Consider the following 56377-nt stretch of genomic DNA (forward strand, 5'->3'; position numbering starts at 1 on the left):
GAGCACGGTGGGGCTCTCGACACCGCCACGCGCCGGTAGGCGCATATCGAGCACGGCAGCGCCCCGAAGGCGACCGAACCAAAAGAGGTGCGCGCGGGGTACCTGACCAACACCGGCCCACCCACGCGACTACACAACACCGGCCCCTCAGAGACCTGAGTCCCCGAGAATCACCAACCCCGTCAGAGCTTGACGATCATCTTCCCGGTGTTCTCCCCCCGCAGCTGCCCAAGGAACGCCTCCAGGTTGTTCTCAATACCCTCGACAACCGTCTCGCGGTACTTCAGTTCACCCGAAGCCACCCACGCCCCGACCTCCTGAACGAACTGCGGCTGCAGGTCGTAGTGGTCGCCGACGAGGAAGCCCTCGATGCGGCCGCGGGTCTGGATGAGGCGGCTGAGGTTCTGCGGGCCGGGGGCGGGCTCGGTGTTGTTGTAGACCGAGATCATGCCGCAAATGGCAATACGCCCACGCTCGTTCAGAGAACCGATCGCAGCCTCCAGGTGCTCGCCGCCGACGTTGTCGAAGTACACGTCGACGCCGTCCGGGGCAGCCTCGCGCAGCTGCTCGCTCACCGGGCCGTTCTTGTAGTTGAAGGCCGCGTCGAACCCGTACTCCTCCACAAGGAGCTTGACCTTCTCGTCGGAACCGGCGGAGCCGATGACCCGGGAGGCGCCCTTGAGCTTGGCGATCTGGCCGACCTGGCTGCCGACGGCACCCGCGGCGCCGGAGACGAAGACCGAGTCGCCCTCCTTGAAGGACGCGGTGCGCAGCAGACCGGCGTAGGCGGTGAGGCCGGTCATGCCCAGGACGCCGAGGTAGGTGGAGAGCGGGGCGAGGTCGGGGTCGACCTTGACGGCGCCCTTGGCGTCGATGGTCGCGTACTCGCGCCAGCCGCCGAAGTGCAGCACGTGGTCGCCGACCGCGAAGCCCTCGGCGTTCGACTCGACGATCTCGCCGACCGCGCCGCCCTGCATGACCTTGCCGAGCTCGAAGGGGGCCGTGTACGACTTGCGGGCGCTCATGCGGCCGCGCATGTACGGGTCGACCGACAGGTACTTGTTCCGCACCAGCACCTGGCCCTCGGCCGGGGCCCGGGTCTCGGTCTCCACCAGGGCGAAGTCCTCGGGCTTCGGCCAGCCGACGGGACGGCTGAGCAGGTGCCATTCGCGGTTGATCATCACAAGCGCCTTTCGTAGTGCGGTAATGCAGGGGACCGTGCGGGGTGATTCGGGGTGGTTCGCACACCGCCAAATACTTCAGTACCTGAAACAACCATGCTCCTGAATATTTCATGATGTCAAGTAACGGGGTACGCTGAGTCCATGGCCACACCCGAAAAGACGCGCCGCTCCGACCCCGTGACCATGGAGGTCGTCGAGCTGATCGGCGATGTCGTGGCGCGGTTCTACGCGGACTACGAGGAGGCGGCGGGCGACCACGCGCTGACCGGCGCGCAGGCCAGGCTGCTCAGCCTGCTGTCCCTGGAGCCGCTGCCGATGCGCAAGCTGGCGCGGAAGCTGAAGTGCGAGCCGTCGAACGTCACGGGGATCGTGGACCGGCTGGAGACGCGCGGCCTGGTGGAGCGCCGCCCCGACCCCGCCGACCGCCGCGTGAAGCTGGCGGCGGCCACGGAGGAGGGGCGCCGGGTGGCCCGTAGCCTGCGGGAGTCCCTACGGTTCGCGCGTGAGCCGCTCGCCGGGTTGTCGGACGAGGAGCGGCTGGCGTTGCGGGGGTTGCTGCGACGGATGCTGGAGGTCTGAACCCAGCGGCTCAGCACCACCGGCGACCCGGCGGCGGCACCACTCAGCCCCTAGGAACACCACCACAGGATCTGCTTGCAGGTTTCCGAGGGCGACGGTGTCGGGCTCGGGTCCGAGGTCGTCGGGTCCGAGGACGGAGTGGTCGCCGGGTCCGTCGAGGACGTCGACGCGGGGGACGTGGCGCCGCCGCCGGTGTCCGTCGTGGGGGTCAGCGACACCTTGGGGTCCTCGGTCTCCTTCGCGGACTTCGACGGGGACGCGGACGGCGACGCCGAGGCGTCCGGGGACGCCGTACCCGCGCTGGTTCCGACGGTCTTCGTGACGTCCAGGGGCTCCGCGGTCTGGCTGGCCTCCGCGTCCGCCCCGCCCTCCGCCGAGGCGTCCGGCGCCGCGGACTTCGAGGTCGAGAACGGCGCGTCCGTGCCGAGCTCTGCCAGGCTCAGGCCGCCCGCCGCCAGTACGAAACCGGCCGTTATCAGCAGCACCCGGCGCCGGCGCCTCCGGTGGGCCGCGGCCTTGCGATCGCGACGGCTCGCGCCCGGTCCGGCGTCGCCCTCGATGTCACCGTCGTCCTCGGCCGCAACATGAGCGGTGTCGACCCGCCCGCGCCCCCGGCTCTTCCGCCGCGCGGCACGCCCCTGGGGCTCGCCGTTCCCAGCGTCCTCCTCATGCCCGGCGTCGGGCGCGTCCGCAGCTTCGCGCGCGGCGGCGCCCGCGTTCGGGTGCGCGTCAACCGCGCCCGCGTGGGCCTGAGTTGAATCGGCTGACGGTTCGGCTGATGCGCCGCACCCCGGGCACGCGAGGGCGCCGTTCAGGTGCCGGCCGCAGGGGTGGCAGTAGTCCATGACGCGGGAAGAGTAAGTTCCTCACAGGTAACGTTCATAGTCACGGCTGTGAAAGTTGTGTAGGGACGCGGCGGGAAACGACAAGAATCGACACGAACCGCCGCCGCCGAGCGGTACGGCGATCACACCTCTTGCCGAAACCGTTACGTGTTCGACCCATTGACACCCCCGCCCCGGCATCCTTACTGTCTGCCCAGCATTTCGAACGTGAGCCGAAATTTCGAACAGCACTGAAGAGCACAGGGGGCAACTGCCGTGCGCATCACGGGAATCAGCACGCACGTGGTCGGGACGCCATGGCGCAATCTGACGTACGTCCAAGTGCACACCGACGAGGGCGTCACCGGTGTCGGCGAGACCCGGATGCTGGGCCACACCGACGCGCTGATCGGTTACCTGCGCGAGGCCGAGGCAAACCACATTCTCGGTTCCGACCCGTTCGCCGTGGAAGACCTCGTACGCCGGATGAAGTACGGCGACTACGGGCGTGCGGGTGAAATCGTCATGTCCGGCATCGCCGTGATCGAGATGGCCTGCTGGGACATCAAGGGCAAGGCCCTCGGCGTGCCGGTGTGGCAGCTGCTCGGCGGCAAGGTCACCGACAAGGTGAAGGCGTACGCGAACGGCTGGTACACCACCGAGCGGACCCCGGAGGCCTACCACAAGGCCGCGCAGGGGGTCATGGAGCGCGGGTACAAGGCGCTGAAGATCGACCCCTTCGGCACCGGGCACTTCGAACTCGACCACGAGCAGACCCTGTACGCGGTCTCCCTCATCGAGGCCGTGCGGGACGCGATCGGTCCGGACGCCGAGCTGATGCTGGAGATGCACGGCCGGTTCTCGCCGTCGACCGCCGTACGGCTCGCGCACGAACTCGCGCCGTTCAAGCCCGCGTGGCTGGAGGAGCCGGTTCCGCCGGAGAACCTGAAGGCGCTGGAGAAGGTCGCCGCGAAGGTGGACATCCCGATCGCCACCGGTGAGCGCATCCACGACCGGATCGAGTTCCGCGAGCTGTTCGAGAGCCAGGCCGTCGACATCATCCAGCCCGACGTCGGTCACATCGGCGGCATCTGGGAGACGCGCAAGCTGGCCGCGACCGCCGAGGCGCACTACGTCCTCGTCGCCCCGCACAACGTCGGCGGCCCGGTACTGACCGCCGCCTCGCTCCAAGTCGGCTTCTCCTCGCCGAACTTCAAGATCCTGGAGCACTTCAACGACTTCGCGGACGCCGACATCAAGAAGGTCGTCAAGGGCGCCCCGCAGGTGATCGACGGCTACTTCCACCTCTCGGACGCGCCGGGTCTCGGTGTCGAGCTGGACACCGACGCGGCGGCCGAATTCCCGCAGCAGCAGGCGCGGTTCGACCTGTGGGCGGACGGCTGGGAGCAGCGCAAGCCGAAGGGCACGCAGAAGTGAGCACCGCCGTCGTCATCGCGGCACCGGGCGAGCACCGGCTGGCCCCGCACGAGCCCCGGCGGCCGGAGGCGGGCGAGGCGCTGGTGCGCGTCCACGCGGTCGGCATCTGCGGCAGCGACCGCGAGGTGTACCAGGGCAACAGGCCCGAGGGCTACGTCCGTTACCCCCTCACCCCGGGCCACGAGTGGTCCGGCACGGTGGAGGAGGTCGGCGCGGGCGTACCGTCAACTCTGGTCGGCCGCAAGGTCGTCGGCGAGGGCTTCCGCAACTGCCAGGTCTGCGACCGCTGTCACGCGGGCGAGACGACGCTGTGCACGGCGGGCTACGAGGAGACGGGCTTCACCCAGCCCGGCGCGATGGCCACCACCCTCACGCTCCCCGCCCGCCTCCTCCATGTCCTCCCGGACGAGGCCGACTTGACGGCGGCGGCGCTGCTGGAGCCGGCGGCCTGCATCGCGGCCGCCGCGCTGAAGGCCAACGCCCGACCCGGTGAGCGGGTCGCGGTGGTCGGTACCGGCACGCTCGGAATGTTCGCGGTGCAGTTCCTGAAGGCGGGCTCACCGGCCGAGTTGCTCGTGGTGGGTTCACGCCCGGACCGGGCAGCCCTCTCCGAGCAGTTCGGCGCCACGGACTTCCGTACGAAGAACGAGCCCCTCCCGGACGACTTCGACGTGGTGATCGAGACCGCCGGCTCCGCGGACGCGGCCCGCACCGCCGCCTCCCTGCTCCGGCGCGGCGGACGCCTGGTCCTGACCGGCATCCCGGCGCCGGGCGCGGAAGGTCTCGACCCGACCGATCTCGTCGTACGGCAACTGGAGGTGCACACCGTCTTCGGGGCACCGCCGGACGCCTGGGCGCACACGGTGCGGGTCTTCGGGGCGGGCCTGCTCGATCCCCTTCCCCTGGTCACCCATGAGCTGCCGCTCGCCGAGTTCCCGCAGGCCATCGAGCTGGTGGGGTCCGGCGATCCCAAGGTCGGCAAGGTGCTGCTGCGGCCGTAGGACACCCCAGTCGTACGTCGGCACGGGGTGACCTGACCACCCCGTGCCGACGTACCACCAGAGCCTTTCGTACCCCGAGCCGCGAACCTCGTCCGAAATACCGAACGCGAAGGACAGCAAGTGACCGACACCGCCACGGCAGCCCGCCGGCCCGGGGAGCAGGCGCTCTCCGCGCTCGGCCTGGGCGCGCCCGCCCTCGACCCCGCCGACGCCTCGACCCACACCTTCCCGGACGGCGGTCGCTGGCGCACCGAGATCCCCTCGTGCGAGGGGCCCGAGGCGCTGGCGGTCATCCTCAAGGAGTCCTCGCGCCTCGATGTGCCGATCCACCGGATCAGCCAGGGCAGTGGCGTGTGGATGCTGACCGATGCCGAGATCACCGAGATGGTCGAGGCGACCGCCGAACGGGACATCGAGCTCTGCCTGTTCACCGGGCCGCGCGGTACCTGGGACATCGGAGGGTCGGTCCGTTCCGACTCGCGGGGCGGGGGTCTGCGTGCCCGGGGCCACGACGCGGTCGCCGGGTGCGTCGAAGACGCCGTGCGGGCAACGGAGTTGGGCGTCAAGTGCCTGCTCGTCGCGGACGAGGGTGTGCTGTGGACGCTGCACCGGGCGCGGGTGGCGGGGATCATCCCCGCCGACACCACGCTCAAGGTCTCGGCGCTGATCGGTCCGGTCAACCCGGCGGCGTACGCGGTGTACGAACGCCTGGGAGCGGACTCGCTCAACGTACCCAGTGACCTGACGCTGGATCACCTGACGGAGATCCGGCGGGTGTCGGCGGCTCCGATGGACATGTACATCGAGGCGCCGGACGATCTCGGCGGGTACATCCGGATGTACGAGGTCGCCGAACTGATCCGCCGAGGCGCTCCGCTGTACCTGAAGTTCGGCCTCTCCAAGGCTCCCGGCATCTACCCGTGGGGCACCCACCTGCGGGACGTCACCCTGGACACGGCGCGGGAGCGGGTTCGTCGGGGTCGGCTGGCCCTGGACCTGCTCGCGAGGCACGGCGCGGACGGCGACATGGCTCCGCTGGGGTCCAGGTTGCCGGGGTCTCTGAACCGTTTCCCCGTCGAGAGTGCCACTGACTGATCGACGGGGGCTGCGACCCGGTGGGGGCTGGTCGCGCAGTTCCCCGCGCCCCTTTGATGCCGGCCCGGGTTTTCAGGGGCGCGAGGAACTGCGCGACCAGCCCCCACCGGACCCGCACCACAAAACTCAACACGCACCACCCCGCATCCCGAACCACCCCCCACGCTCGCTGCCCCTCTCAACGACGAGAAGAATGAGGCCAGTTCACATGCGCATCCGCAGAAGCCGCGCCCTCCCCCTCATAGCCGGCGCCGCCACCCTCGCCCTGTCCCTGTCCGCCTGCGGCCAGAGCGGCTCGGGCGGCAGCAAGGAGAAGGAGAGCAGCGCCAAGGGCGGCACGATCGGCATCGCGATGCCGACGAAGTCCTCCGCGCGCTGGATCTCCGACGGCAACAACATGGTCAAGGACCTCAAGACCAAGGGTTACAAGACCAAGCTGGTCTACGGCGAGGACGACCCGGACACCCAGGTCTCGCAGATCGAGAACATGATCACGCAGGGCGTCAAGGGCCTGATCATCGCGGCCATCGACAACAAGTCCCTGAACAACGTGCTCCAGGAGGCCGCGGCGGCGAAGATCCCGGTCATCGCCTACGACCGCCTCATCCTCGGCACCAAGAACGTCGACTACTACGCGTCCTTCGACAACACGAAGGTCGGCGTGCTCCAGGGCACGTACATCGCGGAGAAGCTCGGTCTCACCAGCGGCAAGAAGGGCCCGTTCAACATCGAGCTGTTCGCCGGCTCGAACGACGACAACAACACCAAGTACTTCTTCAACGGCGCGATGAGCGTGCTCCAGCCGTACATCGACAAGAAGGAACTGGTCGTCAAGTCCGGGCAGACCGCTCTGAACAAGGTCACCACCCTGCGCTGGGACGGCACCAAGGCACAGAACCGCATGGAGGACATCCTCACCGGCTCCTACAAGAGCGGCCGGGTCGACGCGGTGCTGTCGCCCTACGACGGCATCTCCATCGGCATCCTGTCCGCGCTGAAGTCGGACGGCTACGGCTCCGCCAGCAAGCCGCTCCCGGTCATCACCGGCCAGGACGCCGAGCTGGCCTCGGTGAAGTCGATCATCGCCGGTGAGCAGACGCAGACCGTCTACAAGGACACCCGCCAGCTCGCCAAGGTCGCGGACACCATGATCGACGACGTCCTCAACAAGAAGACGCCGCAGACCAACGACACCAAGACCTACGACAACGGCACCAAGGTCGTCCCCGCCTACCTGCTCCAGCCGGTGAGCGTCGACAAGACGAACTACGAGGACGTGCTGGTCAAGGGCGGCTACTACACGGACTCCCAACTCAAGTAAGTCCGCAGGCAGTTACCCGACCCCACACGTGATTGGTAGGCACGACCATGGCGGGACCCGTCCTGGAAATGCGCTCGATCGTCAAGACCTTTCCCGGTGTCAAAGCGCTGTCGGACGTCACGTTGACGGTCCGTCAGGGCGAGGTCCACGCCATCTGCGGTGAGAACGGCGCCGGGAAGTCCACCTTGATGAAGGTGCTCTCCGGCGTCCATCCGCACGGCAGTTACGAGGGCGACATCCTCTTCGAAGGAGAGGAGTGCCGCTTCCGCGACATCCGGGCGAGCGAGCAGCGCGGCATCGTGATCATCCACCAGGAACTGGCACTGGTGCCGTTCCTCTCCATCGCGGAGAACATCTTCCTCGGCAACGAGCACGCCTCGCGCGGGCTCATCAACTGGAACGAGACGCTCAAGCACGGCACCGAACTGCTGCGCCGGGTGGGCCTGAGCGACCACCCGGAGACCCGCGTCGCCGACATCGGCGTGGGAAAGCAGCAGCTCGTCGAGATCGCGAAGGCGCTGTCGAAGAAGGTGAAACTGCTCATCCTGGATGAGCCGACGGCGGCCCTGAACGACGAGGACAGCGGCAAACTCCTCGATCTCATCCTGGAGTTGAAGAAGCAGGGCATCACCTCGATCATCATCTCCCACAAGCTGAACGAGATCCGCAAGGTCGCCGACTCGGTGACGATCCTGCGCGACGGCCGCTCCATCGAGACCCTCGACGTGAAGGCGCCGGAGACGACCGAGGAGCGGATCATCTCCGGCATGGTCGGCCGCGACCTCGACCACCGCTTCCCCGAGCGCACCCCGCACGAGGGCACGGCGGAGGCGGCACCCGCTCTGGAGATCCGCGGCTGGACGGTGTTCCACCCGATCGACCAGCAGCGCAAGGTAGTTGACGATGTGTCAATAAATGTGCGCAGGGGCGAGATCGTCGGCATCGCCGGACTCATGGGCGCCGGCCGCACCGAACTCGCGATGAGCGTCTTCGGCCGCTCCTACGGCCGTTACGCCGCCGGCACGGTCCTCAAGGACGGCCGGGAGATCCGCACCAAGTCCGTCGCGGAGGCGGTCAAGCACGGCATCGCCTATGTCACCGAGGACCGCAAGCACTACGGCCTCAACCTCATCGACACGATCAACCGGAACATCTCGCTGGCCGCCCTGGGCAAGGTCTCCCAGCGCGGTGTGGTCGACGAGCAGGAGGAACGGCAGGTCGCCGAGCGGTTCCGCAAGTCGATGAACATCAAGGCGCCGACGGTGTTCGAGCCGGTGGGCAAGCTGTCCGGCGGCAACCAGCAGAAGGTCGTCCTCAGCAAGTGGATCTTCGCGGGTCCCGATGTGCTGATCCTGGACGAGCCCACCCGAGGCATCGACGTGGGCGCCAAGTACGAGATCTACACGGTCATCGACCAACTCGCCGCCGAGGGCAAGGCGGTGGTCTTCATCTCCTCCGAACTGCCGGAGCTGCTCGGCATGTGCGACCGCATCTACACGATGGCGGCGGGCCGGCTGACCGGTGAGGTGCCCCGGGCCGAGGCCACGCAGGAAGTGCTGATGCGCCAGATGACGAAGGACAAAGAGGTAACCCGATGAGCACGGACGTGACCGCCAAGAGCCCGGCCCCCGCGCCACCGGGCAAGAGCGGATCGGCCGCGGGCGGCGGCCTGTTGCAGCTGATACTCGGCGGCCTGCGGCGCAACATGCGGCAGTACGGCATGCTGATCGCCCTCGGTCTGATCGTGATCTTCTTCGAGGTCTGGACCGGCGGGGACCTGCTGCTCCCGCGCAACGTCTCCAACCTGGTGCTGCAGAACAGCTACATCCTGATCCTCGCGATCGGCATGATGATGGTCATCATCGCCGGGCACATCGACCTGTCGGTCGGTTCGCTGACGGCGTTCGTGGGCGCCTTCGCGGCGGTCCTGATGGTCAATCACCAGGTGCCGTGGCCGGTCGCGTTGGTGCTGTGCCTGCTGATGGGCGCCGTCGCGGGTTCCGTACAAGGGCTGTTGATCGCCTACGCGGGCATACCGTCCTTCATCGTCACCCTCGCCGGGATGCTGCTCTTCCGCGGCCTCACGGAGATCCTGCTCCAGGGTCAGACGCTGGGCCCCTTCCCCAACGGCCTGCAGAAGATCGGCAACGGCTTCCTGCCCGCGGTCGGCCCGAACACCAACTACCACAACATCACCCTGCTGTTGGGCCTCGTGATGATCGCCGCGGTGGTGTGGCAGGAGGTGCGCGACCGGCGCCGGCAGCAGGAGTTCTCGCTCGACGTGCCGCCCACGAAGCTGTTCCTGCTCAAGCTCGTCGCGATCGTCGCCGCGATCCTCTGGCTCACGCTGCTGCTCGCCAGCTACGACGGCGCGCCGATCGTGCTGATCATCCTCGGTGTCCTGGTGGCCGGTTACGGCTACGTGATGCGCAACACCGTCTTCGGCCGCCACATCTACGCGATCGGCGGCAATCTGCCGGCCGCGAAGCTGTCCGGCGTCAAGGACAAGCGCGTCACCTTCCAGGTGTTCCTGAACATGGGCGTGCTCGCGGCCCTGGCGGGTCTGGTGGTCACCTCCCGCCTCAACGCGGCCTCGCCGAAGGCGGGCGACGGCTTCGAACTGGAGGCCATCGCCTCCTCGTTCATCGGTGGAGCCTCCATGAGCGGCGGTGTCGGCACCGTCCTCGGCGCCATCATCGGCGGTCTGGTCCTCGGCGTGCTGAACAACGGCATGAACCTCCTCAGCGTCGGCACCGACTGGCAACAGGTCATCAAGGGCCTCGCCCTGCTGACCGCGGTCGGGTTCGATGTGTGGAACAAGCGCAAGTCCGGATCGTAACTTCAGCCCGGGCCCCGTCAGTTGACTGTCTTTCGCACAGCACGGCGGGGCCCCTTCCATGTGCAGGAGCCGCTCAATGGAACTGAACAGACGCACGGTCATTGCAGGCGCCGCGGCAGCCGGTATCGCCGCGAGCGCGCTCGGTACGGGTACGGCAGAGGCGGCCTCGGGAGGCGGAAAGCCCGTGAAGGAACTCTTCGGGACCCTCGCCGACGGGACGAAGGTCTACCGCTGGTCGCTGGCCAACGGCGGCACCCGCCTGAAGGTCCTCTCCTACGGCGGCATCATCCAGTCGCTCGAACTCCCGGACCGGCACGGCAAGTACGCCAACGTGTCGCTCGGCTACGACAACCTCGCCGCGTACGTCGCCGGCACCACGTTCTTCGGCGCGACGATCGGCCGGTACGGAAACCGCATCGCCAAGGGCCAGTTCACGCTCGACGGCACCAAGTACCAGCTCTCCGTCAACGACGGCGTGAACAGCCTGCACGGCGGTGCCAAGGGCTTCAACACGAAGGTCTGGGACATCGAGCCCTTCACCAAGGGTTCCGACGTCGGCCTCTACCTCCACTACACCAGCGTGGACGGCGAGATGGGCTACCCGGGCACCCTCAAGACAAAGGTGACCTTCACCCTCACCAAGCACGGCGACTGGCGTATCGACTACGAGGCCACCACCGACAAGCCGACGGTCGTGAACCTCACCAACCACACGTACTACAACCTCGCCGGTGAGGGCAGTGGCACGATCGAGGGCCACGAGCTGACGATCGCCGCCGGCCGCTACACGCCCACCGACACGGGCCTGATCCCCACCGGCGAGCTGGCGAAGGTCTCCGGCACCCCCTTCGACTTCCGCAAGGGCAAGCCGGTCGGCCGGGACATCCGCGCGGGCCACCCGCAGCAGGTGCAGGCCAAGGGCTTCGACCACAACTGGGTCCTCGACAAGGGCGTCACCGCCAAGCCGGAGCACATCGCGACCCTGCACGACCCGCACTCGGGCCGCACCCTGAAGATCGCCACGGACCAGCCGGGCCTGCAGTTCTACTCGGGCAACTTCCTCGACGGCACGCTGATCGGCACCTCCGGGCGCACGTACCGCCAGGGCGACGGCCTGTGCCTGGAGACCCAGCACTTCCCGGACTCCCCGAACGAGCCGTCGTGGCCGACGACGGTGCTGCGCCCCGGCCAGACGTACCGGACGACGACGATCCACTCGTTCAGCGCCTGAAGTCCCACCACTGACTGCTGGTTCGGACCCGGGGTTCCCGAACACACACCATTTTCACATCCGTTGAACAGCGCCACTCGCGTATCCGTATTCATGGGTGGCCCGTGCTCCCCCGCGCGGGCCACCCAAGACGACGGGCCCGGTCGTCCCCGCCGGGCCCGCCTTCATACGGAGGTTCCATTGGCCGACTCCAACGTCACCTCGCTGTTCCGCAGTACGGCGGCACACAGCCCGTCGATGGCGGCGTTGGCGCGTGAGAGCGACGGCACCGGTCCCGTGGACTTCTGCATCCCGTGCAACCCGTACTTCCCCACCCCCGCCATGTTCGACGAGATGGCGGCCCGGCTGCGCGAGATCATCACGTACTACCCGAGCAGCGCCGACACAATTACGGCCGAGCTCTGCAACCTGCTCCAACTTCCGCCGCAGTGCGTGGCGATGGGCAACGGTTCCACCGAACTGATCACCTGGATCGACCACTTGATGGTCCGGGAGTCCCTCGCCATCCCCGTCCCCACCTTCGGCCGCTGGACCGACCAGCCCATGGAGACCGGCAAGCGGGTCGACATGTTCCCGCTGCAGGAGTCCAGCGGCTTCGTTCTCGACCTCGCGCAGTACGCCGAGTTCATCCGCAAGCGCAACACCAAGGTCGCCGTCATCTGCAACCCGAACAACCCCGACGGCGGCTTCATCCACAAGCAGGCGCTCGTCCAGTTCATGGACGCGATGGCCGACCTGGACCTCGTCATCATCGACGAGTCGTTCCTTGAGTTCGCCGACGCCGAGGTCGAACCCAGCGTCGTACAAGAGGCGATGCTCCGCCCCAACGTGGTCGTCCTGCGCAGCCTCGGCAAGAACTTCGGCCTGCACGGCATACGGTTCGGCTACCTCGTCGCGAATCCCGCGCTGGCCGGCCGAATCCGCACGATGCTGCCCAAGTGGAACCTCAACGCCTTCGCGGAACATGTGGTGTTCATCCTCAAGGAGCACGGCGCGGAGTACGCGCAGAGCCTCCAGCAGGTGCGCCGCGACCGGCTCGACATGGCGAGCCATCTCTCCGCGCTGCCCGGCCTGACGGTCTATCCGTCGCAGGGCAACTTCCTCTTCGTACGCCTCCCCGTGGGCGCCGAGGGAACGGTGGTCCGGGACCGGATGCTGACCGAGCACCGCATCCTGGTCCGCGAGTGCGGCAACAAGATCGGTTCGTCCAGCCGCTTCCTGCGGCTCGTGGTGCGCCCCCAGACGGACGTGCGTCGCCTGGTGTCCGGCATGGAACAGGTGCTCTACGGGACCAGGAGGGGAGCCGCCGTACCCGAGCTGGGTACAGGGACCAACTACAGCTCGGGTACGGCGGCCGTGGATCGTCTGGTCGGGGCGACGAACGGCGCCGGGATGCAGAATCTCGCCGCGCAGGCCCTCGGTACGGGTACGTCGGGGGTCGGCATGCCGATGCCGGTGCCGATGCCGGTGCCCGCGGCGGCTCAGATGCCGATGCAGCCTCAGCCGGTGCCCATGCAGATGCCTCAGCCGCAGCCTGTGCCGCAGCCCCAACAGCCGCAGCCCCAGCCGCAGTTCGAGCCGATGGTGGCCGCCGCGCAGGTTCAGCAGATGCCGATGCAGCAGGCTCCGCCGCCGCAGATGCCCCAACAGCCCTACGGTGTCCCCGCGCCGGCGCCCGCCCCAATGCCTCAGGGGCCGACCCCCACCGGTGTGCCTGCGCGTAATGGGCTTACTGCGGCGCAGGTTCGGGGGGCTACCAGTCCCAATGGGATGCAGAACCTGGCGCCGGCGCCCGCTACTGGGTGGCCTAATGCGCAGAGTTGGCCTAATGCGGCGGGGATGGGGCAGGCGGGCTGAGGTTTCGTTGCCGGGTGCGGGTGCGTGGGGGCTGGTCGCGCCCACGCGGCGGAGCCGCACAATGTCACAGCCCCGCGCCCCTAGAGGGCGTCGCCCCTTACCGCGTTTAGGAGTGAGGCTCCTAGCGGTAGCGACTGGCAGCCCTGTACTTCGAAGCCTGCCTTCTCCAGCAACTGCCGGTAATGATGCTCGTCGCGTTCCTGGCCGCCCACGTTGCACAGCATGTGGACGTCCCATGCGACTGCCGTTGGAGTGGGCAACAAGCGCTCCACCACCAGGAGTTGGGCGCCGGGACGCATCGCGTCCGCGCACCTGCCGAGGATCGTCAGGCAGCGGTCGTCGTCCCAGTCGTGGAGGACTCGGGAGAGGAGGTAGACGTCTCCGCCCTCCGGTACGGAGCGGGTGAAGTCGCCGGCGACGAAGGAGCAGCGTTCGGGGAGGTGGGGGCGGGCCGCGTCCAGGGCGCCCGGGCGTTCGTAGAGGACGCCCTCCAGGTGGGGGTGGGCTCGGAGCAACCGGCCGAGCAGCGCGCCGTTTCCGCCGCCTACGTCCACCACCCGTCGCGCCTTCGAGAAGTCGATCAGGGTGGGGACCGGGGTGAACATCTCCGCGCTGGAGGCCATCGCGCGGTGGAACAGGCTTCCCAGTTCGGGGTGTTGGGCGAAGTACGGGAAGTGGTGCTGGCCGTTGCGGTGGGCGAAGGCTTCCTCGCCGGTGCGTACGGAGTGGGTCAGGCCGGCGAAGGAGTCGTAGAACGGGCCCGCGTAGAGCTGGGCCAGCGGGGCCAACGAGAACTCCGTTGCCGTGCGCAGGGGTTGGCCTGCCGCGGTGAGGTGGTAGGTGTCGTCCGCCGCCGTCAGTAGGCCCAGGGTTGTCAGGTAGCGGAGCAGGCGGCGTAGTGCGTCCGGGTGCGTCGAGGTGAGTTCCGCCAGCCTTGCCGCCGACATGCCGGGGTGCTCCGCCAGGTGGTCCGCGATGTTCAACTCGGCCATCGTGGCCACCGCTTGGGTCGCCCACGCTCCGGTCATGACCGTGAGCAGGGTTGTCGTCGGGTCGGGGAGGGGCAAGTGGCGGCCGGGGAGGCGGAGTTCGAAGCGGCGGTGGGTGGTCGTGCGGTGGTAGAGGACGGTGACGTTCTCGTGGCCGTTGTAGCCGCCGCCGTCGGGGACCGCGCCGCCCCGCTCCTGGAGGAGGAGTCGTAGGCCTGCGGGGACCACCGGGCCGGGGGCCGTGACCGCGAAGGCGTGGTGGGACTCGTGGTCCGCCTCGCGTTCGTCGGCGGCCACCGCCTCCAGTGCCGAGTCGGGGGGTACGGGGAGCGCGAAGATCTCCACGCTGCGGGTGCCGACCGCCACGTGCACGATGCCTACCGGGATGTCGGCGAGTTCCGGGCCGTAGCGGCGGGTCAGGCGGTCGCGGACCACGACGCTCGGGGTTACCGGGCCCGGTTCGTGGCCGAGGCGTCGGAGTTCCTCGCAGAGGCCGTCCAGGGAGTCGGGGAAGACCAGGACCGCCGTGTGGTCGAAGACCAAGTGGCGTGCCACGTCCGCCCGTTCGGCGGGGGTGAGGGCCGGGAGGAGTTCGGCCAGGACCTGGTCCGTGTCGTGGGTCTCGACGTAGGCCGCCGCGCGCTCGATGCGTGCTGCGTCGGCCGCGGCGAGGCGTGCCTGTACGACGGGGAGGTTCATGAAGGGGTTCCCGGTGAATCGTGGGGACGGAGACGGGAGTTGGAAGGCAGGAGAGGGCTCAGATGCCGGTGTAGTTCTCGGCGAAGAAGTCCTGGTGCGTGCGGGAGGTGCGCAGGCTGTCCAGGCGGGCGTACTGGAGCGCGCGGCCGTAGCGGGCGTGGGCCTCGACGGTGTGCTCGGCGTCCTCGGCCGACGGACCGTGCAGCAGGCCGCTCATCCAGTGCGAGAACTCGTGGGCCCGCCAGACACGGGGCAGGCAGTCGGCGGCGTAACGGTCGAGGTCGCTGTCGTCGGCGTGCTTCAGGGCCGACGTCAGTGCCTGGGCGAGGCGTTCGGCCTGGAGTACGGCGAGATTGGCGCCCTTGGCGGCGGAGGGGCTGATGAGGCCGGCCGCGTCGCCCGCCAGCCAGAGGCGGCCTTCGCCGAGGGTGTCGAAGACGTCGGAGCGCAGGTCGACGACCGCCTTCTCCAGGACCGGGCCGTCCTTGAGCTGCCCGAACTCGTCGACGCGGAACCGGGTTTCCAGTTCGGCCCAGATCCGGTCCTCGCTCCAGTCGGCCGGATCGGTTCTGCGCGGGCACTGGAGGTAGTAGCGGGTGACGGTCGCCGTGCGGGCCATGTGACCGGCGAATCCCCGTTCGTGCAGGGCGTATCCGACGGCTTCCATGCTGGGCCCGGCCTCGACCAGGACCGCGAGCCAGCTCACGCCGTGGTCCCAGCGGGCGGTGCGTGTCCCGTGGGCGGTCATGGTGGCGCGGGCGACTCCCCGGTGTCCGTCGCACCCGGCGACGTAGCGGCCGGTGACGTCCGTGCCGTCGGACGTCCGCACCCGGCCGTCCTCGGAGATCTCCTCGACCTCCGTGCCGAAGCGGAGCTCGCCGCCGCGTCGGAGGTACTCGGCGAGGAGATCCCGTACCAACTCCTGCTGGGGGTAGACCGTGTGGACCTCGCCGCGCCCCAACTCGCCGTAGTCGAGGGTGAATTCACCGCGCTCACTGCGGAAGAGACACGTCCGGTGGGTGTGGCCCTTGGCCAACAGCCCGTCCGCCAGGCCGTGTTGGGTGAGGACGCGGACGGAGTGGGCGGCCAGGAATCCCGCTCTGGCCCGCCCCTCCACCGCCTCGCGGCCACGCCGTTCCAGGATCACGCAGTCGATACCGCGGTCCAGCAGCAGGTTCCCCAGGACGAGCCCCGCCGGGCCCGCCCCGACGATCACCACCCCGGTCCGTGCCCCGGAGTCGAATCGTTTCCCCACATCCACCCCTGATCTTGCTTTTTCGGCCAAGGGGTTTCATATCAGCCAGATCAGGGTGATGAGGAATCGAAAGCGGCTTCTTAGCCCATAAGGGCCAACTGGGCATATGTCACTGGCTGTTGTCGCCAGTGACCGCTGTCGTCAGTGGTCGTTCTCCAGGTGCAGCTTGAGCAGGTCCACGCCGTAGTCGCCCCCGTTGGGGGTGCGGATGATGGTGTGGATGTGCTGCTGGGTGGGGGTGCCGTTGGGCCCGCTCATTCCCCCCTTGGTTCCGTACGCGAGCGGCGACTGGGCGTCGTACTCGATGAGGACGACCGGGCTGTGCACGCGGTAGTAGAAGGCGGAGGAGTCCTTCGTCTCGCCCATCCAGTAGAAGTAGGTCGAGTCGAGGTGGTCCTCGACCTCCGACATCTTCACCTCGGCGTGGCCGTCGTTCATGTTGCCGACGTAGACGCGCACGAGGTCGAGCAGGTTCTGCTTCTGCGCGCTGGTGAAGTCCTTGGCGACGAGCCCCTGGTAGGCGAGCTTGGCGTTGTCCTGCCCGGCGCCGGCCTTCATGTCGTCGCCGGACTTCTTGGTGCCGGAGATCACCTTGGCGCGCTGGGCGGCGGTGAGGGAGCGCAGGAGGGTGAGGCCCGCCTTGGTCTCCGTCTTGAAGAGGGTGATCTTCTCGCCCTTGTAGGTGGCGGAGGTCGGTTCGGAGCCCATGAAGGTCGGGGTCATCACGACCTGGTCGCCGAGCACGAAGTAGTTGATGGCCACGTGGTGGCCCTCGTACTGGAAGCCCCACGGCTTGGTGGTGGACGGTGTGCCCATGAAGGTGAAGAAGTACGCGCCCTCGGTGAGCGTCTCCCGGTTGCCGCCGCTGTAGTCGCCGAGGAAGGCGTTCAGCTTCATGATGTTGCGGGTCTGGGTGAGCCCGTCGGCGGAGAGGGCGGCGCCGAGCAGCGCGTAACCGAGGTTGCGCTGGGTGGCGGTGATGTCGCCCATGCGGACGCCCTTGCGCTGGTACCCGTCGACGTTGCTCCAGGCCAGCCACTCGTCATTGTCGACGTCGAACGTGCAGGACTTGCGTTCCTTGGCGCTGAGCCCGTCGAGAAACGCCTGCGCGGCCTTGACGATCCCGTCCGTCGACACGTCGGTGGCGTGGATCGAGTAAAGCCCGTCGGTGATCGTGCCGTTGGTCGAAACGCCTTTGAAATCGGCGTACTTGACCTCACTCTGCCCGGGACCCATCCCGCTGCCACCCCCTCCCCCGGGCCCGCCGGAAGGCATCGCGCCGGTGGGCATGCCACCGCCGGGGCCGCCCGAGGGGGCGCCGTTCGGGGCGCCGGAGGACGAGGACGCGGTGGCCGTGTCGGAGGCGTCCGACGAGCAGCCGGTCATGGTCGCCACGGCGGCGACTCCGCCGGCGAGCAGCGCCTTGTTCATGAACCAGCGGCGGCTGCGGTCGGCTTCGGGGGTGCGGGGGCGGTGTCCGTGCATACCGGCCAACCTCCCGCACCAACCTGAGCCGAACCTGAAGCCCCGTCCAGCGCCCTGACCAGTGCCGACCACCTGGGCAGGTCGATTTCCACCCTTACGGTCCTGCCGGGAGGCGGCACCCGATCGACCACCTCCCACCGGTCCGCGAGCGCCTCGACGAGCACGAGCCCGCGCCCGTTCTCGTCGAGCGGTTCCGGCTGCCGTACGGCTCCGGGTGCGGGCGGACGCGGTCCGGTACGGGTGTCGGTGACCTCGATGCGGACGCTTCCCGTGACGAGGGAGAGCCGGAGTTCGAAGTCCCGCCCCGGTACGCGGCCGTGGGTGACGGCGTTGGCGGCGAGTTCGGCGACGATCGCGGCGGCGGTGTCGGAGGCGTCGCTGCCGTGCGGGATGCCCCAGGCGTGGAGTTGGTGCAGGGCGAGATGCCGGGCGAGGCGGGCGCCGCGGGGGGTGGGGCTGAGGCGCTGGGCGAACGTACGTACGGTGACGGGGGGTTGGGTGGTCATGGGCCCAATGTGGCGTTCGGGATGGGCAGTTCACCAGCACCTCACTGCGTACGCTGCCGGAGCGTACGCGGTCACGGGCTGGACAGTACACATCACGTTCCGTGATCATGGGGCGCCGGAGGTGGGTGACCATGGCGGATGGTGGCGAGCCCGAGAGCTCAGACAGTCTGCGGACGTTCGGGGCGATGGTGCAAGGCCTACGCGAGTTCTACGGGTTGAGCCGGGAGGAGTTCGGGAGGCAGATCGGATACTCCAAACACACCGTGGCGTCCGTCGAGTTGGGGCGGCGCATGGCGGACGAGGACTTCATCGAGGCGGCGGAACCGGTACTCGGCAACACCGGCGCTGTGCGCAAGGCTGCGGGGTTCGTGGAGCGGAAGCCGGGACTGGCGACCTGGTTTCAGCGATGGGCTCGGCAGGAGAAGACGGCGGTCACGCTCTTCAACTACGAATGCCGGATGATCCCGGGGTTGTTACAGACGGAGGCGTATGCACGCCAGTTGTTCGCCGACGAGTTGCCGCCACTGACCGACAGGCAGATCGAGGCCAACTGGACCGCGCGAGAGGAACGTCAGCGCCTGCTGCGCGAGCGGCCGAACACCACCTTCAGCTTCATCATCGAGGAGCAGGTGTTCCTGCGCCGCACCGGCGGGGCCGAGATCACCCGCGGAGCCATCGAACACCTTCTGGAGATCGGCCAGTTGCGGAACGTCGAGATCCAGATCGTGCCGCTCGTCCAGAAATCACATGCCGGACTGCACGGCCCCATCGCCCTGTTGGAGACTCCCAAGCACAAGTGGTTCGGATACAGCGAGGGTCAGGAGAGCGGGCTGTACATCTCCGACCCGAAAGCAATCAGCGTGCTCCAGATCAGGTATGCCAGGATGCGTTCACAGGCTCTCACCCACGAAGACTCAATGAGCCTGTTGCAACGGATGCGAGGAGACCTATGAGCACGCCCGAACTCGCCTGGTTCAAGAGCAGCTACAGCAGCGGCTCCGGTGACAACTGCGTCGAGATTGCCCTCTCCTGGCACAAGTCGAGCTACAGCAGCAGCGCTTCCGGCGACTGCGTCGAGATCGCCTCCTGCCCCTCAACCATCCACATCCGCGACTCCAAGCACACCCAGGGTCCGCAACTCGCCCTCACCCCCACCACCTGGACGGAATTCCTCGTCACCCTGTGATCGGGGACTCCGCGATGCAACCGCCGGCGGTCGCCAGCCCACCGGCGCTCTGTTCCTCAAGCACCTTGCCCTTGTAAGTGATCCGGCACTCGACCTCCGCGCCCAAGATGTCCGCGGCGACCGGCATGACCGCCGCGGGCATGATGCCGCGCAGGGTGACCGTCTTGGTCCAGGGCAACTTGGGGTTGGTCACCGTCTCGACCTTGGGGTCCATCGCCTTGCCACCTCCGCCGTGGAAGCCGATCGAGTCGACGTTCTTGCCCGTGACCTCGTAGGTGACGACGTACGTCTCGTTCACTGCCTTGTCGACCTGGTCGACCGCCTCGGAACACGAACTCAGGCCCAGCGCAAGGCCGGTGACGGCGGCGGCGCAGACGGCAGTGCGGGTGGCGCGGATGGCGCGGGTCATGAGGATCCCCCCGGATCATGATCGTGAAGGTCGGTCGAACCCGCAGCCAATAGCAAAGAGAAAGTAAAGTCAAACGCGAGTGGCACGTAAGATCCCCGCATCACATGGTCCGGGGGGAGATCACATGTCGCACGTTTCCACGCCGCTCGCCAGAACGCTGGGCGGGGCCGCCCTGTTGTCGACGGCCGTCGCCTGGGGCGCGGCCGCGTTGCAGTACGACCCCCACGACCCGCGCCTCGACATCCTCGTACCGCTGGCCCTCGCCGCGGTGTTCGTCGCGGGGTGGTTGCTGGCCTGTCGCGCGGCGCCGCTCGTGAAACCGCTGCCGGTGACCGGTCCCGCGCGGGAGGCGATACCCGGCAGGCTGGGCACGGTGCGGCGGGACTGGGGGCTCGTCGCGACGGCCTACCTCGTCGTCTGGGCACCGTTCGCGGCGGCCAACAGCGCCTACAACGGCTGGGGTTCGGATCTCGGTGTCGTGTACTGCGTGCTCACCTTCCTCCTCGGCGCCGTGCTGTCCGTGTGCAATCTCGCCCTGCTCCAGAGCTGGCTCGGCCGCGAGCAGCGCATGCTCAAGGAGGACGCCGCCGCGGGCGGTGTGCACGCGGTCCGCGTCCGGTTCGGCACCCCCGTGCTGGAGACGTACCGGTACCCGACCGGGCAGGGTGTCGGCAAGATCGCCGCCCGTGCCACCTACGGCGTCGAGTTGGTGCACGAGGACGACACGGACGGGGAGCGGATCGTCCGGCTCCAGGCGATGGACGCCGGTCACAGCGGCGCCGTGGGCAACAAGCACCTTGGCCAGGCGGCCGCCCAACTCGCGGGCCACGAGGGCTGGTTGTGCTGGCCCACCCGGTGGCGGGACATCGCCGGTACGAACAAGGAACGCTTCGTGTCCGCCGCGTTCGTCTCCGACTCCGGGCACGTGGTCTGGGGGCGGACACCGGAGGAGGACTACGAGCACTTCCTGCGCGACGATGCCGCTCCCCTGCGGAAGACCGATCCCGCGCTCGCCGTCACGCCGGTGCCCCGGCCCGCCCGCTACCTCCCGAAGGTGCACGTCGTGCACCTGCGCATCGCGGCGGTCGGCGCCCTCTTCGCCGCACCGTTCCTGCTGGACGTCGTACCGCACGGGATCGGTCTGCTGCTGGGCGTGGTCTCGGGGGCGCTGGGGATCTTCGCGGGGATGACGCTGGACTCGGTGCCCGTGGACCACGAACTGTGGACCGAGCACACGACGTCAGACCCGTCCCTCCAGTAAGTCCGCGCGTTCGGCCCACCGCCGGGAAAGCGACACCCGCCAGTGCGATGATGCGGCCATGGCACAGTCACCGCAGGAACCCCAGGAACCCCAGGAATCCCAGGAACCCCAGGACTCCTCGGTCACCGAGGACGGAATGACCGCGGCTCAGGCCGTCGACCGGATCGAGGCCGCCGCGCATCCGCGTCCGCACGATCGTCGCCTGCACGCCCGCGGGGCCGTGTACGACGCGCGGTTCGTGCCGACCGGGCGGATCGCGCAGTGGACGACCGCCGCCTGTCTCACCGCCGAAGCCGACGCAGTGATCCGGTTCTCGAACGGCTCGGGCAACTTCGCCGCCGACGACCGGGCACGGGGCGTACGTGGGATGGCGGTCAAGTTCCTTGAGGGGGACGGCAGTAGCGATGACGTCAAGGCCGTGATGGACCTCGTCGCCGCGAACTTCCGGGTCTTCCCGAGCCATAATCCCGAGGGGTTCATCGAGCTCGTCGAGGCGTTGGGCATGGCGGGCACCGAGGGCGGGTTCGCCGACCGGGCCAAGGGGAAGCTCGCCGCCGCCGGGAAGTTCGCGACCGTGCTGGCCCAACACCCGGAAAGCCGGGGCGCGTTGAAGTCCTTCGCCGGGCAGCAGGCGCCCGCCAGTTTCGCCACCACGCGCTACGACGGGCTGCACGCCTTCGTCCTCGTCGACGAGTCGGGCGTACGGCGCCCCTTCCGCTACCGTCTCGTGCCCCAACTCGGCGAGGTCGAGATCGATCCCGCGTACGCCGCGACCCTCGCCCCGGACTTCCTCATCGGGGACCTCGACTCCCGCCTCGAATCCGGGCCCGTCACCTTCACCGTGGTGTACCAGCTCGCCGAGCCGAACGACCCGACCCACGACCCCTCCCAGGCATGGCCGGAACACCGCCCGCTGATCCCGGCCGGCCACCTCCACGTGACGGCCCGCTCGCCGCGCGAGGACCACTGGCAGCACCAGGTCTTCGACCCGACCCGCCTCGCCCCCGGCGTCGAAGCCTCCGACGACAAGATGCTGGCCTTCCGCCGCCACGCGTACTCCGTCTCGGCGGAACGCCGGCTCGCTCCCTAGGGCCTGTCCGGCGGATCGGGTCGCAGGAAATCGGCGGCGCCTGACCAACTCCGGTGAGCGGGGCGTGGTGCGTGCAGCTGCAAGGCGGAGGAGGGAGTCGACGCGGAGCGTCGGCGACCGACGACAACGCCGCTGGGGGTCCCCCACGCTTTAGGCAGTGGGGGAGTGCGTGCCACGCCCCGCGTCTGCGGCATGATCCGCCGGAGAGGCCTAGCCCAGCCCGGGGAACACCCGTCAGCCCGTGGCGCGCCCGTCGATGTACGGCCGTAGCGGCTGCCGTGCCGCGACCTCGGCGAGGCGAGGCAGCGGGCGGCCCGGGGCCAGGCGCGCGGCCAGCCAGCCCCACAGGGCGAGGTTGACCTGGGGCGAGCGTTCGGGGGCGCAGTGGCTGGCGTTCTTGATCACCCACACGGTCGTCTCCGGCCGCCCGGCGAGTCCTACGGTGTCGCCGAGCGGGACGTAGACGTCGTCGGCGCCGTTCACCGCCAGCAGCGGCGAGCCACCGGCACCGGCCTTGTCGAGGAGGCCCTGCTCGCGCAGGGAGAAACTGGCGAGCAGGTCGGCGATCCCGGCCTCGTCGGGCAGGGCGTCCAAGTGCAGCGCGTTGCCGACGATCCCCGGCATGCCGTGCGGCAGGTTGAGCAGGTCGATGGGTTCGTCGGTCAGGCCGGTCGGGCCGCCGAGGTCGACCGCCGCGTCCACGTGGCCGGCGAGGGCCAACTTGGCCGCCCAGTGCGCGCCGAAGCTGACGCCGTAGAAACCGACGGGTTGGCCGTAGGCGCGCCGGAGTTGGGAGACGAGGCCGACGAGGACGCGGTCGGCGTCGGGGGCGAGCGGGACCGTGGATTCGCCGGTGCCGGGCATGTCCACGGCGGCGACGAGGAGGCCGGTGGCGCGGGCGGTGGCCACGGCCAGGCGGTGCAGGTCCATTTTCCAGGTGTCTACGCCGCCGCAGAGGACGATCACGCCCGGGCGGGCCACCCGCCGTCGTTGGAAGAAGTGGACGGGGACGGGCTCGGGCACGTTCAGTACCGCGCGCTGGAAGCGGACCGGGAAGCCGGGTGCGGCTTCGAGGTATGCGGCGAGTTGGTGCTCTTGCGCGGCCCGCCGTTCGTCGGTCGCCAGGCACGGGAAACGGGCCGCGCCCCAGCACAGCGAGGCGAGCAGCGGGTCGCCGGAGGCGTGGGCACGCTCGGCCTCGGCCGACCACACAGGTACCCAACTCCCCACCCCCGTCCCCCACATGTCGGTGATCCGGGTCCGGGCGCGGTCGACGACCGGGTGCGGGATCCTGAGCGCCACGAACTGCCGGGTGCGCTCGTCGAACAGGTCGTCCGGTTCCACGGGGAAGGTGAACATGCCCTCTAGAATGCGAGTAATACTCAGCTTCTGACAACTCGCATTGGACCCCGGATCCGCCCATGTCCACACCGCGCAAACGCCCACGTCAGCAGCGGTCCCAGGAGACCTACGACGCGATCCTGGAAGCGGCTGCTCAGCTTTTCGAGGCCCTCGGTTACACCGGCGCGACCACCAACAAGATCGCGGACCGGGCCGGGGTGTCGATCGGCTCGCTCTACCAGTACTTCCCGAACAAGGACGCGCTGCTGTACGCGTTGGGCGAGCGCCACGTGCACGCGCTGGCCTCGGCGATGAACGCGGCGATGGCGGACCTGCGCGAGGCAGCGCCCCCGCCCGAGGAGACGATCCGCACCCTGTACTCGACCCTGGCCCAACTCCACGACACAGACCCGCACTTGCACCGGCTCCTCTACGACCAGGCTCCGCGCCCGGCCGCCGCGGCGGCCCAACTCCGCGCATTCCAGACCGAGATGGCCACGGAGGTGGAACACCACCTCCGCCGCCTCGACTTGGGCGCCCCCGACCCCACGCTGACCGCCCTGCTCCTGGTCCAGGCGGCCGAGGCCCAGATACACGGCGCGATCCTCGACCCACCGGCAGGCCGCACCCCGGCCGAGTGCGTGGAGGCGGCGATCGTCATGTGCCTGGCGGCGCTGGGCGTCCGGCCGACGACGTAGAACGGCGCTACGGCCGTGTCCGGGCGGCGGCGAGTTCCCCCACGGCCGCGAGGTCGTGACAGTCACCCGCGGCACCGCCCCCGCACCACCACACCAGCCGCTCGCTTTCGCCCTCGCCCCACCCCTCCCAGTCGGCCCCCGTCCCCTCGGGGCGAACATGCGTACCGGTCCGATGGGACGGACACACCGGCCACGCCCGCCGGAGCCGGTCGGCCACCGTCTCCTGGGCCGCGTCCGCCACGAGGCCGAGGGCGTCGTCGTCGGGGGCGTCGTCGTCCGGTTCCTGGAGACCCTCGTGGTGCCAACTGCCGTCGGACACGGCGACGTAGACCTGCTCGTCCCAGACCATCAGCGCGAGGGGCGGCTGGTCGGGCAGGGTCGCCGCGAAGTCGCGGTTGACGGTGTCGAGGGCGGCCTGAAGTCGCGGGTAGCGGCCGGGTTCCGCGCGTTGGGGGTCGAAGGGCTTCATCGGGTGATCTTCCCCCACCGGGCGGAAACGACTGTCCGAATTACCGAGTTACCGGGTACTGGCGGGCCGAGCCGCCTTCCAGGCGAGGTAGTGCCGGGTGGGCGCGTCGGTGAACGAGATATGGCGCGGGGTCCAGCCCAGGAGGCGGTGGGCCTTGGCGCTGGTGACCAACTCGTCCTGGTCGGCGGCCAGTTGCATCATGCCGCCGGCCTCCGCGCTCTCCAGGGCGATCTCTCCGGTGTGGCCCGCGGCGCGTACGGCGGTGCGCTGCAGGTCCAGGGCGGTGAGGCGCTGGTCGTCGGCGATGACGAAGGTCTCCCCGTCCACGGCGGCCGGGTTGTCGAGGATGCGGACGTAGGCCTCGGCGACGTCGTCGACGTGGACCCAGCTCCAGCGCTTGGCGGTGTCGCCGTAGAAGACGGGGTTGCCCGCCTCGGCGGCGGCGAACCACTGGGCGGTCATGGAGGTGGTCGCAGGGCCGCCGTACATGAACCCGGGGCGGACCACGGTGTGGGCGAGGCCTGACGCGCCCAACTCCCGTTCCAGCGCGAAGCGGAAGCCGATCGGGCTCTCGGGGTTGCCGGGGGTGTTCTCGTCCATGAGGGGCAGGCCGGTGCGGCCGTAGGAGGAGATGCCGGTGGTGTAGACGAGGTGGCGGCTACGGCCGTCGCGCTCCTGGGCGGCGAGCAGTTCGGCGAACAGGCGCTGGTCGCCGCCGATCGGGTCGCTCATGTCCATCAGCAGATGAACAACCGCGTCGGTGCCGTCGAGGTGGTCCCGCCACGTCTCCGGCTTGCCGAAGTCGCCCTCTACGGCGGTGACTTCGTCGGCCGTGAGCGCGTGGGCCGCAGGGGCGGAGGTGTCGCGCGCCAGGCCCAGAACGGTGTGTCCGGCACGGGCGAGTGCGGCCGAGACACGGCGTCCCGCGTAGCCGGTGGCGCCGATGACGAGGATCTGCATGAGAGTGCTCCGTGTGCTGTGTCGTGCCGCGGGTGGGGCGGCGGGGTCAAGTGACGGGTTCGGGTGGGGAGTTCAGGGGGTGGTGGCGAAGAAGCGGGTGAGGCGGTCCGGCGTCCGAGCCAGGTTGTCGGCCGCGAAAGTGCGCGCGGCTCCCGGGGACGAAGTGCGCCGTCCGCCAGGCGGGGCCCAACAGACTTGCTCGGGTGGGGAGTTCGGTAACGGGATCAGGCGGCAGGGATGGTGGTGAACAACCGGGCCAGCCGGGCCGCCGCCCGAGCCGGGCCGTCGGCCGCAAAGATGCGCGCGCCCGGGGGGGCGAAGTCGTCGCGAATGCCAGGCCGCCAGGTCAAGTGACGGTGTCAGGCGGCGCGTTGACGTCACCGGCTCAGGCGGCGGGAGTGGTCGTGAAGAACCGCGCCAGCCGGTCCGCCGTCCAGGTCGGGTTGTCCGCCGCGAAGGTGTGCGCGGCGCCCGGGACCGTGTCGTGGGAGACGTCGGTCGCGGCCTCGCGGGCCCCGGTCAGCAACACGTCCTGGGGCAGGCCGTGTTCGCCGTTCAGGACGAGGACGGGCATGGTCAGGCGGTCGCCGGTGCGGGCCGACCTCCCGTCCTGGACGAGCGTGGCGTAGTGCTCGAAGCCGCCGCGCATCGCGTCGGGGCGGGTGTACGTGCGGAGCAGGTCGGCGCGGTCCGCGGCGCTGATGCCGCCGGCGGTCATCAGCGACCAGAAGCCGGAGAGGTACTGCTCCTCCTTGCCTGCGGTGAGCAGCGCGGCCAGGTCGGTCTGGGCGTGGAAGCCGAAGTGCCAGGAGCCGCCGGTCGCGGGGTTCATGTGCTCCTCCAGGCCGTAGCCAGGGAGGAACGCCTCGCTGAGTACCAGCCGGGCCACGTCCTCGGGGTGGGCCTGGGCCCAGGCGTGCGCGGTCATCGTGCCGACGTCGGTGCCGACCACGAAGGCCCGGTCGTGACCCAGGTGCCGGAGGAGGCCGTGGAGGTCCTCGGCCTCCTCGCGCTTCGTCCAGTGACCCGGCGGGATCTGCGAGTCGCCGGATCCCCGCAGGTCGGGCGCGATCACCGTGAAGCCGTGCGCCGCGAGCAACGGCAGCAGCGCCCGCCACTCGATCCAGCTGAACGGCCAGCCGTGGATCAGCACCACGGCTGGGCCTGATCCGCCGACCACGTAGTGGAGTTGGACGCCATCGCCATCGCCATTGCTGTCGCCATCGCCTACATCGGCTACGGCGTGCTCGAATCCCGCCGGTGCGGGTGCTCCGGGACGCATACGATCACCTCGTACTTAATTAGTTAAGCAACCATCGCATCCACTTGCTTAACTAGTCAAATACAGTGGACGCATGGAGCCCACCGCCACCGACCCCACCCCCACCACTCCCCCCGTCGATCCCCTGACCCCCGACGAGTTGCTCCTCTGGCAGAGCCTCGGCCGCCTCGTCCACTCCCTCCCCCGCACCCTGGAGCAGGACATGTCCCGCACCGGCGTGACCATGACCGAGTTCGCCGTTCTGCTGCTGCTCAGCGAGGCGCCCGACCGGCGCATGCGCATGTCCGCGCTCGCGGCCGCGTCCGGCGTCACCGCGCCGCGCGTCACGCGCATCATCGACGGGCTCTCCCGCCACGACCTGGTGCGCAAGGAACGGCACAGCGAGGACGCGCGCGGCAGCGAGGCCGTTCTCACCGACGCCGGGCTGCGCGCCATGCACGCGGCGCAGCCCTCCCACCTCGCCAGCGCCCGGCGCCGGGTCCTCGACCACATCCCGGCCGACCTCCTGCCGGCCATCGCGGCGACCCTGGCCGAACTCGCCGAGCTCACCGAGGGCGGGCGCCGCCGGCAGCCGTCGTAACCCAGCCGGCTCCAGCCTCCTTAACCCCACCGGCCACAGCCCCCGCAACCCACCTGTCCCGCAATGAACTTGACGGACCGTCACTTTGCCGTTCGCACAGCCGGCCGACAGCTTGCGCTTCTACGGTGCCGCGTCCATGACAGACTCATCCTCACACGGCACAGCCGGAGTCACCCCCACCCCGATCGGGCGTCGTACCGTCCTGATCGCCACCGGCACCACGGCCGCCGTACTGGCCGTCGGCGCCGCCGCTCCCCACGCCCCCGCCACAGCCACCACCGCGGACTCAACTCCCGTGGCCCCGGCGGCAGTCTGCACTCTCACCAAGGAGATGACCGAAGGCCCCTACTACCTCGACGGCGCCCTCGTCCGCGCCGACGTCACCGAAGGCAAGGCCGGTGTCCCGCTCAAACTCGCCCTCACCGTCGTGAACGACAGCACCTGCGCGGTCATCCCCAGCGCGCTCGTGGAGATCTGGCACTGCGACGCGCTCGGCGAGTACTCCGGCTACGTCGGCAACAACGGCCACAGCGAGCCGGACGACCGCACCTTCCTGCGCGGCGGTGTCCTCACGAACTCCGCCGGGCTCGCCAACATCACCACGATCTACCCGGGTTGGTACCGAGGCCGCTGCGTGCACATCCATGTGAAGGTGCACACCGGCGTCACGCTCACCGCGGACGGCTCGTTCACCGGCGGCCAGGAACTCCACACGGGCCAGCTCTTCATCGACGAGACCATCACCACCGCCGTCGCCAAGGTCTCCCCGTACTCGACCAACACGGTCACCCGCACCACCCTCGCGCAGGACTCGATCTACGACGACGGAGGCGCCTCGTCGGGCCTCATGACCCTTACGGCGCTGGGCAGTTCGACCTCGTCCGGCTACACGGGCACCTTGACGCTCGGCGTCAGCCAGAGCTGACACGGCCCTGAAATCCCCCCACGGGAAAGGGGTGGCCCGCGGTGCGACACGGGCCACCCCTTCCTCATGTCATCTCACAGCACCGCACGTCAGGAGCTCGGGCAGTGCTCCCACGCCATGTGGTAGATCGTGCTGATGTCGCCGTCCGTCGAGTCCATCGTCATGAAGCTGACCGCGCCGGGCGCCGAGGTGCCGGCGCTGACCCGCAGCTCCGTGTTGATGTTGAAGTTGCGCTGAACTCCGCAGGGCGCCCAGACCAGTTGGGCCACGTCCGTGCTGTCGTTCGCCTGCCAGTTGTCGTCGTAGGGGCCGTTGAACGGGTGGTTCTTGCTCGTGGTGTTCGACGAGCCCTGGAAGTAGTACGAGGCCTTCTGCGCGCCGCTCGCGCCGCGCTGGAGCGAGGCGAAGCCCCGGTAGTCGGCGCTCGCGATGGCGTAGGTGAAGCCCTGCGGGACGTGGACGACCAGGTTGAGCTGGCAGTTCTTGCGGAACGCCGTGGGGTCGGAGTTGCCGCCGACCTGGGCGAGGTAGGCGCTGTAGGTCACCGTGAAGGCGGTGTTGTCCTCGGAGACGGCGACCGCCGTCGTGCCCTGCGGGCAGCCCGAGCCGTTCACCGTGGCGACGTTGATGACGATCTTGTCCGGGGGCGGGTCGTCGAACACGGGTGAGGACGCGTGCTGCATGGGCAGCGCGGTGGTGAGAAGAGCGGCGACGGCGCCGCTCAGGAGGAGCCCACCAGGCATGGTTTCTCCTTGGGGTTGGGGGGTGGCTGCGCCCCAAGTCTTTGAAGAACCAATGAAGTTCCTGTGAAGACCGACGGCGCGCTCGCATCGTAGGGAGCCCCACAGGAGGCGGTCAGGGCGAACTCAGGCCATTCACAGACGCGTCTTTCACATTCTCTCCACAGTGTGTGAACTCTGTTGAAATAAGCGGCCGTTGGCCGTTCCGTCCCCAGGCCCTTCACAGCGGCACATCAAGGAATCCTTCAGGTACAGCCGTAACTTCCTTGCCATGACGCCGGTGTCGACGCGGAGATGGCCAGGAGGCTGATGACCAGGAAGCACTGATCGGGGATCGCCGATCACACCCCGAGCGGCTGCCGCTCTTCGGCGGACTCGGACTCGGTCCGCGTCTCCAGCGCCCTCTCCCGGCGATGGGCGCGGACCGAGTACGCCAGGGCGGCAGCCCACATCCCGTACAGCACGACGTACACCGGAGTGCTCAGCGCACCCGACGCGCCGATCCAGTCACTTCTCAGCAGCGTACGGACGTTGGTCACGACGATGATCCCGCCGACGGCCGAGCCCAGCACCCGCGGCGGAACCAGCCGCACCAGCCAGGCGGCGACCGGCGCGGCCACGACTCCCCCGAGCAGGAAGGCGATCACCCAGGTCCACTTGAGCCCCTGGGACCCGAGCGAGAACAGGAAGCCGAGACTCGCGGCCACCGCCACCAGGAACTCGCTCGTGTCGATCGACCCGATCACCTTGCGCGGCTCCATCCGCCCGCTGGCCAGCAGCGCGGGTGTACCGACGGGCCCCCAGCCACCCCCGCCGGTCGCGTCCAGGAACCCGGCGACCAGCCCGAGCGGCGCCAGGAACCGTTTCCGCAACGGCTTGCCGAGCTGCCCCTTCGGCAGCCCCTTGAAGGTGAACCGGGACATGACGTACACGCCGAGTCCGAACAGGATCAGCGACATCACCGGCTCGGCGACCTCGGTGGAGAGCTTCGACAGGACGGTGGCGCCCAGGAACGACCCGATCGCGCCCGGGACCCCGATCCGCACCACGACCTTCCAGTCCACGTTCCCGAACCGCCAGTGCGAGGCGCCGGACATCAGCGTCGTACCGATCTCGGACAGGTGGACGGTGGCGGACGCGGCGGCCGGATTCGTCCCCATGGCCAGCAGCAGCGTCGTGGACGTGACCCCGTAGGCCATACCGAGGCTGCCGTCCACGAGCTGGGCCCCGAGGCCCGCGAGGGCGAGCAGTATCAGCGTGCGCATGGGAGGCGACGCTAGGCGGCCAATCTGAACGGATCCTGAGACACGGATGAGGACGGCTCACAAGGACGGACCCCTACGCCTGCAGCAGCGGTTCCACGACCTTCGCGAGCTGCGTCCGCGTCACCGCGCCCATCCGGGTCGCCGCCACCTTCCCGGCGCGGTCGACGACGATCGTGAACGGCATCACCTGGGTGTCCACCAGCCCGCGCGGCAGCCGCAGGGCCTGCTTCCCCGAGGGATCGTGCAGGGACGGGTAGGCCAGGTGGAAGCTCTTCTGGAAGGCGAGACCGGCGGCGCGGCTGTTGTCGTTGTCGAGCCCCAGGACGCGCAGTCCGCGGTCGCCCCACGTCTCCTGGATCAGCTTCAGCTGGGGCGCCTCCGCCCGGCAGGGCCCGCACCAGGAGGCCCAGGCGTTGATCAGGACGACCTTGCCCCGGTAGTCCGACAGCCGGATCGCGTCCCCGTCCAACGAGGTCCCCGCCAGATCCGCCACGGCGGGACGCTTCCCCTCCTCGAAGGTCCTGGTGAGCGGATCCCCGGGACTGGCCTGGCTGATCGCCTCCGGGGACGAGCAGCCCGCGAGGATCACGCAGGCAGCGGCAACAGCCGCGTACGCGCGTCGAGTTGTCATCATCATCGTCATCGTCATCGCGGTCATTCTCCTCACCGCGCTTCGACGACAGGACTAGGGGCTATAGGACTACAGGGCTACGGGTCTACGGGTTCTCCCAGGCCGCGGGCTCCGCCGCCAGCGCCCGTACCGGTTCCGGCAGCGCGTCCGCCGCGATGTCCGCGAGGGTGACGCCCTCCAGGATCTTGCGGACGTTGGCGCGCAGGGCGATCCACAGGGGGAGGAGGGGTTCGGCGGTGCCGGTGTAGGCGAGGCCGGTGGGGCGTTCGCCGCGTACGGACACGATCGGGCCGTCCACCGCGCGGATGACGTCGGCGACGGTGATCGCGCCGGCCGCGCGGGCCAGCCGGTAGCCGCCGCCCCCGCCGCGCCGGCTGTCGACGATCCCGGCGCGCCGGAGGTCGCCGAGAATTCCCTCCAGGAATTTGTGCGGGATGTCCTGTGCGGTGGCGATGGTCTCGGCCTTCACCGGACCGTCCGCCGCAGGGCCGTCGTCACCCCGTACGGCGAGCTCCAGTACCGCCCGTACCGCGTAATCCGCCCGTGCCGAGATCCTCATGCGTCCATTGTGGGCCGTTCCGGCATAGAGAATGGCCCCGCACGACGGCCTCCTGGGACGACCACGGAAAATGGCTTCGCACGTGCCGCCGACGGACCGGACCCGGGAGGAGCTTCCAGTGGAGCTGAGCAGGCGTACCTTCAGCACCCTCGCGGGCACGGCCGCGCTCGGATTCGCGCTGGGGGGTGGCAGCGGCGGTGGCGACGACGCGTACGCCGCGCACGTCGTGCCGACCGGCCCGCCCCCCGCACCACCGGCCGCGGACGGCCGGGCCCACACGATCGGGTACGACCGCTACTCCCTGATCGTCGACGGGAAGCGCCTGGTCCTGTGGTCGGGCGAGATGCACCCCTTCCGGCTGCCGAGCCCGTCCCTGTGGCGCGACGTCCTGCAGAAGATGCGCGCCTTCGGCTACAACGCGGTCAGCATCTACGTCTCCTGGAACTACCACTCCCCCGCGCAGGGCCACTACGACTTCACGGGCATCCGGGACCTCGACCTGTTCCTGCGCATGGCCGCCGAGACCGGCCTCTACGTCATCCTGCGCCCCGGCCCGTACATCAACGCGGAGATCGACGCGGGCGGCTTCCCCGGCTGGCTCGTCGCCACGAAGGGCACCGCCAGAACGGCCGACGCGACGTATCTCTCGCACGTCGACGAGTGGCTCACCCAGGTCAACTCCATCGTCTCCAAGCACCTGTTCACCCAGGGCACGGGCACGGTCCTGCTCTACCAGATCGAGAACGAGTACGACGGCCAGCTCACCCACGCGTCCGGCGGCGCGTACATGTCCCACCTGTACAAGAAGGTGCGCGCCGACGGCATCGACGTCCCCCTGTTCCACAACGACAAGGGACGCAACGGCTATTGGACCCCCGGATCCTTCGACACCGGCGCGGACAAGGGCGGTTGGCTGTACGGCTTCGACGGGTATCCCTCGCCGTCCCAACTCCCGCCGGACTGGGGGCACTTCGGGATCGGCGGGGCGAAGGGTGGAGCGACCGCGAGCCCCAAGACCCCTGGTTTCGTGCCGGAGTTCGGGGGCGGCTGGTTCGATCCGTGGGGCGGGTCCTGGTTCGACGGCAAGGGGTACGCGGAGTCGCGCCGGACGCGTGACGCGGCGTACGAGCGGCGCTTCTACCTCACCAACCTCGCCAACGGACTCACCCTGCACAGCGTCTACATGACGTTCGGCGGCACCTCGTGGGGCTGGCTGCCCGCGCCGGTCGTCTACACGTCGTACGACTACGGCGCCGCCTTCGACGAGGGCCGCAATCCGACCGCGAAGCTCGTGCCGATGCACCAGCTCGGCCATCTGCTGCGGACGGTGCCCGACTTCGCCAAGCTGGACCGCGCGGCCGACGTCAAGGCGGACGGCCTGAAGGTCTACCACCTCACCAACGCCGACACCGGCGCGCACGTCTACGTCCTGCGCAACGACGGTACGGCGGCGGTCACTTCGACCCTGCCGACCGCGAGCGACGACATCGAGGTCACCGTCCCGGCCCAGGACGCCCGCCTCCTCGTCACCCAACTCGCCCTCGGCGGCCGTAAGTTGAGGTACTCGACGGTCACTCCGATGATGTCCCTCACCACCGGCCGGCAGGACATCGCCGTGTTCGCCGGGACGCGCGGCGAGATGGCCCACGTCGTCGTCGAGTGCCCCGAGGAGCCGGTGGTGACCCGGCTCGACGCACAGGCCGCCTGGGTCTGGGACCGCGGTCTCCTGCACGTCACCGTCCCGCTCGGCATCGGCGGCCTGACCCGGGTCCTCGTCCAGGGCGGCGGCGTCGACAACTCCCTCCTGCTGGTCTTCGCCGACGAGGCCGGCTCCGTACGCCTGTGGCCGTACGAGACCGGTTCGGGCACCGCGCTGGTCTACGGCCCGGCGCTGCTGCGCGAGGCCACGGTCAGCGGGACGACCGCCCACCTCACCGGCGACACCATCGGCGAGACCGGCCTGGAGGTGTGGGGCCCGCGCGGCATCACCGACGTCACCTGGAACGGACGGGCCGTGCCCGCGACCGTCACCAACGCCGGCAGCCTGCGCTCGAACCCGGACGCGCTGCTGCCCGGGGTGCCCGCCGTACCGCTCCCCGCGCTCGACGGCTGGCGGCGGAAGGTGGAGAACCAGGAGGCCGCGGTCGCCTTCGACGACTCCAAGTGGACGGCGGCGGACCGGACTTCGACGTTCAGTACGACGGCGATCCCCGCCGGGCAGCCGCTGCTCTTCGCGGACGACTACGGCTTCCACTACGGCGACGTCTGGTACCGGGGCCGCTTCACGACCGGCAAGGCCGACACCCTGGAGTCGGTGACCCTCGCCTACAGCACCGGCACGCAGGGGCTGCTGATGGCGTGGCTGGACGGCGAGCCGCTCGGCACGCACCGGATGCCGGTGCCGACGAACACCAGTGTGCGGCAGGGCAGTTGGGCGGCCAAGGCGACCTTCGCGATTCCCGAGAAGCAGCGCGCGGCCGGTTCACATGTCCTGTCCGTGCTGGTGCGGCGGATGCAGCACGACCAGGACGGCAAGGCCCTCGACACCCACAAGGTCGCGCGCGGGCTGACGGCGGCGACCTTCAAGGGCGCCTCCCCGAAGGTGAGTTGGCGACTCCAGGGTGAGTCGACACCCGATCCGGTGCGCGGGCCGCAGAACAACGGCGGGCTGTACGGCGAGCGGGAGGGCTGGCACCTGCCGGGGTACGCGGACGCCGGGTGGGAGGCGGTGACCCTCCCCCGCGCCGACAAGCGGCAGGGCGTGGCCTGGTACCGGACCAGCTTCAAGCTCGCCGTGGACACCGGCATCGACGCCTCGATCGGCCTCGTCCTCGACGACGACCCGACGCGTGCCTACCGCGTCCAGATCTTCCTCAACGGCTGGAACATGGGCCAGTACATCAACGACGTGGGCCCGCAGCACACCTTCGCACTCCCGAACGGGATCCTCCGCACCCGGGGCACAAACACTCTCGCCCTGGCCGTCCTGTCCGACGGCACGACACCGGCGGGCCCGAAGGACGTACGGCTGACGTTGTTGGGGAGTGCGGCCGGAGGAGTACCGGTTTCGCCGGTGGCCTCCCCCGGCCGCTGACACCCCATGGGGTTCAGCTGATCCTGATCATGTTCCAGGACAGCGGCTCCAGTACGGCGGTCAGCGTGCCGTCCTGGAGCGTGGTGCCCTCGACCTCGTGCGGGGCCACGCGCTCCGGGTCGGCCAGGGTGTTGCGGGCGTCCGGGTCGGTGTCCGCGAGGGCGCTGTGCTCGACGACCGACGTCAAGTCCAGGCCGTTCAGGCCCACTTGGAGCGGCAGCGACTCGGTGCGGCTGCGGTTGACGGCGAACACCGTGACCGAGCCGTCCTCGCCGCGCACGGCGGTGGCGTGCAGCAGGTCGGTCTCGCCGTACTGCTTCGTCTCGTGCTTCGGGGAGTCGACGCGGACGTCCAGGACCTGGCCCCGGCCGTGCTTCGACGCCTGCGCGAACGGGAAGAACGTCGTCTGGCGCCAGGCCGGGCCGCCCGGCTCCGTCATGATCGGCGCGATGACGTTGACGAGCTGGGCGAGGCAGGCGACGGTGACACGGTCGGCGTGCCGGAGCAGGGCGATCAGGAGTGAGCCGAAGACCACCGCGTCCATGACGCTGTAGTTGTCCTCCAGCAGGCGCGGTGCCTCCGGCCAGTCGGCGGGATCGGCGTTCTTCGCCTGCTCCTCCCAGTCCGACGTGTACCAGACGTTCCACTCGTCGAAGGAGAGGTTGATCTTCTTCTTCGACTTGAGGCGGGCGCCCACGTGGTCGGCGGTCGCGACCACGTTCTCGATGAACGACTCCATGTCGACGGCGGAGGCGATGAAGGAGTCGAGGTCGCCGTCGGTCGGCTGGTAGTAGGCGTGCAGCGAGATGTAGTCGACCAGGTCGTACGTCTCCTGGAGGACCGTCGACTCCCACTCGGCGAAGGTCGGCATGGCCTGGGAGGAGGAGCCGCAGGCGACGAGTTCTACGCCGGCGTCGATCTGGCGCATCGCGCGAGCCGTCTCCGCGGCGATCCTGCCGTACTCCTCGGCGGTCTTGTGGCCCGTCTGCCAGGGGCCGTCCATCTCGTTGCCCAGGCACCAGAGTTGGATGCCGAAGGGGGTTTTGTCGCCGTGGGTGATGCGTAGCTCTGCGAGGCTCGTGCCGGAAGGGTGGTTGGCGTACTCCTGGAGTTCCAGTGCCTCGGCGACTCCGCGTGTGCCGAGGTTGATGGCCATCATCGGTTCTGCTTGCGGGCCCAGCTTCTTCAGGAACGCGATGTACTCGGAGAGGCCGAAGCGGTTCGTTTCTGTTGAGCGCCAGGCCAGGTCCAGGCGGCGGGGGCGATCCCCTGCGGGGCCTACCGAGTCTTCCCACTTGTAGCCGGAGACGAAGTTTCCGCCGGGGTAGCGGATGGTTGTGACGCCCAGTTCTCTGACCAGGTCCAGGACGTCTTGGCGGAGGCCCTCTGGGTCTGCGGTGGGGTGGTCTGGTTCGAAGATGCCGGTGTACACGCAGCGGCCGAGGTGTTCTACGAAGGAGCCGAAGAGGCGGGGGTTGACTTCGCCGATGGTGAAGGCGGGGTCGAGGGTGAAGCGGGCGGTGCGCATGCGGGCCTTTCTGGGTTGAGTTTTGTCTGCGGGTTTGTGGGGGCTGGTCGCGCAGTTCCCCGCGCCCCTAAAGGAGCTTTGGCCAGCCGGTGGTTGTCCAGGTGAGGGTGTTTAGCCCCAGCTTGGGCGTGCCTGAATCCTCTCCGTCGTAGTAGTGGTATGCCAAGACATCCTTACCTTTGTCTTGGAAGATGGATTCTCCGCCGGGGCCTATGTAGCGGCCGTGGGTTGCGAGGAGTAGGTCTCCGCCGCCCGTCAGCATTGGCTTGCCTGTGCTGTCCGCGTACGGGCCCGTGATCGTCGTCGAGCGGCCGACCCGGATCTTGTACGTGGAGTTCACGCCCTGGCAGCAGGCGTCGTAGGAGGCGAAGAGGTAGTAGTAGCTGCCGTGGTGGACGATGTACGCGCCCTCCACCGCGTACGGCGCGTCCGGGCGGGTCGCCAGTTGGGACACCGTTGCGCCGGGGATCGCCTTGCCTGTCGTGGGGTTCAGTTCGATCAGGCGGATGCCGGTCCAGTACGAGCCGAAGGCCATCCAGAGTTTGCCGTCGGCCTGGACGATGGCCGGGTCTATGGCGTTCCACGTGTCCGTGGTTTCCGAGGTGAAGGCCTTGCCCTGGTCGGTCCACGTGCCGGGGAGGCCGGTGGGGGACGTCGCCACGCCGATCGCGGAGTGGTTCGTGCCCCAGGAGGACACCGCGTAGTAGAGCCAGTAGCGGCCGTCGCGGTAGGAGAGGTCGGGGGCCCAGGGGTCGCCGGTGGAGTTGTAGTCGTACCACCAACTCGGGGGCGTGGCGAAGGCGTTGCCCGCGTCGTCCCACTGGACGCGGTTCTTGGAGGTGCGGGCGCCGATGACGCCGCCGGTCGAATAGGCCACGTAGCCGCCGGACTTGAGGGCGATGACCGTGGGGTCGTGGATGATCTGCTGGCCGGTGATGGGCTGTGGGTCGGGGTAACTCTGGGCTGCCTGGGCCGTGTTGGGCAGCAGGGTCAGAGCGGCCGCCATCAGTGCAGCGGCAAGACCTCTTCGTATGGTCACTGTCCCGCCAATCCGGTGTGGGCCACGCCCGCGACGATCTGGCGCTGGAAGAAGACGAAGACGACGATCAGCGGGAGGCCTGCCATCAGGCCGCCGGCCATGAGCTGGGCCCACTGGATGCCGTAGGAGTTCATGACGGTCGCGATGCCGTTCGGCATGGTCATCAGGTCGGGGTTGTTGGTCACCATGTACGGCCAGAGGAAGTTGTTCCAGGACGCGATGAAGGTGAAGATGCCTACCGCCGCGAGGGAGGGGCGGGAGAGCGGGACCACGATGGTGAAGAAGATCCGCCAGCGGCCCGCGCCGTCGATGAAGGCGGCCTCCTCCAGTTCGCGGGGGATGCCCTGGAAGAACTTGTAGAGGATGTAGACCATCGCGGCGGGCGCGCACTGGGGCAGGATCATGCCCCAGTAGGTGTCGACCATCCCCATCTGCTGGACGGTGGTGAAGAGGGGGACGCCGAGGACCGCCGGGGAGATCATCAGGCCCGCCATCACCCCGCCCATCAGGACGGTCTTGCCCTTGAACTCGGTGCGGGCGAACCCGTATCCGGCGAGGGCGGCGACGGTGACCACGATGGCCGTCACGAGGATCGACACGACCAGGGAGTTGACGAACCAGTTCGTGATGTTGCCGGTCTTCCAGAGGGCCTTCCAGGCCTGGGCCGTCCAGACCTTGGGCAGCCAGTGCGGCGGGATCTCGGCCGCCTCGGTCTCCGACTTGAGCGAGGTGAACAGGGCGGCGGCGATCGGCGCCACGAAGAGGGCGGAGACGGCGAGGCCCAGGAGGGTGAGGACGATCTGGCTGGGGGTCCAGGGCTTGCGGGGCTTCAGCCGGAGTTGCGTGGTGCTCATCGGGCGGCCTCCTCACGGTTGCGCAGCAGTGCCATCCGGGTGAGGGCGACCGCGGCGATGATCACGAAGAAGATGACGGACATCGCGGAGGCGTAGCCCACGCGGTAGCTGGTGAAGCCCTGTTCGAGGGTGTACTGGACGAAGGAGCGGGTGCTCAGCTCGGGTCCGGGGCCGAAGTCCATCATCACGACGGCCTGGTCGAAGAGTTGGAGCGAGGCGAGGGCCTGGAGCGCGATCACCAGGCCGGTGATGTGGCGCAGCATCGGCAGCGTGATGTGGACCGTGCGGTGCCAGGCGTTGGCGCCGTCGAGCTTGGCGGCCTCGTAGAGGTGGTCGGGGATGCCCTGGAGCGCGGCGAGGTAGAGGAGGAAACTGAAGCCGACCGTCCACCACAGGGTCTCGATGACGATGGCGAGCATCGCGTAGGACTTGTCGGTGAGCCAGGGTGTGGTGAGGCCGAAGGTCTCGTTGAACAGGCCGATTCCCTGGGTGAACAGCCACTGCCACATGTTGCCCGCGACCGTCGACGGCAGCAGGAACGGCGCGAAGAAGCAGAGTCGCCACAGCCATTTTCCGCGCTCGATGTGGTGCGCGAGCATCGCGAGCAGGAAGGCGAGGACGGTGATGCACGGTACGACGAGCAGCGTGAAGTACGCGCTGTGGCCGAGCGCGTCCCACATCGCCCGGTCGTGCAGGGCCTCGCGGTAGTTGTCGAGGCCGATGAAGTTCGCGCCGTCGCCGGAGATGTTGGCGTCCGTGAGGCTGAGGTAGACGCCGCGCAGCAGCGGCCAGACGACGAACAGGGCGAAGAGCGCCAGGAACGGGGCGACGAACCAACCCCCGTGCTGGAAGCCCTGGTTGCGGCGGACGGTCGCGGTCGCGGTGGCGGTCCTCGTCCGCGCCGGTGCGATGACGGTCTCGGCGCTGGTGGTCATGCGGCCGCACCTCCCTGTGCTGCGGTCCTGCCGTCCATCGGGTTCTTCGAGGCGAGGAGTCGGGTGAGGTGGTTCTTCATCGTCCGCGCCACGGCGGCCGGTTTGGCGGAGCCCATCGTGGAGGAGACGACGAGCGGGCCGAGGTCCTGGGCGAGGACGCCGGTGGAGCCCGCGAACCACACCTTCGGCTCGGTGGCCTGGTGGTTCATCGCGGTGACGTACTCGTTCTGCGGGGTGAGCTTCTTGTACGCGGCCGTGGAGAGCGTCGGTGTGTACGCGGGGATGTGGCCGCCGGCCGCCCACTGCAGGGCGTGGGTGACGACGTAGGCGGCCAGTTCGTGCGCTGCCTCGTTGGTGGCGCCGCCGCGGCCGGCCTGGTGCGGCAGGACGAAGGAGTGCGACTCGGCGTGCGTGGCCTGCTTGCCGAAGACGGGCGGCAGCGGGGTCGCGCCGTAGTCGAGTTTCGCGCCGGAGAAGACCGGCACCGACCAGTCGCCCTCCCAGGTGAAGGGGGCGCCGTTGATGAACTGTTCGCCGGTCGGGGCGCCCGGGATGACGTATCCGTCGGTGACGTGCTTGCGGAAGAACTCCAGGACCTGGGTGGCCTTGTCGGTGTCGAAGAGGACCTGGGTGTTGCCGGCGTCGAACCATCCGCCGCCGAGCTGGGTGTAGAAGGCGACGAAGAACCACCACTGGAAGTTCTGGTCGTTGGTCCACAGGCCGATGGTCTGGAGGCCCTTCTTCTGGACCTGCCTGGCCTTCTTCAGGACGTCGAACCAGTCGTCGGCGGAGGTGACTTGGACGATGCGGCCGTCGTCGCCGAGGAGGTCCGCCTTCTTCAGGACGTCCTTGCGGTAGAAGCAGAGCTGTACGTGGATGTCGAGCGGCAGGGCGTACAACTTGCCGTCGATGACACCGCGGTTCCACAGCGCGGGGTTGTAATCCGCCTTGCGCACGCCGTACTTGGCGAGGAGGTCCTCGTCCCAGGGGTCGAGGAGCCGGCCCGGTGAGAAGCCCGCGACGCGGCCCATGTGCATGACGCCGAGTTCCGGTGCGTGATGGCCCGCGGCGGCCATCGCGAGCTTGGTGTAGAAGGGGTTGCCCCACTGGAGGGTGGAGTCCTTGACGTCGATGCCGGGGTGTTCCTTACGGAAGGCGTCCAGCATCGCGATCATGTTGGCGCCGTCGCCGCCGCTGAAGAGGTTCCAGTAGCGCACCCGGGTGTCCGCGCCGGAGGCGAGCGCGTCGGCGCCGGTGCCGAGAGCGGCGAAGGCGAGACTGCCCGCGACCGCGAGACCGCCCGCCGTGGCCAGTAGGTGCCTGCGCTTCAGGTCAGGTCGTCCCATTGCCTGCCCTTACCTGTAGGAGTTCCGTGCCGTCGTGTCCATGTCGTCGTACCGGTGTTGAGTGTTCGAAATACCGAATGGCGCTCGCTACTTCGAACGGGACCGTAAAATCGAAGCGCTTGCGCGTCAATGGGTTGAACACAGTGCACGGTTCATTCACGGGGGCGATTTCCGGACACAGCGGTCGTTCCCGGTCCCACAACGGCCACCGGACGACATGACGTTGGCAGTTGTGGGCGCGTAACCTCGGACCGGCTGTGCAGCGGACGGCGGGAAGGGGGAGCGTACGACGTGGTCACGACCTTCCTCGGCGAGCTGTACACGTCCTTCGTGTGGATCCCCACCGCGGTCCTCGGCACCGCCCTCGCGCTGAAGCTGCCGGCGATCATCCGGCTGTGGGGGCAACCGCTGTTGCGAGCGGTCGGCGGACTGCTGCTCTTCGCCTGCGCCCTGTTCGTGTTCGTGACGCCGCCGGTCATCGCCTGGACCAACCGGGTCACCGGTGTGCCCAACTTCTCGGCGCCGTGGGTGTATTCACTGCTCACGGCGTTCAGCGGGGCCGGGTTAGTGCTCATCGTGATCTGGCGCGACGGCCTGTCCGACCGCTCGAACGCGACCCGGCGCGCCAGACGGTGGGTGATCTCGGTCTACTCGGGCGTCATCGTGGCCCTGTGGGTGCTGTTCGCCCTCGCCGACGTGCCCGTGGAGCGGATACGGGACCTCGACACGTACTACGCCAACACGCCATTCATGCGCGAGCTGATCCTGCTCTATCTGCTCGCGCACACCGTGGCCGCGTTGATCACCGTGCGGCTCATCTGGAACTGGGTCCGCGCGGACGCCCTGCACGGCTGGCTGCGCTGGGGACTGACGTTCCTGGGCGCCGGCTACACGCTGAGCCTCGTCTTCGATCTCGCCAAGTTCACGGCGGTGGTGGCCCGTTGGACCGGGCACGACCTCGACACGCTCAGCACGGACGTCGCCCCGTGCGCGGCCTGCCTCGCCGCCGTCCTGATCGCCGTCGGTTTCATCCTGCCGCACACCGGCCAATATCTGCACGGCCGCCTGCGCGTCCGCCTGGCCCACCACCAACTCCGGCCGCTCTACGTCCTGATGCGCTCCGTCGACGGTGACGGCGTCCCCTTCCTGCTGTGCGCGGCGCCCGAACTCCGGCTGATCCGGCGGGAGACGTACATCCGCGACGTCCTGCTCCCCCTCGCCCGCCACCTCGACGAGGACCTCCGCACCCGCGCCCACCGCGCCGCCCTCCGCCTCGGCTGCACCCCGGCCCGCGCGAAGGCCCTCGCGGCGGCGGTCGCGATCCTGGACGCCATCGACGCGGCCGGCCGTCCCCCGCGCCACGACACCACCACCGGCCACCCCGACACCGCCGACCTCCTCCAGGAGATCGGCCCCGTCTCCCGCGCCCTGCGCCACCGCGACGCGATCGACGCGGTGCGGGCGGCGGTGCGGGGCGAGGGCAACAGGGCCGGGACGACAGGTGCCGTTCAGGCCAACTCCCCGACGGAAGCGGCCCGTTCAGCGGAAGGCATCCGCCGCACTCCCCCCGCCCACCCCGCGGAAGCGCCCCGTTTCCTGCTTCCGCGGCGACGGTGAGGTGGCTGAGTCGGCGTATGTCCTGGCATATTGCAGCGGTGCGCACGAAGAAGGAGATGCGCCGGTTCGCCGGTGCCCTCATCGACCCGATGCGCGTCCCGGTCCCGGCCGACCCCGAGGCCCTGTTCGACGCGCTGGTCGACTCCGTCACGCGCTGGCGGGGACGTGAAGTCGTCGTCCGCCGCGAGGTGTTCCCGCCGCACACCGCCAGCGGACTGTGGCTGGAGGGCGACACCTACGACGTCATCGTCATCGACAAACGGGCCGCCGCCTGGCACCAGATCGTCATCTTCTGCCACGAGGTGTGGCACATGCACCAGCGGACCGCCGCCCCCGCGCCCGAACCGACCGCCGACGGCAGCCCCCGACCCGTCGCCGCCCGTACCGACTTCAGCCTCGCCGACGAGCAAGAGGCGGACAGATTCGGCATGTTGATGAGCGGACGGCTGCGGCCCTGGCTGCAGGCGGCGGCCACGGCGAACCCCGCGCACGACCCCGCCGTGGCGGACGACAGCTCACAGCAGGGGGTCGCCGGGCGCATCGGCGCCGCCCTCAACTACCGCGGGACCAGAAAATGAGCAGCCTGATCGACTACCTGAGCTGCGGCCTGCTGTGGCTGGGCGTGCTGGTGAAGACCCCGGATCTGATCCGCCACTGGCACGACCCCTATCTCCGGGTCATCTGCGTGTTCCTCGGCCTGGCCGGCGCCTGCTTCCTCCTCGGGGCGCCGCCCACCGTCGGCGCGATCAACCAGCTCAGCGGCATCCCGAACCTCGCCGCGCCGCTGACCTACGCGTCGGTCACCGCGTACGGCGCCTCGTCCCAGGTCCTGATCGTCTACTGGCGGGGCGGGCCCAACGTCCATCGCACGGCCCGCCGTTGGATCGTGGCGTACACCTTCATCCTGGTCGGCATCGCCGTGACGTTCGCGCTGGGCCGCACCCCCGTGGAGCGCCGCACCGACCTGGACACCTACTACGCGACCACGCCGTTCATCGCCGAGATGATCGTGCTGTACCTGGCCGGGCATCTCGCCGCCGTCAGTGTCACCGCGGTGTCGGCGCTGCGCTGGGCGCGGCAGGTGCGCGGCTGGCTGCGCGCGGGAATGATCACGCTGGGTGTCGGCTCGCTGTGCGGCGCGGGGTACAGCCTGACCAAGTTCGCGGCGGTGATCGCCCGTTGGACCGGACGGGACTGGACACAGCTCGGCACGACGGTCTCGCCGGTCGCCGCCGGCCTTGGCGCGGTCCTGACCGTCGTAGGCGTCCTGATCCCCCTCACCGGCCCCCGGCTGACCCAGTGGTGGCAGGCCCGGCGGACGTACGCCGGTCTCGAACCGCTGGAACACGAGCTGGCCGAACTCCTCACCCGCCGCGCGCTACGGCTCCCTCGCCCCCGCTGGTCCTCCCCCGAGACCCGGTTGGTGTGGCGGCAGACGAGCATCCACAACGCGCTCGGCCACCTGGACGCGTTCTTCGACCGGGCCCTGTACGAGCGGACGTTGGAGGAGGCGGCGCGCACCACGGGCGACCCGGAGCGCGCCGAGGCAACGGCGTGGGCGGCGGTCGTAGCGGCGGCCGTGGCCGAGGAACGCAGCCGTGACCCGCACCTCGTGCCCGCCGACGAACCGGACCGGCTCACCGACCGGGCCCCCGGCACCGCCCTCCTGATCCGGATCGCCGACGAACTGACCCGGTCCCCGCTGGTCGCCGCCGCCCGGGTCCGCACCGGCACGACGGAAGGGAGCACCCGGGCATGAGCCTCATGGTGTATCTCGCCGCCGCCGTCTTCGGACTGTCCTGCACGGTCCTGCTGCGCCGCCCCTGGCGGATCCCGCGCGACCCGCTGACCCTGTCCACCTGCGCGGCGATCGTCCTGGGCTCCCTGGCCCTGGTCTGCTCGGCACCCCCGACGCTGAACGCGGTCAACCGCCTCACCGGCATCCCCAACTTCGGCGCCCCGCTGACCTACGGCATGCTCTCCGCGTACAGCTGCTCCCTGCTGGTCCTGCTGATCCACTGGCGGGGCGGCTCCCCCGCCCGGATCCGCCGCATGGTCCTGCGCAGCATGGCCGCCTACGGCGCGCTGATCGTGACCATCGTCGTCCTGTTCACGCTGGCCGACCCGAGCACGGAGCGGCTGACCGACCTCGACACGTACTACGCCAACGCGCCGTACATGCGCGAGATGATCGCGCTCTACCTGCTCGGCCACAGCGCGGCCACCCTGGCGCTGTGCACGGTGTGCGTGACGTGGGCCCGCGAGGTGACGGGCTTGCTGAGGACCGGCCTGCAGCTGATCCTCCTAGGCACCCTGCTGGACGTGGTGGGCTTCCAGTTCGTCAAGTACACGGCCCTGGTGGCCCGTTGGACCGGCCACAACCTCGACTTCCTCTCCACCGGCGTAGCCCCGCCGATGGCTTCCCTGGCAGCCCTGACCTGCTCGGCGGGCTTCGCGCTCCCGCGCCTCCTGCCGATGGCCAGAGCCCACTGGCGCGACCTCAACGACCTGCGCGGCCTGGGCCCGTTGTGGTCGGAGGTCCGCTTCGCGTCCATCGCCCCCAAGCCCCCCAGTGCCCTGCGCCAACTCCCCCGCATGCGCCTCCACTGGCGCGAAGTCTCCATCCACGACGGCCTGTTGGCCCTCACCCCCTACTTCGACGACCACCTCCGCGAACGCACCAGGGACGCCGCCCTCCACGAGGGCCACACCCCCCACGAGGCCCGCGTCACGGCCGAAGCAGCGATGGTCGCCGACGCGGCCCGCAGAGCAGCGGCCCAAGAGCAACCTTTCAACACCCCCAGCACGTACCGCCTTTACGCAACGGAGGTCTCCGACACGGGCGGCTTGGTGGAGCTGGCAAGGGCATTGGCGCAGTCCCGCCTAACGACGCCGAACCGGGAGAACCCGGTGAGGGCGACCCCGCGCTAACACCGGGCGACTTGAACGCACGGGCGCGGAGTTCTTTTAGGGGCGCGGGGAACTGCGCGTCCAGCCCCCACCGGCGCGCAGCCAAAACTCAACTCTCAGCCCCCAAATGCAGGTTGCGCCAACCCTTTCCCCGCCCCCGGCACAACCAACAACGACCCAGCAACAGGATGCGGCGACGTAAGCCCCACCCGAGCAGTCGTAACGTACAAGTCACTCAAATCCGCACCCCCAAAAGCACACGCAGTGACCAGCGAGGCAGGCAACGAAACAACCCGATCCAACTCCCCGTCCGGCGTATACCTCCGCACCGCACCCCCACCCCACAACGCCACCCAAACACACCCATCGGCATCAACGGTCAGCCCATCAGGAAAACCCGCCCCCTCCTCAACCTCGGCAAACCGCCGCCGCCGAGAAACCCGCCCCTCCGCATACTCGAACACATCGATCCGCCGAGTAGGAGAGTCGATGTAGTACATCAACCGCCCATCAGGACTCCACCCCGTCCCGTTACTCACGGCAACGTCATCAAGAATCAGCCGCACGGACCCGTCCCCGGCAACCCGGGACAACGTCCCCCCACACGCCGCCTCGTCGTACCGCATCGTCCCCGCCCACAACGCCCCGTCAGGCGCCACGGCCGCATCATTGGCCCGCCGCCCGGCAATCGGCTCCCGATGCAACCACCGGAACTCCCCGTCAGGATCGACAAGCCCGACCCCGTCCCGCAGATTGAGGACGAGCCCCCCACCGACACGGGGCTTGGCGGCCCCCACATGCTGATCGGTCACCCGCACCGTCCGCACGCCCGACGACGGGTCGTACGTATGCACCCGGGACCCAAGGATGTCGATCCAGATCAACCGCCCCGCCGCGGCGTCCCACGTCGGCCCCTCACCCAGCGTCGCCTCGGCCCGTACAGCCACCTCGTACGTCATCCCACACTCCTGTGCCCAAGCCGCTCCGACAGTTCGACCGCGCCCTTCGCGGCCAGCTGCTCCAACTCCACCCGCCGCTCGTCGCTCCACCGAATCATCGGAACGGAAATGGAGAGAGCGGCGACAACCTGCCCCGTACGGTCCCGCACCGGCGCCGCGACACAGGACACGTCCGGATTCGACTCACGGCTCTCGACGGCAACCCCCCGCGACCGGATCTCGGCGAGCGCCTCCCGCAGAGCGCCGGGCTCGACAATGCTGTTCGGCGTCATCGCGGCCAACGACACATCCGCGGGGATCCGCGCGTTCAGCTCCGGCTCGGGCAGCGACGCGAGCAGCATCTTGCCCACGGACGTGCAGTGCGCGGGCAGCCGACGGCCGGCCGCCGACACCATGCGCACCGCGTGTGTGGAGTCGACCTTGGCGATGTAGATGACGTCGGTGCCTTCGAGGATGGCGACGTGCACCGTCTCGTCGCAGGTCTCGGCGACGGACCGGGCGACCTGCTGCCCCTCGGCGGCGAGGTCGAGCTGCTCGGCGTATCGGCTCCCGAGCTGGTACGGACGGACTCCGAGCCGGTAACGTCCGGGTTGTCCGGGCACGGGCACGATGTACGACCGCGCGGCGAGGGTGGTGACCAGTTCGTGCACGGTCGTGCGCGGCAGTTGCAGCTTGCGCACGATGTCGGGGGCGGAGAGCGTCCCGTCCCCGTCGAGGAAGAGCTCAAGAATATCGAGAGCCCGGGTCACGGCAGGTACGAGTCGTCCCACAACCGGCCCCCTTCCAGGTGTCTGCGAGTGGCTGTATGGGGTGTCACACCGAGTGTCGTGTTCGAAATTTCAACTGGCGATCGGCATGACGAACACAGGCTAGCCATAGAGGGTTGCCCGGGCAATGGTCGCGTGACCATGTGACTACCGACCGGCCCTGGGATCGCCCAGTTCACCACGCAACCGCTGGGCGCGCAGCACGAGTTCGAGCTCGAACCGACGGTCCGGATGGTCGATCTCGTCGCCCCACAGTTCGCGGATCTGCCGCAGCCGATACCGCACGGTCTGCGGATGCACCCCGAGCCGCGCGGCCACCTCCGGCGCCCCGCCCCGCGTCTCCAGCCAGGCCAGCAGCGTCTCGGCGAGCCGCCGCCGATGCGTGGGCCCACAGTGCGCGAGCGGCGCGAGACACCGCAGCGCGAGATCGTCGATCAGCTCCTCCGGCTGCAACAGCACCAACGCCTCGGTGTGCTCGGTGCAGTACAGAACACCCCCGCCCGGCAACAGCCCCCGCTCCATCAGCCCTACGGCCGCCTCGGCCCAGCGCGCCGACTTCACCGCGTCGGCCAGCGGCACCGGCGGCCCGATCGCCCCGGCCCAGCCGGTCAGCGCCCGGTGCAGCAGCTCGGGCCGCCCGGCGGCATCCGGCTCGGGCACGACCATGCGCGGCTGCTCGTACTCCATGTCGAGCAGCACCTCCTGCCCCACGGCGGGCGCGACGGCCTCGCGGGCCGGCCGCAGCAGGACACCCACGGCGACCTTGTCGGGCAGCGGCCAGCCGATGCGGGCGGCACGTTCGGAGAGAGCCTCGGCCGGATCGCCGCGGTGATGCTCGGCGAGCAGAAGCTCCATGAGCCGCCGCTGCAGCCGCAACCGCTCCCCCGCCTGCCGCGCGGCGGCCTCGGCATACCCGCGCACGGACTGGTCGACGAGCCCGTCCAGATACTCGTAACCGGCGTCGACGAGCGCGTACATCGCGGGCGGCGGGATCTCCACGCGCTGCCCGATCTCGGCCAACCGCCGCCAGGCGAGCCGCACTCCCATCCGGTAGATGGCCTGAAGCGAGTCGAGGCTACGGCCGTGCAGCCCCTCCCCGCGCCCGAACTCCTGGAAGACGCCCGGCGGTACGGTCGGCCGCCCCTCGGCGGTGTCCAGGTGCTGCACGAAGACCTCGATGGCACGCCGGATGCCGACCAGGGCCATCGGCTCACCCGACTCGTCGAGAACCAGGGGCAGTTGAGGATGCTCACGGCGGATCTCGCGCAGGATCTCCTCGGCGAGCGCGGGCGCCTCGGCCATGGCGACCGCCGCGAACTCCCGCACTTTCAGCCGCGGTACGTCCTGCCACGCGGAGCGCGCGGTCATGGTCGCCGGGCGAGCGGTCGACGGCTGAGCGGTCGCCGACGGCTCGGCCGACGGCTGAGGTGTCGCCGGCCGGACGGTCGCCGGGCGCGCGGCCACGGCGTCAACTTCCCTGGCCCGCTTGCTCGTACGTGACCAGGGGCGTGTTCGGCTGAGCCGGTCTCGCGTCGAGCAGCGCGACGATACCGAGCGCGGCGCCCACGGCGAGGGCGGCGGCCAGGACCACGGTGAGTGCGGCGGCGAGCAGTCTGGGCATCGCGGGGTCAGCCTCTCTGTCCTGAGGTCCGTGCGCCCTGCCCCTGCCCGTCGGCCCAGTGTCGGCAGACATTGACACTCCGTCAAGGGGCGCCTACGGTTCCCGGCCCAAGGGCCCTGTCGTCACACTCCCGCCTGCCCCGCGGCGCCTGGCACGCACTCCCCCACGGCCTTAAAGGCGTGGGGGGACCCCCAGCGGCGTTGTCGTCGGTCGCCGACGCTCCGCGTCGACTCCCTCCTCCGCCTTGCAGCTGCACGCACCAGACGCCGCGGGGCCCGCCCTACGGGCGGACGACGGGAGTGTGACGACAGGGCCCAGAGCGGCCCGAACTCCGTCACCAACTTTCACTGGAGTGTCCGGATGCGCCGTACGACCTCTCCATTTTCCTTGATCCTGCTGGGACTTGGCACGTTTCTGCTGGTCCTGGCGCCGCTGCTGGCGTGGTACGTCGAGCCGCGGGCCGCCGTGACCCCGATCGACATCGACACGACCGCCGTGTACCGGGGCACCGGAAGCTACTTCGACACCGGCGAGCTGCGGACCGTGGACGATCAGCGGATCACCGTCACGCAGCAGGTGCGCGGCGATGTCGCGGACAGCGAGAAGAGCGGGGACGCGGTCTGGGACGTGACGACAACCGTCGACACCGACAAGTCCCTGCCGGCCGCCGATCCGCACGACGCGCTGGAGTTCTTCCCCAACCGCTGGGTCACGGACCGTAAGACCAACAAGCCCGTGCACTGCTGCCACGAGAACCCGTACTTCGAGGGCGACGCCTTCCTGAAGTTCCCGTTCGACGTGCGCAAACAGCCCTACCAGTGGTGGGACAACTCCCTTGGCGCGACGGTGACTTTGCGTTACGCGGGGACCAAGAAGGTGCAGGGCTACTCGGGTTACGTCTTCAAGGGCACGGTCCCGCCCACGAAGATCGGCACCCGCCTGGTCCCCGGCAGCCTCGTCGACCAGCCCAAGTCCCCCCAGATCCTGGCCGAGGAGTGGTACTCCAACCACGGCATCGAGCTGATCGTCGACCAGCGCACGGGCCGGGTGATCTACGCCCGGACCGGCCCCCGCCGCACCCTCCGCGCCCCCGGTCACGCCTACGACGCGGTCCTTCTCCTGGACGCCGACAAGCTCGCGTTCACCACCGCCACGCAGAAGGAACAGGTGAAACTGGCGAAGCAGGAGAGCGGTCAACTGCGCCTGGTGGGGCAGTCGTTGCCGATCGGTGCGGCTGTGGCCGGATTCGTCCTCGCCGTGGCGGGAGGCGTTTTGGTGCTACGCGGCCGTCGGCGCCCTGAATCTTCCCTTTCGCCCGGGTATCCGCCCACGATGTGACGTGACGTCAGTTCTAATAACCCCGGAAATTGTCATGCGGGTGAGTAGCCGTCAGGAACGCCGGGGCGAAAACTGTCCAACCCACCCCGGCACAGCCCGCCCACAGAACTCCGCACCGCGCCCCGCCCCTTCCCACACCGACACCGACACCGACACCGACACCGACACCGGGGAAGTTCCGCCCGAGTTCCACACCCTGATCCGCCAACGTTCCGCACCCTGAGACGAGTTGGAGCACCCATGCCCCAGCACGTGCCCTACACGCTGCGCGCCCCGTTTCCCCCGGTCACGCAGCAGCCCCCGGCGCCGGTGCCGCAACCGCGCCGGATCGTCTTCCTCGCCCACCGGGATCTCGACAACCCGCAGGCCGGCGGCTCCGAACTCCTCGTGGACAGACTCGCCGACGGCCTGACCCAACTGGGCCACCAGGTCACCCTGTTGTGCGGCGGCCCCGCGTCCTACCGCGACTACCGCGTCATCTCGGCGGGCGGTGCCTACGGCCACTTCCTGCGCGCCCGCACCGCGTTCACCCAACAGGTCGGCGCCTGCGATCTGTTGGTCGAGGTGTGCAACGGGATGCCGTACTTCGCGCCCGTGTGGCATCACGGGCCGACGCTGCGGCTGGTCAACCACGTCCACACCGATCTGTGGAAGATGCGGTTCGGCGGGCCGATGGCGCCGGCGGCGCGGATCGGGCGAAGACTCGAACACTGGGCGTTGACCGGTGCGCAGCATCACGGCCTGTTGGTCGCGGTCTCTCCCTCGACTGCGCATGCGCTGCGCGGCATCGGGGTCGAGCGGGATCGGATTCGGGTTGTCCACAACGGAGTTGAGGAGCCCGGGCCTCGTGGTGAGCGTTCTCCGGAGCCGCTGTTCGTGGCGGTGGGGCGGTTGGTCGAGTACAAGCGGATCGATCTGTTGCTGCGGTTGTGGGAGCGGGTACGTCCCGTGACCGGCGGGCGGCTGGTGATCGTCGGGGACGGGCCTGAACGTGAGCGGCTTGAGCGGCTTGCCGGGCCCGGTGTGGAGTTCACCGGGCATGTTTCTGAGGCTCGGAAGCACGAACTCCTGTGTGCGGCTTGGTTGTTGCTGCATCCCTCTGCGTTGGAGGGGTGGGGGCTGGTGGTGACCGAGGCTGCGGTTCGGGAGACTCCGGCGATCGCCTTTGACGTGCCTGGGTTGCGGGACTCGGTTGTTGACGGGGAGACCGGTGTGCTGGCTCGGGGGGAGTCGTCGTTCGCTGCGGCCTGGTGCACGTTGGCTCTGTCCGGGCTTCGGCGTGAGGTCATGGGTGTGGCGGCGCGGGATCGTGCGGGGCGCTATCGCTGGGATCGGACGGTCAGGCAGTTTCGTTTGGTGGCCGGTGAGGCGGTGAAGGGCTGGGGGTCGTGAGTTGGCTGCGGGTGCGTGGGGGCTGGTCGCGCAGTTCCCCGCGCCCCTATCGGGGCGCTGCACCACAGCGGAGTTTCAAGGACCCCTCCTTCCGCCGTTCGCTCGCCCTCTTTCGTGCCTTTCTGCATGAGCAGGACGACCCCGAAGCCTGCTACTCCCTCCTCGCCCGTGATGCTGCTGATCAAGTCGAGGCCTACTACGGGCCCGTTGCCGGTCGTACCGTCGTGGACGTCGGTGGCGGGAGCGGGTACTTCACCGAGGAGTTTCGGCGGCGCGGTGCTCACGCCTACCTCTTCGAGCCGGACGCAAGGGAGTTGGGGGCGAAACCGCCCGACGGGACCGTCATCGCGGACGGGTATTTGTTGCCGCTGTCCTCCGGGGTCGCGGATGTGACGTTCTCCTCCAATGTCCTTGAGCATGTGGCCGATCCGGAGACGTTTCTCAGTGAGCTGGCCCGGGTGACGCGGCCCGGTGGGCTGATCTATGTGTCGTTCACCAACTGGCTGTCCCCGTGGGGCGGTCACGAGTGGGCGCCGTGGCACTACCTCGGTGCCGAACGGGCCCGTGCCCGTTACCGGCGCCGTACCGGAAAGCCGGCCAAGCACACTCTCGGCGAGAACCTGTTCGCCGTGCACATCGGAGCCACCCTGCGGCAGGTGCGCGCCCGCGACGACGTGATGGTCGTCGCGGCTCGCTCCCGCTACTGGCCCTTCCTGGACCGAGCCGTCGTCAAGGCGCCCGGGATAAGGGAGTTGGCCACCTGGAACCTCCTCCTCATCCTCCGGCGGTGTCCACCATGACGGCGACCACGGTCCAGGCCCCGCCCCCGGCGGCCGATCCCACCACCACGACCATCGCGGGTCCCCCGGAGGGGCCGAGGTCGTGGCGCTGGCTGCTGGGGTTCTGGGCCGTGGTGTTCGTGCTGTTCCTCGCCGTGCACCCGGGGCGGCAGACCTTCGACACCAAGCTCGGCGTCACCGTCGATCCCGGCCAATTCCTGTCCGACCTGGGGCAGTTGTGGCACGACCGGGGTTCGTTCGGCGGTATCCAGGACCAGTACGCGGGCTACCTCTGGCCGATGCTCCCGTTCTACTGGCTCGCGCATGCCGTGCACCTGCCGGTGTGGCTCGCGGAACGGCTGTGGCTGTCGCTCGTCGTCTCGGTCGCCTTCTGGGGTGCGCTGCGGCTGGCCGAGCGGTTGCGCATCGGCAGCCCCGCGTCCCGGCTCCTCGCCGCCGTGACCTACGCGTTGTGGCCGGTGTTCACGATCGTCGTGGGGTCGACCTCGGCCGCCGCCCTCCCCGGGGCCTTTCTCCCCTGGGTGCTGCTGCCGCTCACCAACGAGCGGTACACGGCCCGGATCGCGGCCCTGCGGTCGGCGTTGATCGTGCCGTTCATGGGTGGGGTCAACGCGGCCGCGACCCTCGCCTCCCTCCTCCCCGTCGGCCTGTATCTGCTCTCCCGCCCGCCCGGGCCACGGCAGCGCAAACTGATCGCGTGGTGGGTGCCGGGGGTGATCCTGGCGACGGCGTGGTGGTGGATCCCACTGCTCATGCTCGGTGTCTACGGCGAGAACTTCCTTCCCTACGTGGAGACTTCGCAGACCACGACGGACACCATGTCGGCGACGGAGGGCCTGCGCGGAGCCGGTGACTGGGTCGCCTATCTGCACCTCGGGGAGGCCTGGATACCGGCCGGCTGGACGATCGCGTCCTCGGTGATCGTGATCGTCTGTTCGGCGCTCGCGGCAGGACTGGGGCTGGCCGGGCTGGCCCGCCGGGACATGCCGGAGCGGCGGTGGCTGGTGCTGACGGCCGTGACGGTCGCGCTGATCCTGTTCGCCGGGTACGGCGGCGCGTTCGGGGCGCCCTTCCACGGGCTGGTGCAGGACTGGCTGAACGGTCCGCTCGTCCCGTTCCGCAACATCTACAAGTTCCAGGCGGGGCTCGCCCTCGTACTCGTCCTGGGCCTGGCCCACTTGGTGGGCGTGGCCGCCGAGACACGCGGAGCCCGCCCGGTGCCGGGCCGCCGACTCGCCCCGCTGATCGCCGTGATCCTCGTACTCCCCGGCCTGGCGTGGCCGTATCTCAACGGGTCGATCCTGAACCCGGGTTCGTTCCAGCAGCTGCCCAAGTACTGGCAGTCCACGGCGGATTGGCTGCACAAGTACTCCCCCGACTCCCGCGCCCTGGTCGTCCCGGCGACCGCGCACGGCATCTACACCTGGGGCTCCCCCATCGACGAGCCCCTGGACGTCCTCGCCAACTCCCGTTGGGCGGAACGCGATTACGTCCCGATGGGCACCCCCGGCAACCGCCGCGCGATGGACGCGGTGGAGCAGGCACTGGCCAGCGGCAGCGAAGTCCCGGGCCTGGCCGACTACTTGAGCCGAGCGGGCATCTACTACGTCGTCGTACGCAACGACCTGGACCCCGACCAGATCGGCTACGTCCCGACGACCACCGTCAAACGCACCCTGGAGCAATCCGGGTACCAGCGGGTGACCGGCCTGGGCCCGATCATGACGGGCGGCCGGATCGCCAACGACACCCCGCTCCAGGTCGAGGGCCTCTACCCGCGCCAGCGAGCGGTGGAGATCTACGAGCCGACGAGCAAGGACGTGACCCGCCCCGGCCAGGCAGCCCTCACGCCGGTGGCCGACACGGCGGTGGTCTCCGGCGGCCCGGAGTCCCTCCTCCCCCTCGCCACCGAACTCCGAGGCAGAGCAACGGTGTTGACGGGCGACAACCATCCGGGCCTGGGCTCACCCACGCTCCAGGTGGTCGGCGACGGACTGCGCCGCGCCGACACCCGGTTCGGCTTGGTGGACGCCAACACGTCGTACACGTATACCCCCGACGAGCGGAACGCACCGGACGCGGTCCAGGACGCCAGCAAGAAACCGAAACAGATCCTGCCGACGAAGGGCATCGCCCACCAGACGGTCGCAGAGCTGCGCGGCGCCCGTTCGGTGACGGCGTCTTCGAGCGGCAACTGGCTGTTCTCGCTCCCCCAGTTCGACCCGGTGAACGCCTTCGACGGCAACCCGGACACCGCGTGGGCGGAGGGCGCGGCGGGTTCACCGAACGGCCAGTGGCTGCGCATCGGCTTCACGGGCGGGTCGTACGACATGCCGGGTTCGTTCAAGGTGACTCCGCTCCCGCAGGAGAGCGTGCGGGCGGCGGCGACAGAGGTGAGGGTGGAGACGGCGAAGGGCTCGGCGACCAGCTACCTCCAGCCGAACGGCATGACGCAGACCATCAAGGCACCTGCAGGGTCTACGAGTTGGATGAAGCTGACGATCGTCGACTCGGTGGCCCGCCACACGGGCTTGACCGGTGCGGGCTTCTCGGAGATCGCCCTCCCCCACGTCCAGGTGACCCGACTCCTCAAGCTCCCCACCGACGCGAACTCGACCGACGCCTCCGCCGAGATCATCTCCCTGCACCGCACGGCCGACCCGACGGGCCTCTCCCCGACGGGCACGGAGGCGGGCCTGCACCGCACGTTCTCGACGCCGACGGCCGGAACGTACGAGATGAAGGCGAGCGCGGTGGCGACGCCGGGCGAGGAGTTGGACAAGCTCCTCTACGAGGTGGCCCCCGCCCAGCAGCACCGCATCACGGCAACGGCGGACTCCACAGCGGCACTTGGCACCGGCCTGTCCGCCCGCAACCTCACGGACGGCGACCTGACGACGGGCTGGATAGCGGGTGACCGCCCGACGATCCACCTCACCTGGACCGGCAAACAGGCGGTGGGCGAAGTGGTGTTGGCCCCGGCGGGCGGCCTGTCGACGCGCCCGACCGAGGTGGACATCACGTCACCGGACGGTTCGACGATCGCGGGCGTGGACGAGAACGGAGTAGCCCGCTTCGACCCGATAACCACGGACAGCCTGACCATCACGATCACGAAAACGGCCCCCCTGACCCTCCACAACCCGATAGCGGACGACAACCTCCAACTACCGGTGGGCCTGACAGAGGCCTACATCCCGGCCCTGGACCAGTACCGCACCCCACAGCCGGACCCCTCCCGCCCCTTCACCCTGCCCTGCGGAAAGGGCCCGGTGGTGGCGGTGGACGGCGAGCTGTACCCGACCAGCGTGAAGGGATCGGTAGGCGACCTGACGGAACGCCGGGAGGTGGAGGTGACGCCCTGTCAGCAGGGCAAGGCGGACGGGGCGTTGGAACTGACGTCGGGAACACACCGGGTGGAGGCGGGAGACGCGGGCCCCCTGACCCTCACGGACCTGACGCTGACCAGGGGCACCATCACCGAACCCACTGCCACCGCCCGCAAGTTGACGATCCAGGACTGGCTGGGCGACCGCCGAGAGGTAACGGCAGGAGCAGGCTCGGCTTCGTACCTCACCACGTACGAGAACTACAACACGGGTTGGCAAGCCACCCTGAACGGCAAGAAGTTGACCCCACTCCGCCTGGACGGCTGGCAACAGGGCTGGCGCATCCCGGCAGGAGCAGGCGGCACGATCAAACTCTCCTACACCCCGGCAACAACATACGAGGCCGGCCTCATCGGCAGCGGAGCCGCAGTAGTGATCCTCCTGGCGCTGGTGATCTGGCGCCGCCACGAACCAAGTTCGGACGAGGTACCACCACCCCCGCCCTTGCCCGGCCTGTGGCTGGGCACGGTGGCGCTGACGCTGGTCGGCGTGGTGATAGCGGGCTGGTTCGCACTCCTGGTCCCGGCCCTGGCACTACTGGCCTACCGCCGCCACGCGCTCCTGGTCCCCATCGCGTTCATCGCTCTCGCCGGGGCCGGAATCGCGGCGGCAACAGGAGCCGGGGAACCAGTGGGCGCAGGCGAGGGAGCGTTCGGCCACACAGCCCAACTCCTCGCGCTGATCGGCTTGTTCGCGGGCTTGGTGAGCGTACGGGAGGAGAGCGAGTACAGGCCTGCACCGGACGCCCCGGGACCGCTGCCTCAACGGGAGCGCGGGGCGAGCGGACTGGGCGAGAAAGCAGGCGGCGAGGGAAGCACGGCGTACGAGACGGAGGGCGCCGGGAAGAGGCCAGAGGCGCTGAAGTCCGGCCCCACGATCTCCGCACGGGGCCCAGGCCCCCAGGAGCCAGACACCCCGACCACCCCCATCCCCTTCCACCGGCCCACTCCTCAACCAGCGCCAGCCAAAGGCGCCCCGCTAGGGGCGCGGGGAACGGCGCGACCAGCCCCCACCGGCCCGGAGGCCGGCAACACCGAGACGCCCCACGGCGAGGACCCGCTAGGGGCGCGGGGAACTGCGCGACCAGCCC

Annotated in this window: 50 protein-coding genes (1 of these 50 cut by a window edge); 26 read left to right on the forward strand and 24 right to left on the reverse strand. The window is 69.3% G+C overall.

The window, feature by feature from the left end:
• Positions 1 to 182: 182 nt before the first annotated feature.
• Positions 183 to 1181 carry an NADP-dependent oxidoreductase gene (locus ACIBK4_RS41635; RefSeq protein WP_399003831.1) on the reverse strand — a complete coding sequence of 333 codons (999 nt, stop codon included), beginning with the start codon at positions 1179 to 1181 and terminating at the stop codon, positions 183 to 185.
• A gap of 144 nt (positions 1182 to 1325) precedes the next feature.
• Here ACIBK4_RS41635 and ACIBK4_RS41640 point away from each other — a divergent pair, with 144 nt between their 5' ends.
• The gene (locus ACIBK4_RS41640; protein ID WP_399003833.1) at positions 1326 to 1763 is read left to right on the forward strand and encodes a MarR family winged helix-turn-helix transcriptional regulator; all 438 of its coding nucleotides are present in this window, start codon (positions 1326 to 1328) and stop codon (positions 1761 to 1763) included.
• A gap of 50 nt (positions 1764 to 1813) precedes the next feature.
• On the opposite strand, the gene ACIBK4_RS41645 is transcribed toward ACIBK4_RS41640, so the two are convergent.
• Positions 1814 to 2248 carry a hypothetical protein gene (locus tag ACIBK4_RS41645; protein ID WP_399003835.1) on the reverse strand — a complete coding sequence of 145 codons (435 nt, stop codon included), beginning with the start codon at positions 2246 to 2248 and terminating at the stop codon, positions 1814 to 1816.
• A gap of 18 nt (positions 2249 to 2266) precedes the next feature.
• Between ACIBK4_RS41645 and ACIBK4_RS41650 the strand changes: the two genes are divergently transcribed.
• The 9 genes from ACIBK4_RS41650 to ACIBK4_RS41690 all read left to right on the forward strand — a co-directional run bounded on the left by ACIBK4_RS41650 (position 2267) and on the right by ACIBK4_RS41690 (position 13368).
• Positions 2267 to 2521, forward strand: coding sequence for a hypothetical protein (locus tag ACIBK4_RS41650; protein ID WP_399003837.1), 255 nt, complete (start codon positions 2267 to 2269; stop codon positions 2519 to 2521).
• 342 nt (positions 2522 to 2863) lie between these two features.
• Complete coding sequence (locus ACIBK4_RS41655) at positions 2864 to 4024, forward strand: mandelate racemase/muconate lactonizing enzyme family protein (protein ID WP_399003839.1); 1161 nt, start codon at positions 2864 to 2866, stop codon at positions 4022 to 4024.
• Positions 4021 to 5025, forward strand: coding sequence for a zinc-binding dehydrogenase (locus ACIBK4_RS41660; RefSeq protein ID WP_399003841.1), 1005 nt, complete (start codon positions 4021 to 4023; stop codon positions 5023 to 5025). The genes ACIBK4_RS41655 and ACIBK4_RS41660 overlap by 4 nt, the downstream gene beginning before the upstream one ends.
• A gap of 120 nt (positions 5026 to 5145) precedes the next feature.
• Positions 5146 to 6120, forward strand: a complete 975-nt coding sequence (locus ACIBK4_RS41665; protein ID WP_399003843.1) for a hypothetical protein — start codon at positions 5146 to 5148, stop codon at positions 6118 to 6120.
• 208 nt (positions 6121 to 6328) lie between these two features.
• The gene (gene chvE, locus ACIBK4_RS41670; protein ID WP_399003845.1) at positions 6329 to 7441 is read left to right on the forward strand and encodes a multiple monosaccharide ABC transporter substrate-binding protein; all 1113 of its coding nucleotides are present in this window, start codon (positions 6329 to 6331) and stop codon (positions 7439 to 7441) included.
• A gap of 47 nt (positions 7442 to 7488) precedes the next feature.
• Positions 7489 to 9039 carry a multiple monosaccharide ABC transporter ATP-binding protein gene (mmsA, locus tag ACIBK4_RS41675; RefSeq protein WP_399003847.1) on the forward strand — a complete coding sequence of 517 codons (1551 nt, stop codon included), beginning with the start codon at positions 7489 to 7491 and terminating at the stop codon, positions 9037 to 9039.
• Complete coding sequence (mmsB, locus tag ACIBK4_RS41680; RefSeq protein ID WP_399003849.1) at positions 9036 to 10280, forward strand: multiple monosaccharide ABC transporter permease; 1245 nt, start codon at positions 9036 to 9038, stop codon at positions 10278 to 10280. The genes mmsA and mmsB overlap by 4 nt, the downstream gene beginning before the upstream one ends.
• 76 nt (positions 10281 to 10356) lie before the next feature.
• Entirely contained in the window at positions 10357 to 11511 is a 1155-nt protein-coding gene (locus ACIBK4_RS41685) for an aldose epimerase family protein (protein WP_399003851.1), read from the forward strand.
• Positions 11512 to 11691: 180 nt separating this feature from the next.
• Positions 11692 to 13368 (forward strand): pyridoxal phosphate-dependent aminotransferase, encoded by a 1677-nt coding sequence (locus tag ACIBK4_RS41690; RefSeq protein ID WP_399003853.1) that lies wholly within the window; start codon positions 11692 to 11694, stop codon positions 13366 to 13368.
• 80 nt (positions 13369 to 13448) lie between these two features.
• On the opposite strand, the gene ACIBK4_RS41695 is transcribed toward ACIBK4_RS41690, so the two are convergent.
• From ACIBK4_RS41695 to ACIBK4_RS41710, 4 genes are all read right to left on the reverse strand, one after another.
• Positions 13449 to 15056: a methyltransferase gene (locus ACIBK4_RS41695; RefSeq protein WP_399003855.1), complete on the reverse strand. Its 1608-nt coding sequence runs from the start codon at positions 15054 to 15056 to the stop codon at positions 13449 to 13451.
• Positions 15057 to 15114: 58 nt separating this feature from the next.
• A complete protein-coding gene (locus ACIBK4_RS41700; protein WP_399003857.1) occupies positions 15115 to 16311 on the reverse strand; it encodes a 4-hydroxybenzoate 3-monooxygenase in 1197 nt (398 codons plus the stop codon).
• Positions 16312 to 16452: 141 nt separating this feature from the next.
• Positions 16453 to 17796: a DUF3500 domain-containing protein gene (locus tag ACIBK4_RS41705; RefSeq protein WP_399003859.1), complete on the reverse strand. Its 1344-nt coding sequence runs from the start codon at positions 17794 to 17796 to the stop codon at positions 16453 to 16455.
• Positions 17739 to 18302, reverse strand: coding sequence for an ATP-binding protein (locus ACIBK4_RS41710; protein WP_399003861.1), 564 nt, complete (start codon positions 18300 to 18302; stop codon positions 17739 to 17741). Before ACIBK4_RS41710 ends, ACIBK4_RS41705 begins: the two co-directional genes overlap by 58 nt.
• A 107-nt stretch (positions 18303 to 18409) precedes the next feature.
• Between ACIBK4_RS41710 and ACIBK4_RS41715 the strand changes: the two genes are divergently transcribed.
• The gene (locus ACIBK4_RS41715) at positions 18410 to 19255 is read left to right on the forward strand and encodes a Scr1 family TA system antitoxin-like transcriptional regulator (RefSeq protein ID WP_399004231.1); all 846 of its coding nucleotides are present in this window, start codon (positions 18410 to 18412) and stop codon (positions 19253 to 19255) included.
• Positions 19252 to 19488: a DUF397 domain-containing protein gene (locus ACIBK4_RS41720; RefSeq protein ID WP_399003863.1), complete on the forward strand. Its 237-nt coding sequence runs from the start codon at positions 19252 to 19254 to the stop codon at positions 19486 to 19488. Before ACIBK4_RS41715 ends, ACIBK4_RS41720 begins: the two co-directional genes overlap by 4 nt.
• Here the strand turns inward: ACIBK4_RS41720 and ACIBK4_RS41725 are convergent.
• Positions 19478 to 19897: an MmpS family transport accessory protein gene (locus tag ACIBK4_RS41725; RefSeq protein WP_399003865.1), complete on the reverse strand. Its 420-nt coding sequence runs from the start codon at positions 19895 to 19897 to the stop codon at positions 19478 to 19480. The genes ACIBK4_RS41720 and ACIBK4_RS41725 overlap by 11 nt on opposite strands.
• Positions 19898 to 20021: 124 nt before the next feature.
• On the opposite strand from ACIBK4_RS41725, the gene ACIBK4_RS41730 reads away from it, so the two are divergent.
• Positions 20022 to 21158 carry a hypothetical protein gene (locus tag ACIBK4_RS41730; RefSeq protein WP_399003867.1) on the forward strand — a complete coding sequence of 379 codons (1137 nt, stop codon included), beginning with the start codon at positions 20022 to 20024 and terminating at the stop codon, positions 21156 to 21158.
• A gap of 58 nt (positions 21159 to 21216) precedes the next feature.
• Positions 21217 to 22248, forward strand: a complete 1032-nt coding sequence (locus ACIBK4_RS41735; protein WP_399003869.1) for a catalase — start codon at positions 21217 to 21219, stop codon at positions 22246 to 22248.
• 234 nt (positions 22249 to 22482) lie between these two features.
• Here ACIBK4_RS41735 and ACIBK4_RS41740 read toward each other — a convergent pair whose 3' ends face one another.
• On the reverse strand, positions 22483 to 23607 hold the full coding sequence (locus tag ACIBK4_RS41740) for an alpha/beta hydrolase (protein ID WP_399003871.1): 1125 nt from the start codon (positions 23605 to 23607) through the stop codon (positions 22483 to 22485).
• A 62-nt stretch (positions 23608 to 23669) separates the two neighbouring features.
• On the opposite strand from ACIBK4_RS41740, the gene ACIBK4_RS41745 reads away from it, so the two are divergent.
• Positions 23670 to 24287, forward strand: coding sequence for a TetR/AcrR family transcriptional regulator (locus tag ACIBK4_RS41745; protein WP_390159258.1), 618 nt, complete (start codon positions 23670 to 23672; stop codon positions 24285 to 24287).
• 7 nt (positions 24288 to 24294) lie between these two features.
• Here the strand turns inward: ACIBK4_RS41745 and ACIBK4_RS41750 are convergent, their stop codons facing one another.
• The 3 genes from ACIBK4_RS41750 to ACIBK4_RS41760 all read right to left on the reverse strand — a co-directional run bounded on the left by ACIBK4_RS41750 (position 24295) and on the right by ACIBK4_RS41760 (position 26998).
• Positions 24295 to 24756 (reverse strand): hypothetical protein, encoded by a 462-nt coding sequence (locus ACIBK4_RS41750; RefSeq protein WP_390159260.1) that lies wholly within the window; start codon positions 24754 to 24756, stop codon positions 24295 to 24297.
• A 48-nt stretch (positions 24757 to 24804) separates the two neighbouring features.
• Positions 24805 to 25716: an NAD-dependent epimerase/dehydratase family protein gene (locus ACIBK4_RS41755; protein WP_399003874.1), complete on the reverse strand. Its 912-nt coding sequence runs from the start codon at positions 25714 to 25716 to the stop codon at positions 24805 to 24807.
• Between the two features lie 385 nt (positions 25717 to 26101).
• A complete protein-coding gene (locus tag ACIBK4_RS41760) occupies positions 26102 to 26998 on the reverse strand; it encodes an alpha/beta fold hydrolase (protein WP_399003876.1) in 897 nt (298 codons plus the stop codon).
• A 73-nt stretch (positions 26999 to 27071) separates the two neighbouring features.
• Between ACIBK4_RS41760 and ACIBK4_RS41765 the strand changes: the two genes are divergently transcribed.
• Positions 27072 to 27578, forward strand: coding sequence for a MarR family winged helix-turn-helix transcriptional regulator (locus ACIBK4_RS41765; RefSeq protein ID WP_399003878.1), 507 nt, complete (start codon positions 27072 to 27074; stop codon positions 27576 to 27578).
• Positions 27579 to 27714: 136 nt separating this feature from the next.
• Positions 27715 to 28503: an intradiol ring-cleavage dioxygenase gene (locus tag ACIBK4_RS41770; RefSeq protein WP_399003880.1), complete on the forward strand. Its 789-nt coding sequence runs from the start codon at positions 27715 to 27717 to the stop codon at positions 28501 to 28503.
• Between the two features lie 89 nt (positions 28504 to 28592).
• On the opposite strand, the gene ACIBK4_RS41775 is transcribed toward ACIBK4_RS41770, so the two are convergent.
• The 4 genes from ACIBK4_RS41775 to ACIBK4_RS41790 form a co-directional block, all read right to left on the reverse strand.
• Positions 28593 to 29246: a DUF4360 domain-containing protein gene (locus tag ACIBK4_RS41775; RefSeq protein WP_033286840.1), complete on the reverse strand. Its 654-nt coding sequence runs from the start codon at positions 29244 to 29246 to the stop codon at positions 28593 to 28595.
• 338 nt (positions 29247 to 29584) lie between these two features.
• Positions 29585 to 30508, reverse strand: a complete 924-nt coding sequence (locus ACIBK4_RS41780) for a sulfite exporter TauE/SafE family protein (RefSeq protein ID WP_399003882.1) — start codon at positions 30506 to 30508, stop codon at positions 29585 to 29587.
• A gap of 73 nt (positions 30509 to 30581) precedes the next feature.
• Positions 30582 to 31157: a TlpA family protein disulfide reductase gene (locus tag ACIBK4_RS41785; protein ID WP_399003884.1), complete on the reverse strand. Its 576-nt coding sequence runs from the start codon at positions 31155 to 31157 to the stop codon at positions 30582 to 30584.
• 67 nt (positions 31158 to 31224) lie between these two features.
• A complete protein-coding gene (locus tag ACIBK4_RS41790; RefSeq protein ID WP_033286837.1) occupies positions 31225 to 31698 on the reverse strand; it encodes an Rrf2 family transcriptional regulator in 474 nt (157 codons plus the stop codon).
• 118 nt (positions 31699 to 31816) lie between these two features.
• Between ACIBK4_RS41790 and ACIBK4_RS41795 the strand changes: the two genes are divergently transcribed.
• On the forward strand, positions 31817 to 34792 hold the full coding sequence (locus tag ACIBK4_RS41795) for a beta-galactosidase (RefSeq protein ID WP_399003887.1): 2976 nt from the start codon (positions 31817 to 31819) through the stop codon (positions 34790 to 34792).
• 13 nt (positions 34793 to 34805) lie between these two features.
• Here the strand turns inward: ACIBK4_RS41795 and ACIBK4_RS41800 are convergent, their stop codons facing one another.
• The 5 genes from ACIBK4_RS41800 to ACIBK4_RS41820 form a co-directional block, all read right to left on the reverse strand.
• Positions 34806 to 36320: an alpha-N-arabinofuranosidase gene (locus tag ACIBK4_RS41800; RefSeq protein WP_399003889.1), complete on the reverse strand. Its 1515-nt coding sequence runs from the start codon at positions 36318 to 36320 to the stop codon at positions 34806 to 34808.
• A 67-nt stretch (positions 36321 to 36387) separates the two neighbouring features.
• Positions 36388 to 37326 carry an arabinan endo-1,5-alpha-L-arabinosidase gene (locus ACIBK4_RS41805; RefSeq protein ID WP_399003891.1) on the reverse strand — a complete coding sequence of 313 codons (939 nt, stop codon included), beginning with the start codon at positions 37324 to 37326 and terminating at the stop codon, positions 36388 to 36390.
• A gap of 29 nt (positions 37327 to 37355) precedes the next feature.
• Positions 37356 to 38213 carry a carbohydrate ABC transporter permease gene (locus ACIBK4_RS41810; protein WP_399003893.1) on the reverse strand — a complete coding sequence of 286 codons (858 nt, stop codon included), beginning with the start codon at positions 38211 to 38213 and terminating at the stop codon, positions 37356 to 37358.
• Complete coding sequence (locus tag ACIBK4_RS41815) at positions 38210 to 39148, reverse strand: carbohydrate ABC transporter permease (RefSeq protein WP_399003895.1); 939 nt, start codon at positions 39146 to 39148, stop codon at positions 38210 to 38212. The genes ACIBK4_RS41810 and ACIBK4_RS41815 overlap by 4 nt, the downstream gene beginning before the upstream one ends.
• Entirely contained in the window at positions 39145 to 40494 is a 1350-nt protein-coding gene (locus ACIBK4_RS41820) for an extracellular solute-binding protein (RefSeq protein ID WP_399003897.1), read from the reverse strand. The genes ACIBK4_RS41815 and ACIBK4_RS41820 overlap by 4 nt, the downstream gene beginning before the upstream one ends.
• A 291-nt stretch (positions 40495 to 40785) precedes the next feature.
• On the opposite strand from ACIBK4_RS41820, the gene ACIBK4_RS41825 reads away from it, so the two are divergent.
• From ACIBK4_RS41825 to ACIBK4_RS41840, 4 genes are read left to right on the forward strand one after another with little or no spacing between them, the layout of a single operon-like run.
• On the forward strand, positions 40786 to 42111 hold the full coding sequence (locus tag ACIBK4_RS41825) for an MAB_1171c family putative transporter (protein WP_399003902.1): 1326 nt from the start codon (positions 40786 to 40788) through the stop codon (positions 42109 to 42111).
• Positions 42112 to 42149: 38 nt separating this feature from the next.
• On the forward strand, positions 42150 to 42689 hold the full coding sequence (locus ACIBK4_RS41830) for a toxin (protein WP_399003904.1): 540 nt from the start codon (positions 42150 to 42152) through the stop codon (positions 42687 to 42689).
• Positions 42686 to 43870 carry an MAB_1171c family putative transporter gene (locus ACIBK4_RS41835; RefSeq protein WP_399003906.1) on the forward strand — a complete coding sequence of 395 codons (1185 nt, stop codon included), beginning with the start codon at positions 42686 to 42688 and terminating at the stop codon, positions 43868 to 43870. Before ACIBK4_RS41830 ends, ACIBK4_RS41835 begins: the two co-directional genes overlap by 4 nt.
• On the forward strand, positions 43867 to 45042 hold the full coding sequence (locus tag ACIBK4_RS41840; protein WP_399003908.1) for an MAB_1171c family putative transporter: 1176 nt from the start codon (positions 43867 to 43869) through the stop codon (positions 45040 to 45042). Before ACIBK4_RS41835 ends, ACIBK4_RS41840 begins: the two co-directional genes overlap by 4 nt.
• 95 nt (positions 45043 to 45137) lie before the next feature.
• On the opposite strand, the gene ACIBK4_RS41845 is transcribed toward ACIBK4_RS41840, so the two are convergent.
• From ACIBK4_RS41845 to ACIBK4_RS41860, 4 genes are all read right to left on the reverse strand, one after another.
• Positions 45138 to 45980 carry an SMP-30/gluconolactonase/LRE family protein gene (locus ACIBK4_RS41845; RefSeq protein ID WP_399003910.1) on the reverse strand — a complete coding sequence of 281 codons (843 nt, stop codon included), beginning with the start codon at positions 45978 to 45980 and terminating at the stop codon, positions 45138 to 45140.
• On the reverse strand, positions 45977 to 46750 hold the full coding sequence (locus ACIBK4_RS41850; RefSeq protein ID WP_399003912.1) for an IclR family transcriptional regulator: 774 nt from the start codon (positions 46748 to 46750) through the stop codon (positions 45977 to 45979). Before ACIBK4_RS41850 ends, ACIBK4_RS41845 begins: the two co-directional genes overlap by 4 nt.
• Positions 46751 to 46894: 144 nt before the next feature.
• Positions 46895 to 48115, reverse strand: a complete 1221-nt coding sequence (locus ACIBK4_RS41855) for a helix-turn-helix domain-containing protein (protein WP_399004233.1) — start codon at positions 48113 to 48115, stop codon at positions 46895 to 46897.
• A gap of 100 nt (positions 48116 to 48215) precedes the next feature.
• The gene (locus ACIBK4_RS41860) at positions 48216 to 48368 is read right to left on the reverse strand and encodes a hypothetical protein (RefSeq protein WP_366434671.1); all 153 of its coding nucleotides are present in this window, start codon (positions 48366 to 48368) and stop codon (positions 48216 to 48218) included.
• Positions 48369 to 48728: 360 nt separating this feature from the next.
• On the opposite strand from ACIBK4_RS41860, the gene ACIBK4_RS41865 reads away from it, so the two are divergent.
• The 4 genes from ACIBK4_RS41865 to ACIBK4_RS41880 form a co-directional block, all read left to right on the forward strand.
• Positions 48729 to 49706, forward strand: a complete 978-nt coding sequence (locus ACIBK4_RS41865; RefSeq protein WP_399003915.1) for a DUF3068 domain-containing protein — start codon at positions 48729 to 48731, stop codon at positions 49704 to 49706.
• Positions 49707 to 49946: 240 nt separating this feature from the next.
• Positions 49947 to 51098: a glycosyltransferase family 4 protein gene (locus ACIBK4_RS41870; protein ID WP_399003917.1), complete on the forward strand. Its 1152-nt coding sequence runs from the start codon at positions 49947 to 49949 to the stop codon at positions 51096 to 51098.
• Positions 51095 to 51898, forward strand: a complete 804-nt coding sequence (locus tag ACIBK4_RS41875) for a class I SAM-dependent methyltransferase (RefSeq protein ID WP_399003919.1) — start codon at positions 51095 to 51097, stop codon at positions 51896 to 51898. Before ACIBK4_RS41870 ends, ACIBK4_RS41875 begins: the two co-directional genes overlap by 4 nt.
• Positions 51895 to 56377: the 5' portion of an alpha-(1->3)-arabinofuranosyltransferase family protein gene (locus ACIBK4_RS41880; RefSeq protein WP_399004235.1), read on the forward strand. The gene runs 35 nt beyond the window's last position; the window shows 4483 of its 4518 coding nt (coding positions 1-4483); its start codon is at positions 51895 to 51897; its stop codon lies off the right edge, out of view. Before ACIBK4_RS41875 ends, ACIBK4_RS41880 begins: the two co-directional genes overlap by 4 nt.

This window comes from Streptomyces sp. NPDC050528 (assembly GCF_044457795.1).
In the GTDB taxonomy this organism is placed as follows: domain Bacteria; phylum Actinomycetota; class Actinomycetes; order Streptomycetales; family Streptomycetaceae; genus Streptomyces.

What these genes read in the sequence shown, in the direction of transcription:
- ACIBK4_RS41770 (WP_399003880.1), top strand. Translation starts at nt 27,715, where the DNA reads ATGACAGACTCATCCTCACACGGCACAGCCGGAGTCACCCCCACCCCG.
- ACIBK4_RS41810 (WP_399003893.1), bottom strand. Translation starts at nt 38,213, where the DNA reads ATGAGCACCACGCAACTCCGGCTGAAGCCCCGCAAGCCCTGGACCCCC.
- ACIBK4_RS41730 (WP_399003867.1), top strand. Translation starts at nt 20,022, where the DNA reads ATGTCGCACGTTTCCACGCCGCTCGCCAGAACGCTGGGCGGGGCCGCC.
- ACIBK4_RS41725 (WP_399003865.1), bottom strand. Translation starts at nt 19,897, where the DNA reads ATGACCCGCGCCATCCGCGCCACCCGCACTGCCGTCTGCGCCGCCGCC.
- ACIBK4_RS41755 (WP_399003874.1), bottom strand. Translation starts at nt 25,716, where the DNA reads ATGCAGATCCTCGTCATCGGCGCCACCGGCTACGCGGGACGCCGTGTC.
- ACIBK4_RS41775 (WP_033286840.1), bottom strand. Translation starts at nt 29,246, where the DNA reads ATGCCTGGTGGGCTCCTCCTGAGCGGCGCCGTCGCCGCTCTTCTCACC.
- ACIBK4_RS41860 (WP_366434671.1), bottom strand. Translation starts at nt 48,368, where the DNA reads ATGCCCAGACTGCTCGCCGCCGCACTCACCGTGGTCCTGGCCGCCGCC.
- ACIBK4_RS41790 (WP_033286837.1), bottom strand. Translation starts at nt 31,698, where the DNA reads ATGAGGATCTCGGCACGGGCGGATTACGCGGTACGGGCGGTACTGGAG.
- ACIBK4_RS41705 (WP_399003859.1), bottom strand. Translation starts at nt 17,796, where the DNA reads ATGCACGGACACCGCCCCCGCACCCCCGAAGCCGACCGCAGCCGCCGC.
- ACIBK4_RS41805 (WP_399003891.1), bottom strand. Translation starts at nt 37,326, where the DNA reads ATGGCGGCCGCTCTGACCCTGCTGCCCAACACGGCCCAGGCAGCCCAG.
- ACIBK4_RS41720 (WP_399003863.1), top strand. Translation starts at nt 19,252, where the DNA reads ATGAGCACGCCCGAACTCGCCTGGTTCAAGAGCAGCTACAGCAGCGGC.
- ACIBK4_RS41855 (WP_399004233.1), bottom strand. Translation starts at nt 48,115, where the DNA reads ATGACCGCGCGCTCCGCGTGGCAGGACGTACCGCGGCTGAAAGTGCGG.
- ACIBK4_RS41685 (WP_399003851.1), top strand. Translation starts at nt 10,357, where the DNA reads ATGGAACTGAACAGACGCACGGTCATTGCAGGCGCCGCGGCAGCCGGT.
- ACIBK4_RS41635 (WP_399003831.1), bottom strand. Translation starts at nt 1,181, where the DNA reads ATGATCAACCGCGAATGGCACCTGCTCAGCCGTCCCGTCGGCTGGCCG.
- ACIBK4_RS41865 (WP_399003915.1), top strand. Translation starts at nt 48,729, where the DNA reads ATGCGCCGTACGACCTCTCCATTTTCCTTGATCCTGCTGGGACTTGGC.
- ACIBK4_RS41740 (WP_399003871.1), bottom strand. Translation starts at nt 23,607, where the DNA reads ATGTTCACCTTCCCCGTGGAACCGGACGACCTGTTCGACGAGCGCACC.
- mmsA (WP_399003847.1), top strand. Translation starts at nt 7,489, where the DNA reads ATGGCGGGACCCGTCCTGGAAATGCGCTCGATCGTCAAGACCTTTCCC.
- ACIBK4_RS41750 (WP_390159260.1), bottom strand. Translation starts at nt 24,756, where the DNA reads ATGAAGCCCTTCGACCCCCAACGCGCGGAACCCGGCCGCTACCCGCGA.
- ACIBK4_RS41695 (WP_399003855.1), bottom strand. Translation starts at nt 15,056, where the DNA reads ATGAACCTCCCCGTCGTACAGGCACGCCTCGCCGCGGCCGACGCAGCA.
- ACIBK4_RS41815 (WP_399003895.1), bottom strand. Translation starts at nt 39,148, where the DNA reads ATGACCACCAGCGCCGAGACCGTCATCGCACCGGCGCGGACGAGGACC.
- ACIBK4_RS41840 (WP_399003908.1), top strand. Translation starts at nt 43,867, where the DNA reads ATGAGCCTCATGGTGTATCTCGCCGCCGCCGTCTTCGGACTGTCCTGC.
- chvE (WP_399003845.1), top strand. Translation starts at nt 6,329, where the DNA reads ATGCGCATCCGCAGAAGCCGCGCCCTCCCCCTCATAGCCGGCGCCGCC.
- ACIBK4_RS41870 (WP_399003917.1), top strand. Translation starts at nt 49,947, where the DNA reads ATGCCCCAGCACGTGCCCTACACGCTGCGCGCCCCGTTTCCCCCGGTC.
- ACIBK4_RS41800 (WP_399003889.1), bottom strand. Translation starts at nt 36,320, where the DNA reads ATGCGCACCGCCCGCTTCACCCTCGACCCCGCCTTCACCATCGGCGAA.
- ACIBK4_RS41735 (WP_399003869.1), top strand. Translation starts at nt 21,217, where the DNA reads ATGGCACAGTCACCGCAGGAACCCCAGGAACCCCAGGAATCCCAGGAA.
- ACIBK4_RS41745 (WP_390159258.1), top strand. Translation starts at nt 23,670, where the DNA reads ATGTCCACACCGCGCAAACGCCCACGTCAGCAGCGGTCCCAGGAGACC.
- ACIBK4_RS41785 (WP_399003884.1), bottom strand. Translation starts at nt 31,157, where the DNA reads ATGACGATGACGATGATGATGACAACTCGACGCGCGTACGCGGCTGTT.
- ACIBK4_RS41780 (WP_399003882.1), bottom strand. Translation starts at nt 30,508, where the DNA reads ATGCGCACGCTGATACTGCTCGCCCTCGCGGGCCTCGGGGCCCAGCTC.
- ACIBK4_RS41835 (WP_399003906.1), top strand. Translation starts at nt 42,686, where the DNA reads ATGAGCAGCCTGATCGACTACCTGAGCTGCGGCCTGCTGTGGCTGGGC.
- ACIBK4_RS41845 (WP_399003910.1), bottom strand. Translation starts at nt 45,980, where the DNA reads ATGACGTACGAGGTGGCTGTACGGGCCGAGGCGACGCTGGGTGAGGGG.
- ACIBK4_RS41765 (WP_399003878.1), top strand. Translation starts at nt 27,072, where the DNA reads ATGGAGCCCACCGCCACCGACCCCACCCCCACCACTCCCCCCGTCGAT.
- ACIBK4_RS41715 (WP_399004231.1), top strand. Translation starts at nt 18,410, where the DNA reads ATGGGGCGCCGGAGGTGGGTGACCATGGCGGATGGTGGCGAGCCCGAG.
- ACIBK4_RS41820 (WP_399003897.1), bottom strand. Translation starts at nt 40,494, where the DNA reads ATGGGACGACCTGACCTGAAGCGCAGGCACCTACTGGCCACGGCGGGC.
- ACIBK4_RS41760 (WP_399003876.1), bottom strand. Translation starts at nt 26,998, where the DNA reads ATGCGTCCCGGAGCACCCGCACCGGCGGGATTCGAGCACGCCGTAGCC.
- mmsB (WP_399003849.1), top strand. Translation starts at nt 9,036, where the DNA reads ATGAGCACGGACGTGACCGCCAAGAGCCCGGCCCCCGCGCCACCGGGC.
- ACIBK4_RS41710 (WP_399003861.1), bottom strand. Translation starts at nt 18,302, where the DNA reads ATGACCACCCAACCCCCCGTCACCGTACGTACGTTCGCCCAGCGCCTC.
- ACIBK4_RS41640 (WP_399003833.1), top strand. Translation starts at nt 1,326, where the DNA reads ATGGCCACACCCGAAAAGACGCGCCGCTCCGACCCCGTGACCATGGAG.